The following is a 52,933-nucleotide window of genomic DNA, read 5'->3' on the forward strand; positions in this document are numbered from 1 at the left end:
GCCTTTTTGAGACAGCCTCTTCTTTTTTGCTCGTCCAATTATATTTTTTTATTTTTACTGCTCACTATTAAAAGTATATGTCACCTGAATCACAACGAAAATTTGAATTACTAAACCTTCTTGCCGAATCCTACGACGCACTATTATTTGATGTCGATGGTACCCTGGCAGATAATATGGACGCACATAAACAAGCCTATAAAGCTGCAGCCAAACAATACGGAGTCGAGTTGGATGTCAATTTGATTGATGAAACTGCCGGATGGCCCACTGTGGCTGTTGCAGAGGAAATCAGCAAACGCTATGAGGTAGATTTCGATTATCAAGAATTTTCCACACTAAAGTCTACTATTTTTCGAGACGAGTATGTTTTCAAGACTAAGCCTGTAGATTACGTTGTTGAACATCTAAAATATCAGAAAGGTAAAAAACACATCGCTGCCGTTTCAGGAGGAACCAGAACAACCTTATCCATGACATTAACCACCATTGGTGTATGGGATGATTTGGAAACACTGGTTTGTGCTGGAGATACAGCTGAGGGAAAACCTTCACCACAACCCTTTCTTTTGGCAGCTGCTCAATTGAATATTGCTCCGGAAAGATGCCTGGTCTACGAAGACGGGACCCCTGGAGTTGAAGGTGCGAAAGCCGCAGGAATGGGTTGGGTTCGCGTTGATGAAATTTAATAAACCCCAATTTGCAGACTATAAAAAAAGCCGCAGTAAACTTCAAGCTTACTGCGGCTTTTTTTATAACATTATGCTATTTAAAAACTAGTAATTATTTTCACTCCCCCGTTGCTATAGTTCAAATCGGATGATTTCAAATTTCCGATTGGAGCTTTATAATAAGGCTCTACAGAAATGGATAATTTTCCAACTTTCTGTTTCCGACCAACTGAAAAATTAATAAAGCCGTTCACACCTTTATCATCAACATTTTTGTCTTGAGATTTTTGTCTGTACTCCGTATTATTTGTTTCATAGATCGTTGCCCGTTCCTGATCCAATACACCAACATAGGATACACCGACTGAGGTATAGAAATTCTTGTTTATCGCGTATCTAACATCCAATGGGATATCAACTGTTAGGATTTTACCTGAAACCCGTTCATTACTCTTTGCATCTTTTGCATCTGCTGCCCGCATCGCAAAGGAATTATTCAAATTCGATTGAGAAATATAATTTGGCGCATCTGCATTAAGAGAATTTGATCCCATTGCAGGAGTAATGGGTGAATTACCCGAAACAGCTCCATAATGTTGAATGGAAGCTCCTGAACGAAGACTTACTTTGCTCGAAATATTATAGGCTAGCGCGACCCCACCACCGAGCGTTATGCTTTCCGATGTAGAGGCTGGGGATACAAAAGCGCCCATTTCCCATTTTTTATCTTGAGGAATGTTCGTGTGAACAACACTAGTTCTTGTTCTCCCTTGTTGCGCATCATACAATTGCGCGAGTTTTACAGCGTCACGTTGCGTTTGATTAACAGGCGGGATTAGCCCTGAATTGGTCGATGCAATAACGGTTTTATTCGTCAACGTGTTATTTGTTGACGCGCTTGCCCGTTCCGCTTCATTATCAGGTACGCCAACCTGCGCTGAAAATGAATTATTTTTCAATTGCATGGACTGCAGTCTTCCTAAATCGGCTGATACAGTCACATCCTGCCCCTGCATTAATCGCCCAGCACCTAATATCAAGTGGTGATTACCCAAACTTTCTGTCGGATGAGCCGTTGGTACAGAATAGGTATAGGGCTTTTGCAGTGCTAATACCACTGGACTTAAAGCCCTACCGCCCCTAATATCCGATAATGAACGCTGGATGGATTCTTTTAAATCTTTGTTGTCGCCTAACACATCTTCTCGTTCCGGCAGATGTGTTAACACTACTTCCGGTAAATCAGTCTCCACATTCTTCTTTAGCCCCCAATACCCCACACCAAAACACAATAACACGGCCGCAGCAGCACTCCAGTATTTCCAATTCGAAGAACGATGTGCTGAAACGCCATAACTTGAGGCAAATTTCTCCCAGGAACCTTCTTTATAAGGTAGTTCATGGTCCTTTAATTGTCCAATGATCTCTTCTATCAATTCCTTTTTCTTATTGTCTTTCATCGTAACAACACTATTTATCTTATTTCTTGAACTACGCCTGTATAATCCAAGTATAATTTTCTAAGTTTTTGTTTCGCTCGCGTCAGATAAGTCCTTGACGTACTATCTGGTATGTTAAGCATTTGGGCTATTTCATCATGCGAATAACCCTCAATTTCATAGAGATTAAAAATAGTTTTTTGAATTTCGGGGAGCTGATCGAGCAGACGCATAATCTCATTGACCTCTAGTCGACTGTCCAATTGTACTGCAGGAGTATGCATATCCCCTTCTCCCAAATCTTCAACCGAATAAAACTGCTTTTTACTTCGTAAAAAATCAATCGAAATATTGGCAGCAATTCGCCCTATCCAGGCTCTAAATGATTTTTCGAGATTTTCATCATCAATATCCCTATTAAATGATTCTAATTTCCGAAATACCCGAACAAAACTTTCATTTACAAGCTCTTCCGCGTCCACATCCTGTTTAACATAACGAATAATAATAGCCATGAGATAACCATAATACTTCTTATAAACGAAGGCCTTGCCGTCCTCACGATCGCGTAAGCAACGTTCTAAGGCATCCTGTAAAGATGATAGCTTCTTGTTATAAAAATATGACCGAATTATACCCACTTAAACCATTTAATTATTAAGTTTCAAACTTAGACAAATTGCCTTTCATATGCAATCAATAACATATGCCATGTAAACAATCTATCGAATTCTCCCTTTCAAGATGAACGTTTTTTTCGAGGAGATAACGAAATTAAAATTATAAAACTCAACATCAAATAGCCGAATGTCCCCTTGTAATAATATCACTATTTAACTATTTTTATCCATATAACGAAATGCCATTTCCTTTCGCTACAGCGTTTTCAAAAAAAATCCATAAAAAGAATTGAAAAAAATGGCTATTTTTGCGTGATTTTCACATTTTAAATATTATTCATACCGAATGAGTACTGTATTATCCGAACAGGAACAACTTAGAAGACAAGCGATGCAATCGTTGTTGGATATGGGAATTGATCCATTTCCAGCCAACGAATTTGTCGTCAATGCACATGCTGCTGATATTTTAGAAAATTACGATAGAGATAAATTGAATTATAAGAACATCACCATTGCGGGACGTATCATGAGTCGTCGTGTCATGGGTAGTGCTTCATTTTTTGAAATTCAAGACTCAACCGGACGTATTCAAGCTTATATAAAGCGTGACGATGTCTGTCCTGATGAGAATAAAGACCTTTACAATGTAGTTTTCAAAAAGCTATTGGATATTGGCGATATCGTTGGTATCAAAGGCTATGTCTTCACGACACAAACCGAGGCCATTGCAGTACACGTAGAAGAATTTACTGTTTTATCCAAATCGCTGCGCCCCCTACCTGTTGTTAAATCGGCAGAAGGTAAAACTTTTGATGCGTTTACAGATCCAGAACAACGCTATAGAATGCGTTATGTAGATTTGATCGTAAATCCAAGTAACAAAGACATATTTATCAAACGTACGAAGCTTTTCAATGCGATGCGTCAGTTCTTTAACGACGCTGGATATATGGAAGTAGAAACACCGGTCCTGCAATCCATCCCAGGCGGTGCTGCGGCACGTCCGTTCATCACGCATCATAATGCTTTAGATATTCCATTATATCTTCGTATCGCCAACGAGCTTTATCTAAAAAGACTAATCGTTGGTGGATTTGATGGTGTATACGAGTTTTCTAAAAACTTTCGTAACGAAGGAATGGACCGCACCCACAATCCGGAATTCACCGCAATGGAAATTTATGTAGCCTATAAAGACTACAACTGGATGATGAATTTTACAGAACGTTTGTTAGAACATTGTGCGTTGGCTGTAAATGGTACGACTGAAGCAACCTTCGGTGAACATAAAATTGACTTTAGAGCACCATATAAACGGATATCGATGACAGATTCCATTAAGGAATTCACTGGATTTGATATTACTGGAAAATCTGAAGAAGAAATCCGTATCGCTGCCAAAGGAATGGGCATCGATGTAAACGAAACCATGGGTAAAGGCAAACTGATTGATGAAATTTTCGGTGCAAAATGTGAAGGAAACTACATCCAGCCGACATTCATTACGGATTATCCAAAAGAAATGTCTCCTTTAACGAAGAAACACAGAGATAATCCTGATTTAACCGAGCGTTTTGAGCTGATGGTTTGTGGAAAAGAGATTGCCAATGCTTATTCAGAACTTAATGATCCAATTGATCAACGTGAACGATTTGAAGATCAATTACGTCTTTCTGAAAAAGGTGATGATGAAGCCATGTTTATAGATCAGGATTTCCTTCGTTCATTGGAATATGGAATGCCACCGACCTCTGGACTTGGAATCGGTATGGACCGTTTAATCATGTTCTTGACCGATAATGCGTCAATCCAAGAAGTTCTTTTCTTCCCACAAATGAGACCTGAAAAAGTCGTCAAAGTAGCAGAAGTAAAAGATTATGAAGAACAAGGTATTCCTGCAGCCTGGGTTCCCGCATTACAAAAAATGGGCTTTACAACCATTGAAGCTTTAAAAGAAGCCAATCCGAACAAGGTTTTTAATGACCTTGGTGGTATGCGTAAAAAACTTAAACTGGATATCAATATGCCAACGAAAGACGAAGTATTTGCTTGGTTTAATTAAATCGGTATTTATGCTAGCTAAAAAAGCTGTCTCAAATTTTATTGAGGCAGCTTTTTTTTTAGGGCAAATTTGTAAAAGTATTTACAAATAGATTCGCTATGCATTGAAGCACAGGATCGCTGACAATTGTCACCAATATATGACTCCTGCCAATTGTAGACATTTGTTATATTTACATATCGTTAACTAAATCAGTTTTTAGCTTATGAAGAATATTCTCGCGCTTGACGGCGGTGGTATCCGGGGTATCATTCCTGCAATGGTTCTTGTGGCTCTCGAAGAGAAGTTGCAAAAGCAGACGATGGATCCTAATGCACGGATTGCCTCCTACTTTGACTTTATTGCGGGTACAAGCAGCGGCGGAATTCTAACGAGCATTCTCTTGTATCCGGAAGAAGGCAATCCCACGCATCCTAAATTTTCAGCTCGAGATGCTTTAAACTTATTCGTCAACCATGGAACTGAAATTTTCACGGCCTCCAAATGGCGTCGATTTCTGAGTGGATTTGGTCTGGTCAGTGAGCTGTATTCGTCGAATCCATTATCGAATGTCCTGGATGAATATTTTCAAAATGCACAATTGAGCCATCTTATCAAACCATGTATCATCACTGCATATAACATTGAATTACGGAAAAATCATTTTTTCAGGCAGCAAAAAGCAATTACGCATGGCGAAGCACGGGATTTCTACCTCAAAGACGTCTGCAAGGCGACATCCGCTGCGCCCACATTTTTTCCTGTTGCAGAGATCTATTCCCTTTCAAAAACAAGATATCCGTTGATTGATGGCGGTGTGTATGCTCAAAACCCCTCCATATGTGGTTTACTTGAAGTTTTAAAGGCTTTTAACAGCACGCAGATAAACGACATGTTTATGGTATCCTTAGGTACTGGAATGTCAAAGACAGCTTATAACTACGAACATTTTAAGAAGAAACTTGCTATACAAATCGGCCCCGCTTTAGTTGACATTATGACAAGTGCATCTTCCGAGAGTACCGAATTTTTTATTCGGCAACTATTCCAAAATAATGGTAAGCAACAAAATTATCTGCGCATAGAGCCTTCCAACTTGTCTAGTATCAATGCGTCGCTAGATGCAGCCTCGCCCAATAATATACAGAAGTTGATTTCCCTATCCGATAAAATGATCAGTGAGCACGAGGATACATTGGATTATATCGTTGCACACCTCATTAAGGAAAAGAGTCAAAATAAGAAGAAAAATCCATGGAGCCAGTTGATGGATAAGTTCTAAAAGATTACTTTTACGCATATTTTAAATCTATATGGCATTAAACTACGTTTGGGTTGCATTTTTTTTAATCACATTTGCCGTAGCCCTTGTAAAACTAATCTTTTTCGGAGATACGGAAATCTTTCAGCAAATTGTAAATTCAATCTTTGACAGTGCAAAAACGGGGGCGGAAATCTCTTTAGGGCTGATCGGCATGATGAGTTTTGCCCTTGGAATTATGAAAATTGGCGAGAAAGGTGGTATGATCAATATTTTTGCAAAAATCGTGGGCCCTTTTTTCCATAAACTATTTCCGGAAATACCCAGAAATCACCCAGCACTTGGCTCAATTCTGATGAATTTCTCGGCTAATGCGTTGGGATTAGATAATGCGGCAACGCCATTGGGACTTAAAGCGATGAAGGAACTCCAGGAGCTCAATCCCAATAAGGAAACCGCTACCAATGCACAGATCATGTTTATTGTCCTCAATGCATCTAGCTTAACCCTATTGCCTATTTCAATTATGGCTTATCGGAAGGAAGCTGGTGCTCCAGACCCTTCAGATGTATTTCTGCCAATTTTGATCGCAACCTTCTTTTCCACATTGGTGGCTTTGATTCTCGTTTCCATCTATCAAAAAATCAATTTATTTAACCGTGTAATTCTTGGATACCTGGGTGCAATGGGATTATTTATCGGTGGACTACTTTATTACTTTTCGGGACTGCAACAAACAGAAATTGAAATATTCAGCAAAGTATTTGGTAATGTTATTTTATTCAGCTTATTTACCTCTTTCATAGGTTTGGCTCTTTTCCGTAAAGTAAATGTGTACGATTCATTTATTGAAGGTGCCAAAGAGGGCTTCGAAGTTTCTGTAAAAATAATCCCCTATCTTGTCGCCATGCTTGTTGGTATTGCGGTATTTAGAGCATCAGGAACGATGGACTATATGGTCGCTGGAATTTCCAAAGCCATCGCATTATGTGGTCTAGACACATCTTTTGTAGACGCTTTACCGGTAGCCTTTATGAAACCGCTTAGCGGCTCCGGTGCACGTGGACTTATGGTCGATTTGATGAATGCCAAAGGTCCAATGGACTTCGCTGCCAGGGTTGCTTGTGTTATACAAGGATCGACAGAAACTACTTTTTATGTCCTCGCCGTATATTTTGGTGCAGTGGGCATAAAACGTACTAGGCATGCTTTACCATGTGCATTATTAGCCGAATTAGCCGGTGTAATCGCAGCAATAATTATCTCATACATATTTTTTAAATAACATACTTATACTACAGAAAGGTCTGCTGTTATAACAATGTCAACTATTTACAAATTATTATATTGTGATGAAAAAAACAATCGCACTAATAGCCCACGACGGCAAAAAGCCTGAAATGGTCGCATTTGTCAAAGACCACCAGGAATTATTGGAGCGCGCCAATATCATTGCCACAGGTACTACAGGCTCTTATGTCAGGCAGACAGGACTGCCTGTAGAATTGAAATTAAGTGGCCCCATGGGTGGTGATGCACAGATCGCAGCTTTAGCCGCCGAAAGAAAAGTGGACGGCATTATTTTCTTTCGCGATCCACTAGGAAAACATGCCCATGAACCAGATATTCAAATGCTTATGCGTGTATGTGATCTTTACAATGTCCCTTTGGCAACAAATCCTGCAACTGGAAGCCTTATCATTGAAGGTCTATTAGAAGACGTTGAATCCTAATTTCTATCGCTTATGGACAATGAAGTAATCGTTTCAATAGGGAAAATCCCCTATACAACGACAGTACAATACGGTAAGCATCAAATAACGGTCGATGAACCTGAAGATATAGGCGGTGAAGATCAGGGCATAAACCCTACTCCATTACTGTTATCATCCTTAGGGAGTTGCAAAGCCATTACCGTCAAAATGTATGCGGACCGCAAAAATTGGCTCCTGGAAGAAGTACAGGTGCGTTTATCTTATGAGGTGCAAACAAGTGAGCAGCAGCAAACGACCTATATACAATGCTTTATCAGCTTTAAAGGAGATCTAGATGAGGTGCAAAAGCAGCGGTTGTTCAAAATTGCTGAAAAGTGCCCCGTTCATAAGATATTATCAAATCCTATTGTAATAACTTCAAATCATTTATAATGTTTCTTGGGATAACGGATAACACTAATTATATTTGTCCGCGCAAAAAAGACCTTTAATAGCTCCTAGAATCGAATAGAAAAGGTTACTTGTCCTGCAATATAGATAATTGGAATAAAAATAAAGCAACAATGCAATTGGATCCACAAATAGCAATAGACTCGCCTTTTAGATCGATCAAACGTGAAGACTGGAAAAATTTAAACGGAAAAGTATTGCACAATTTCAGTGTCGAAGATCTGGAAAATCTCCATGCACTGAATGAACCCTTGACAAATCAGGAAATAGAAGAAGTCTACTTTCCCTTGAGTCATCTACTTGAGATTCATATTGATCGTTTCCAAAGTCTTCACCAGCGTACAAACCGCTTCTTTGGCAAGGAAGTGAGCAAACTGCCTTATATCATCGGTATAGCTGGGTCGGTTGCTGTGGGAAAAAGTACGACAGCCCGTGTGCTACAACGTGTGCTTAGTTTACTCCCGTCCAAACCGAAGGTCGATTTGGTGACCACAGACGGTTTTCTTTACCCGAATCAATATCTTATCGAACGCGGTATTCTAAACCGAAAAGGCTTTCCTGAAAGCTATGATGCTAAAAGATTGATTCATTTCCTTTCAGCAGTGAAATCAGGAGCTCCAAAAATTACGGTTCCAGTATACAGCCACCTGGTCTATGACGTGTTGCCAGACGAACAGCAACAAGTGATTGAACAACCCGACATCCTTATTGTAGAAGGGATAAATGTATTACAAGTCAATTCCCAGCGACCACGAAAGGGACATAGCGTATTCGTTTCCGACTTTTTTGATTATTCAATCTATGTACATGCCAGCGAGAAAAATCTTATTGAATGGTATACCAATCGATTTGAGTCACTGCGTGCCACTGCATTTCAAAATCCGGCTTCATTTTTCCATAAATATGCAAATATGACAGCTGATGAAAGTCACACCATGGCTGTAAATATCTGGAACGAAATTAATAAGCCCAATCTAATTAAAAACATTTTGCCAACGAGATATCGCGCCGATCTTATTTTGGAAAAAGGAAGCCACCACTTTGTTAAAAATGTCAAAGTAAGAAAGATTTGACCCTACAGTCTCGTAAACTGCAGGATTTCATTTAATATGCTGCTTTGTACCTGTTGATGTACTTTATTGCTGGATGAGATTGCACTAACCTCAACTTTATATTTGATATAATCTTTAGTCATATCGGCGACCTTAATTGTAAAACCTTGGGAATGATCTAAATTTGGATTTTTTTGTAATAATGGACTTAAATACTGTTCCAATTCCGCCACTGCAAACGAGCGATCAATCGGCAATTCGAATTTTACAACAATTTTATTTGACTTTTGGGAGGTCTTATTGACCAACGTTGCAGTAAACACCAAATTATTGGGAATCATCACAGCGTCGTCATCTTCATCGCGCACAACCAGATTAGCCAACGTGATATCCACGATTTTCCCCTGATATTCGCCGATTTTTATGCGATCGCCTACAGAAAACTGATCCGAAAACATAATAATCAAACCAGATATCATATTCGTGATGTATTCTCTAAAAATCACAGCAATGGCCATTGCGACAATTGTCATGCTGGTGATAAAATCTTTTGGGTTAATCCCAACAGCTATCATTAGGCTGACAATAATGAAAAAGACATTGCCTACCGTGGCGACACGCGTAATTCCAAGCACAAAATTACCCCGTACAACCTGCTGCTCATTTCGGCTATTGTATAGTTTTACAAGGATAAAATGACCAATGGAGATCAGGACACTAGCTGTTAGAAAAGTATTTAAGCCGTATGCCATATTCCGGATGATCTCCCGCTGCTTATAAAAGGTTTCAAATTGAACAAAGGATGCCGTTAGCGCAATCAACAATATAATTCGGACGATAAAAGAAATTGAAATCGATTTTGTCATTTTTTACACAAGCTTAAGTTGTCTATCTAGTCAAATTTAATGTTCTCCCATTCACTATTCAAGATATTTCATGTAAAATGGCTTCAAACGGGCTTGCTAAACTAAACAATTTTACTTTACGTAAAAAGCATTATCAGGAAATAGCTATCTTTGGCTAAAGACATTACATGCTATTAAATGAAGGAATCGAACGTGCAAACTGAACTTAACGTAAGCGGAATGCACTGTGCAAATTGTGCTATTTCAATCCACAAATACCTAGAAAACAACGGTGCTAAGGATATCTATGTCGATTTTGCATCAGATGAAGTGAAATTTTCGGAGATACCGCTGGAACAAATACCTGTGCTGGTCAAAGGCATTGAGTCTTTGGGTTACAAAGTTATGGAGGGTAAGGATAAGAAACCTAGCTTTTGGAAATCTATCGAGCTTAAGTTCCTCTGCTGCCTCATCTTTACGATACCCTTGTGGAGTCACATGTTTACGAATTTACCTATTCTACATGATCCCTTTATCCAACTCGCGCTTTGTGCGCCAGTTTACATCATTGGTTTTTCCTATTTTGGCATCAGTGCATTTCGTTCCATCTGGAACAAAATGCCCAATATGGATGTACTCATCTTTATTGGATCTACAGCTGCTTTTGCCTATAGTCTCATTGGAACATATTATAATCTAGGACATGATTACCAGTTCTACGAAACATGTGCAACAATCATAACACTGGTATTTTTGGGAAATGTCCTCGAAAAAAGAGCCGTTACCAAAACCACATCAGCCATCAAAGAGCTGGTTAAATATCAAGATATACCCGCTATCAAAATTGAAAATGACCAAGAAGTCGAGCTATTAGCCCGAGAAATTAAATCCGGTGATATTTTAAAAGTAAATTCTGGAAATCTCATCCCCGCTGATGGCGATATTTTGGAAGGACAGGCTTGGGTGGACGAATCTATGCTAACCGGAGAAAGTCTACCTATTGAAAAACTTAAATATGATGCCGTCATCGGCGGTACCTTACTAACCGAAGGAAATATCAGAATCGTGGCGACCAAAGTTGGGTCTAAAAGTGTACTGTATCAGATTATCCAATTAATTAAAGATGCGCAGAGTAAAAAGCCACCTATTCAAAAATTTGGTGATAAAGTAGCCGCTTATTTCGTTCCAATCGTTGTGACGATATCATTTTTCACTTTTTTTGTTACTTATTTTATCGCACAATTGCCGCTGCAGCAATCCCTCATGAATGCCATAGCTACCCTTGTTGTATCCTGTCCATGCGCCATGGGGCTAGCCACACCTACTGCTGTCATGGTTGGCCTGGGAAGAGCTGCAAAAAGTGGAATACTGATCAAAGGCGGAAGCACCATCGAGGAGATGTCCGATCTCAAACAGATGGTATTTGACAAAACGGGGACCCTAACGACAGGCGATTTTAATATCAAAGCGATTCAGACCTTTGGTATCGAACAATCGCAAGTCGAATCGATCATCGCACAATTGGAGAGTTATTCGAGCCATCCGATCGCCAAGTCGATCCGAAAACAACTCCAGGAGATAAAATCTTACCGCATTATCTTCAAGGAAGTCAATGAAATAAAAGGGAAAGGAATCTTTGCGACCGACACAAATGGAAATAACTACTCCATTTGCAATGCAAAACTTGGCGAAAAAGATTACTCTAATCGTTATGACCTTACCTTAACCATCAATGGCGTTGTAATTGCAGGCATTGTCCTCGAAGATCAAATTAAGCCGTATGCAAAGGAACTCATCCAATACCTCAAAGATAAAGGCATACGGCCTATTCTTTTGAGTGGAGATCGACAAAGCAAATGTGAACGCACAGCACAGAAACTTGGTATTGCGGATGTATATTGGGATAAATCGCCAGAAGAAAAATTAGCAATCTTGTTCAAACTCAAAAAGAATGGCCCTACCGCAATGGTTGGTGACGGTATCAATGACGCTCCCGCATTAGCTGCTGCCGATGTTGGCATCTCGCTTGGCGATTCGACACATATTGCCATCCAATCGGCAAAGGTGGTTTTATTAAACAATGAGCTCAAATCTATTGAAAAGCTGCTGGAAATTGGTCACCATACCCTATTGACGATAAAGCAAAATCTCTTTTGGGCGTTCGCGTACAATATTGTGGCCATACCGCTTGCCGCGGTTGGCTTTCTCGGACCTATGCTTGCCGCCCTTAGCATGGCCTTTTCAGACTTAATTGTCATCGGCAATTCGATTCGGCTCCGCTTTAAAAAAATCAAATAAAAAGGATACCCCATAAGTACCAAGACAATCCATAAAAGATTGTCTTTTTTGTGTATATTAGGGCTTAAATCATTCGCTTTTGAGGTTAAATTTTTGTAACTTCGCATGCGTGGCAAGCCAGTTTAGAGGGCTTGCATACTAGTTTTATTGAAACCAAATTCATATGGCTGAAGAAACAGAAAACGACAACAATCTTGTTCCGGCAAACGACCGGATTATCCCAATTAACATCGAGGATCAGATGAAGTCTGCCTACATTGACTACTCCATGTCTGTCATTGTATCAAGAGCACTTCCTGATGCGCGTGATGGCATGAAGCCAGTACACAGACGTGTTCTTTATGGCATGCTGGACTTAGGGGTTACCAGTGGCAAGCCTTACAAAAAGTCTGCCCGTATCGTTGGTGACGTATTAGGTAAATATCACCCACATGGTGATTCATCCGTTTATGACACCATGGTTCGTATGGCTCAAGATTGGAGTTTACGTTATCCTTTGGTAGATGGTCAAGGTAACTACGGTTCCATCGATGGCGATCCACCTGCGGCGATGCGTTATACGGAGGCAAGATTAAAGAAAATTGCCGAGGAAATGCTATCTGATATCAACAAAGATACGGTTGATTTCCAAAATAACTTTGACGATTCCCTACAAGAACCAACAGTCCTTCCCACCCGTATTCCAAATCTCCTGGTCAACGGAGCTTCGGGGATTGCAGTGGGTATGGCTACAAATATGGCCCCACATAACCTATCCGAGGTTATCGATGGTACAATCGCTTTTATTGATAATCGTGATATCGAGGTTTCGGAATTGATGCAGCACATCAAAGGTCCAGACTTCCCTACAGGTGCATTAATCTACGGCTATGCTGGGGTTCAAGATGCTTGTAATACAGGTCGTGGCCGTATTGTTATGCGTGCAAAAGCTGAAATAGAAGCAACCAAATCGGGTAGAGAGCAGATTATCGTCACCGAAATTCCTTATCAAGTGAACAAGGCGAATATGATCGAGCGTACAGCCGAATTAGTTAACGAAAAGAAATTAGAAGGAATTTCTGCTATTCGTGATGAATCTGACCGTACCGGGATGCGTATTGTGTACGACATCAAGCGCGATGCAAATGCAAATGTTGTTTTAAACAATTTGTTTAAATACACAGCGCTACAAACTTCATTTTCAGTAAACAACATTGCTTTAGTTAAAGGAAGGCCAATGCTATTGAATCTGAAAGACATGATTCATGAGTTTGTAGAGCATAGACATGAGGTAATCGTTAGACGTACACGCTATGAGCTGGCGGAAGCTGAAAAACGTGCTCATATTCTAGAGGGGTATTTAATTGCCTTGGATCATTTGGATGAAGTCATCAAATTGATCCGTAATTCGGATACTCCGGAAGATGCACGCCTTGGATTAATGGAGAAATTTGGCCTATCCGATCTTCAGGCTCGCGCGATCCTTGATATGACCTTACGTCGTCTAACAGGACTGGAACGTGATAAGATTAAAGAGGAATATGCTGAATTGATGAAAACAATTGACTATTTAAAATCGATATTGGAAGACGAGGGACTTCGTATGAAAATTATCAAAGATGAGTTAATTGAGATCAAAGAAAAATATGGTGACGAACGTAGATCCCAGATTGTACACTCTGCTGAAGATATGCGTATGGAAGATTTTATTGATGATGAAGAAATCGTTATCACAATCTCCCACAACAGTTACGTAAAACGCACACCATTATCCGAATACAAACGTCAGGGTCGCGGTGGCCGCGGATCAATTGGCACAAATACACGCGAAGAAGATTTTACCGAACATATCATTACAGCGTCGGCACATAATTATATGCTGCTATTTACAGAGGCAGGTCGCTGTTTCTGGTTGCGTGCATTTGAGATTCCTGAAGGAAGCCGTACTTCTAGAGGTCGAGCACTTCAAAATATAATCAACGTTCCAAAAGAAGAGAAAATAAAGGCCTTCATCCTGGTGAAGAACCTGAAAGACCAAGATTATTTGGAAAACAACTTCATTATTATGTGTACCAAAAAAGGTACGATTAAGAAGACGTCTTTGGAAGCCTATTCTCGTCCAAGAGCAAATGGTATCAATGCCATCAATATCAATGAAGGCGATCAATTAATTGAGGCTTGTTTGACTACTGGAAGCAGCGAAATTGTCATGGCACTGCGTTCTGGTCGTGCAATTCGTTTCAATGAATCTACGGTTCGTCCAATGGGCAGAACGGCAACAGGTGTACGTGGTATCACCTTGGCAGCGGAAAGCGATGAGGTGATTGGCATGATTAGTGTGAATGATTCGGAAACTACCGTGTTGGTCGTTTCTGAAAAAGGATATGGAAAACGTACAGATATCGAGGATTATCGCGTAACGAATCGTGGTGGTAAAGGTGTGAAAACAATCAACGTCACCGATAAGACAGGTGAACTCGTTGCAATTAAAGGCGTTACGGACAACGAGGACTTAATGATCATCAACAAATCTGGTATTGTTATCCGCATTGCTGTAGAAGAGTTAAGAGTAATGGGACGTGCAACACAAGGTGTAAGGCTCATTAATTTGAAAGATAACGACGAGATCGCGTCTATTACGAAAGTCGATCGTGAAGAAGAATCTGAAGAAGAGTCTGAACTGACCGAAGAGTCAACGGAAAATGGTGATTCGACTTCTGAAGAAAACACGGACTCAAACGAAGAATAAATAGTCTAATGAAAAACTTACTGATATCATTGTTAATATCTGCAAGTAGTTTAACTGTTGTTGCCCAATCCAATTTAAAGGAGGGCAGCAACAGTTTTGCTTTATATACCAAAACTGGCGAATTTAAAAATCTTGAAAATGCGCGAAAGTTTGCAGACGCCGCCTTCCAATCAAAGAAAGATTCGGCTTCTGTCAATAATAACCTTTTAAGGGCATTGGTATATAGCTCCTTGGCAGTTGCAGATTCAACAAGGAAGCAGCCCTATAAAATGGATCCTATCGACGTATCCATCAAATCACTTAAGCTTCTGGATCAAAAAAAAGCACGTCGAAACTTTCCTGCGGAAATGGACTACATTCGTCAAAATCTTGCTGGAGCCATATCCTATCAGGGAGCGTTGGCTTTAAAAGATGGCAAATTTGACAAAGCTTATAAAGCTTACCTTCGAATAGATTCACTTGGTTTCAAAAATAATGATCTCAAATATAATCTGGCGGTACTCTCCGGCAAGAATAAAGATTATATGAATTCAATCAAATATTATGATGAACTCATTAAAAGTGAACATCCAAAGCCTAATTACTTTCTTGAATTAGCGCAGATTTATTCGCTCGGAGGTACTAAACAGGATGTCTTGAACGTTCTTGAAAAAGGACATGCTATATTTCCTGAAAATAAACAGATACTTTTTAGATTAATTGATGTGTATTCGGCCAATAATTCTTATGACGCTATCTTAAATGTCATTGCTGATGCTATCCGTCTAGAACCTGAAAATGTCGAACTGAACTATATTGCAGGCTATTCTTACGAAAATGCCAATGATATAAAACGGGCGAAAGAATATTATAATAATGTATTGCGATTGGATCCGAATAATTATGAATCTAATCTTGCATTAGGGTTAATCAATCTGGAGACTTTATTAAAGGAACCTTCCAATCAGGATATACAAGAGTTGACCATCGAGTATCTGTTGAAGGCAAATGAGATTAAGCCTTATGATGTCAATGCGCTTAAAGCTTTGGCTAAATATTATAAGCTTATTGATGACGCATCTCAATTAGACAGAGTGAATTTATTATTGAATCAATTAACAGTTAAATAGATATGAATTTAAAATCTCTATTATTATTAGCAGCAATAGGTACTGTATCTACCTCAGTTTCTTTTGCGCAGACGGGCAATGTTAAAAAGGCAAAATCTGCCCTAGCGAAATTCCAAGAATTGAAAGACGCTGGTACGGTTCAATTGGGTATTCCTAATTTGAAATCGGCGAAAGAAGCTATTGACGCAGCTGTTGTCAATGACAAAACAAAAGATAATGCGGAAGCGTGGACGGTATATGCATTGGTAAATGCAAACCTATCAACAATAGATAAGTCATCTGAATTAGCGAAATTGGCTGAGGACGGAATTGCGAAAGCAAAACAGCTGGATACAGACGGTGCGAATAAAGCGAATATTACTGTTGCAGAACAAATTCTGGGACAATATAATTTCAATTTGGGAGCAGAAGCATATCAAGCACAAAAATATGCTGAATCGTACAGCTCTTTTACAAAAGCGTTGACCTATCTTCCTGGAGATACATTAGTTACTTATTACAGCGGTGTTGCAGCGCTATCAAATAAGGATTATAAGAATGCTGTGGAACGTTATAAAGAACTAATTCCAAGAAAAGATTTCTCTTCGCATAAAACGATTATGGTCGATCTACCGAAATTGTACCTCTCTATGCAAGATACAACTTCAGCACTTGAATATGCAAAAAAAGCGGCTGAAGCTTATCCAGATGACAATGCGGCGATGACTCAAAACATCGAATTGAATCTGATTACAGGCCACGAAAAAGAAACAATTGATGCTATCACTGCACAATTAGCAAAAGATCCAAACAATAAAAGCTTAAATTATTACCTAGGCATAGCCCAATCTTCAGCGAAAAACGAAGACGCAGCAGTTGCAGCATACAAAAAAGCATTGGAGATTGATCCTAACTTTTTTGAGGCAAATACAAATTTAGCAATCACGTTAATGAACAAAACACGTGAAAGATTAAATGTTGTTAATAATAACAGAAAATTGACGCAAGCGCAATATGATGCAGAATTAAATAAGATTAAAGCAGAATTAAAGCCAGTGCTTCCTTACTTAGAGAAAGCAGTTTCTTTGCAACCAAAAAATGTAGATGCTTTAACGAATTTAAAGAACTACTATATTTTTATGCAAGACGAAGCTAAAACGGCCGAAATCAATGCTAAGATCAAAGAAGTAGAGTAAAAAATAAACTTCCATAAAAAAGCCCGNNCGGGCTTTTTTATGGAAGTTTTTTAGGGTTAAGCTAAAATCGCAATTAACTCAATCTGAAATATCAACGTACATTCTCCTCCTTTTCGAGGTAACAACTCTTCCTTTCCATAAGCCAGTTTTGGTGGAAGGCACACCTCCCAGATTGATCCAACCGGCATCATTGAAATCGCTTCTTGCCAACCCACGATGAGTTCATTAATATAAAACGTTTCGGGGCGCTTCCGCTTATACGAACTATCGAATACAGTTCCGTCTAGAAGCTCGCCTTTATAATGGCAGATAACTTTAGCCGACTTCTTGGGAATTTGCCCCGCCCCCTTTGTTAATACCTTATAATGCAAACCCGATGCGCATACGACTACTCCTTCTTGCTGGGCATACTTTTCCAAAAATACCTTTCCAGCTTCCAGATTCTTTTCCGCAAGCGCTGCTGAACTTAACTTATTTTTCTTTCTCTGAACCAAAACTCAATGGATTAAAATTCAATATTGCTAATTATTTATGTTAGCCTCAAAAATAACAGCTTTTTCTCCTTTTAACGAAAAAAGACCAAGTTTTTGTTCGATAGAACGCCTTTATCAAAGTAACTTTGCATCTAAGGTTTTCTCGAAACTGAATGCCTTACTCACCGGACAGTTTTCCTTCGCTTTATGCGCTATTGTTTGAAACTCAGTTTCGCTTATCGTTGGCACCTTTCCTTGCAGTTCAAGTTCAGATCGCACAATTGAACCATTCTCGAACACGATTGTCGACACGGTGATTAATTCTTCCGGGACAAAACCGGCTTCAGAAAGAAAAGCGCTCAATTGCATGGTGAAGCATCCTGCATGTGCTGCTGCCAATAATTCTTCGGGGTTTGTTCCCACACCATTTTCAAACCGTGTCGAAAATGAGTATTGCGTATGATCCAACGCTGTACTGTCTGTAGTCAGGCTACCTTTTCCTTCTTTCAGATTGCCATTCCATTGGGCTGTTGCTTTTCTTCTCATGTTTTCTATGCTAATTATTTAATTTTTCTAACGTTAATTTCTCCTGTCGCGATTCTAGCCTTTCAGGTATCTTTTATAGAACAAACAGCCGATCAAAAAGTTGTACACTATTGAATAATTGATGTCGCATTTTGAACAGCGCTTACGTTAACAATTGTATTAAAACTAAACTCATGAATAAATTATTGTACTTTTTCATCCTTGTTATCACCTCCAATTCATGTAAAACTCGTCAAGTCAAAGAACAGGCTTTGATACAGGACTGTCCTGAAGAGAAGATTGTCAATAAAATACCTGGTCCCCCAGTAAAGGGTGAATCTGAAAAAGTTTACTATATCTATCAAGGCAAAAGAATTTCACCAAAACAATTTGACCAAGAATGGCTCGAGAAAAATTGTGATATTAAAGAGACAGTTGTTTATTGATTTTATTTCTTAAAACAAGCATAAAGACGTAATTTCGCCTAAAATTTTTATAATGACAGTTTCTCTTCGGGAGGTCAATCAAAAGATTTTAGGCTACGTCTCTTTAACTTTCCTTGGTTACCTCACAATCGGCCTATCGCTTGCTACCCTCCCCATCTTTATTCATCAAACTTTAGGATTTAATACAATTATTGCGGGACTGGTTATTAGCGTTCAATATATCGCTACTTTCCTACTACGCGGTTATGCAGGAAAAATTGTGGACACCAAGGGCCCCAAGATTTCCGTTCTGCGCAGCATGTTATTTTTTGCATTATCGGGACTCCTTTTACTGCTTGTTTTTTTATTCCGGTCTCAGCCTCTGCTCAGTTTGGGTCTCCTACTTATTACCCGCTTGTTTACTGGAATTGGAGAGGGTCTAGTGGGTGCGAGCCCTATAAATTGGGCATTAATGGAGCTCGGCGACGAACATGCCGCAAAAGCGATCTCTTTCAACGGAATAGCCAGCTATGGTGCATTGGCTATTGGTGCGCCCTTGGGTGTGTTGCTGGTGGATCATATCAATTATGAAGCTTTGGCTCTATTGACCAGTGCTATTGGTCTGCTCGGCTATTTTTATTGCCGCGCAAAAACACCCTATCAAGTGGCAGGTAAAAAGGCTGAAAAAGTGAGTTTTAGACGCGTATTGCTTTTAGTAGCTCCCTTTGGAATTTGTCTTGCTTTAGGTGGTCTGGGGTTTGGCAGTATCTCCACTTTTATGACGCTTTACTATGAACATTTCAATTGGGAAAATGGGGCAGCATGCTTAACTTTATTTGGCGTATTTTTCATTTTAACACGACTAATTTTCAATAAGGTCATTGACCAATATGGTGGGCTCAAGGTTGCCTTAGTTAGTCTTTTTGTTGAAACAGTAGGCCTCACGGTTATCGCCGTGGCAATTGATCCCTTATGGCCCCTATTGGGCGCTGCGTTAACGGGTTTTGGCTTCTCACTGGTATTTCCTGCGCTTGGTGTCGAAGCCATTAAACGGGTAGACCAAAGTCAACAAGGCTCTGCTCTGGCTGCTTATGGGCTATTTATTGATATTTCACTTGGCATCACAGGTCCATTAATTGGCTTTGTGGCCAATAATAGGGGGATGACAGCGATATACCCATTTAGTACCATGATGGTCTGCATTGGTTTTGCCGTTGTTGGAAACCTACTCTATCAAAAAAAGCGGGAGCTGACACCATAGTCTCCACTAAACATCCATACATCGTATCAAAGATATACCTACAAAAAGAGCGGTGAATGTTTAAACATTCACCGCTCTTTTTGTAGGTATATTCGTTAAATTTAACCCTCAATACTAGGTACGCCAACAACTTCATTGGTATCAGCATTGTAATCGATACCCTCAAAATTGAAACCGAACAAATTGAAAAACTCGTTACGATAACCTTCAATATCTGAAATTTCCGCTAAATTTTCAGTTGTTGCTTTCTCCCACAATGCTGCAACTTCAGCCTGAACATCTTCACGCATTTCTAAGTCATCCACACGGATACGACCTTTTTCATCAAGCAATACTTTGCCGTCAGCAGTATAAAGTCGCTCGGCAAACAAACGTTGCATTTGTTCAATTGTACCCTCGTGAATTCCTTTTTCTTTCATGACTTTGTACAATAAAGAAATGTATAAAGGAACAACAGGAATAGCTGAGCTTGATTGCGTAACCAAAGCTTTATTCACCGATACATAAGATACACCATTAATATCGCTCAAAATCGCGTTTATGGCAGGCACTGTTCCTTCTAAATCATCCTTCGCACGACCAATCGTACCATTACGGTAAATTGGATAAGTAAGTTCAGGACCTATGTAAGAATAGGCAACTGTTTTCGCTCCATCAGCTAACACACCAGCAGCTTTAAGATCTTCGATCCAAAACTTCCAGTCTTCTCCACCCATAACAGCTACAGTATTCGCAATATCTTCTTCATTTTCAACAGGCTGAATGGTAATATCTGAAATTACACCCGTATGGAAATCTACCGTTTTGTTGGTAAATGGTTCTTGTATCGGTTTCAAAACAGAAGCATGTGCTACCCCCGTTTTTGGATGCGTACGGCGTGGTGATGCCAAACTGTAAACCACTAAATCAACCTGTCCCAGATCCTTTTTAATAAGTTCAATAGTTTGTTTTTTCACTTCGTCCGAAAAAGCGTCACCATTGATACTTTTGGCATATAATCCCGCCTCATGGGCTTCTTTCTCAAAAGCTGCGGAATTGTACCATCCGGCAGTCCCGGGCTTGCCTTCTGCCGCAGGTTTTTCAAAAAATACACCGATTGTAGCAGCTCCAGAACCAAATGCTGCAGAAATCCGAGATGCAACACCAAATCCAGTAGAAGCACCGATTACCAATACTTTCTTTGGACCATTCGCGATCTCACCTTTGGATTTCACGTATTCAATTTGATTTTTAATGTTTTGCGCAGCCCCTTGTGGATGCGAGGTTAAACAAATAAAACCTCTAGTTCTTGGTTGTATAATCATCTTGATTAATTTTCTTACTACTTGTTTTATTGATTAGGCAAAATAAGGAATTTTAAATGAGAAAATCGCGATAAAAATCAATTAGTTTTTGTTTCATTTTCATTTAAACGGACATTTGCTTACTTTCACAAAGTTAAGTATACATCGCATTCCACTTATTTATGCCAATCCAATTTACAATAAAAAAGAATAAAAAAAATGCACTTTTTTTAGGAACGCTAGCCGCCTTATTTTTTGCCAGTACCTTCGTTCTAAACCGCATTATGGCCGTGTCCGGTGGAAGCTGGCAATGGACAGCCTCCTTACGGTTTATTTGGATGCTCCCAGTCTTACTTATCATTGTTGCCATAAGAGGAAACCTCATCGATTTACTTAAAGAAATCAGATCCAACCTTTGGCAATGGCTTCTTTGGAGTACCATCGGATTCGGACTGTTCTATGCGGCGCTTACCTATGGCGCAAATTATGGCCCATCTTGGCTCGTAGCCAGCACTTTCGAATTCACCATTATAGCCGGCATGTTTATTGGTCCGTTGCTCGAAACGAAAGGTCAGCGAAAAAGCATATCAAAAGCTTCACTCCTCTTCTCCATTCTAATTTTTTTAGGTATTCTTTTGATGCAAATTTCAGAAGCCCAGTCAACCTTCTTAAACAGCATGTTATTGGGAACCATCCCTGTATTGATCGGTGCCATTGCCTATCCCTTAGGTAACCGTAAAATGATGAAAATATCAAATAATAGGTTAGATGCTTTTCAACGCACGCTCGGGATGACGCTCTGTAGTATGCCATTTTGGATTATCCTGAGTCTATTTGGCTATTCTGATCATGGTTTACCAACTGATAGCCAGCTCTTCCAAACCTTTTTAGTGGCCATTTGTTCGGGGGTGATTGCAACACTTTTATTTTTCTCAGCTACTGATTTCGTTTATCACGATCATAAAGCCTTAGCAGCTGTAGAGGCAACACAGGCCATGGAAGTTATTTTTACGCTGCTAGGCGAAATTCTCTTCTTGCAGGCGGCACTTCCAAATGTATATTCCTGTATGGGTATTGTATTGGTGGTCATTGGCATGATACTCCATAGTCGCACAAGTTAATAATCCCCTATCTTTTATCTGCTTGTAATGTTCTGCTTATTTTACTCAGGTTTAAGCTGTTGGCCATTGCCGAGAAAATATCATAATAGGTTCCTTTATGTGCGTAAAGATCTTCATGTTGTCCTTTCTCCACCACCATCCCCTTTTCCATGACCACAATAGCATTGGAATCGATGATCTGGGAGATACTGTGAGAAACGATAATCACTGTACGGTCTTTCTTTATGGCATCCAAACTATTTTTAATCTGTTCGGTCGCAATGGCGTCCAAATTAGCCGTAGGCTCGTCGAGAAAAATAATCGGTGGATTTTTTAAAAACAAACGAGCTATAGCGATCCGCTGCTGCTGCCCCCCTGACAGCAATTGCGCATCTGAATCGTAACCTTTGGGCAAATCCATAATCTGCTCATGGATATAGGCCTTTTTGGCCGCTTCAATGATCTCTCCCCTGGAACTTCCCATTTTACCATATTCAATATTTTCAAAGATAGTTCCTTTAAAAATATGATTCCGTTGCAATACCATACCGATATGTCGACGGAGAAACGCTGTATCGTATTTTGCCAAGTCTACCCCATCCAAAAAAATTTGCCCACTGGTGGGTTCATAAAATTTATCCAATAAGTTGATAATCGTACTTTTACCGGCTCCACTCAGCCCCACTAATGCCGTAATTTCATTTGGCTTGATCTCAAAATTTACATCCTTTAAAGCAACCGTCCCATTCGGATATTCAAAAAATACATTCCGTAATGCCAAATGTCCTTTTATCTGTGCCGGCTTATAATCTCCCTTTGATTCTATATACTCGTCAGATTCCAAAATTTCAAAGAAAGATTCCGAATAGACCAGGGCATCGTTTACCTCATCATAAATCCGGTGCAGCTGACGAATCGGCGCCGAAACGTTATTAAATAACATAATATGAAACATAATCGCACCAATGGTAATTTGGCCGGAGAGAACAAGATAGGCCGTTAAAACAATAATTATCACAACGGCAATCTGTTCTACGAAATTTTTAATGCTATCGTAAAAAAAACTTGTTTTTCGAGTTTCCATTTGATTCTCAGTCATTTCATATTGAATCTTTTCATGACGTTTCGCTTCTTCTGGCTCTCGAACGAAAGATTTAATTACCAAAATTGAATCGATCAAACTAATGATCCTATTATTTTTCGACTCCCGGTATTTGCGCATCTGCCTCCTAAAGCCCGTCAATCTGGAGGCTTGGGTCTGACTAATATAAAGATACAAGGGAATAACAGCCAATCCCACTAGACCTACGTATACATTAGCGTAGAACATACAGATTAATGCAATGATTGCATTGGCAAACAAAGGCAGAATATCAATAAAGAAATTTTGGACCAGACGTGTCAACGAACTGATCCCGGCATCTATCCGGGTAGCCAATTTTCCACTTTCATTGTCGCTTGAGGTATAGAAGGCTAACTTATAGGTTAAAATGCGGTTTACAATGGATTGAGAAAAGTCACGTGCGATATAAATGCGAAGTTTCTCCCCGTAAAATTTCTGACCAAATTGCACAAAAGCGTAGACTATTTCTTTAATTAGTAAAATAATACTAATTATACCAACAAGATACATGCCTTTCGATAAAGGCTCCTTGGCGACCATCAGCTCATTAATTTCATCTACGGTATAACGTAAAATAAAAGCGTTTATTTGCGCCGCGAAAGACCCCACTACCGTTAATAGCAACGTATAAATAATCAACTGACGATAAGGTTTGGCAAAGGGAACAATTTTCTTAAATAATTGTGGGATAGTCATTGAAATCGATTTAATACACAGGAAACAATTAATCTACGGACATTGTTTAACTGAAAGCATACAATCAATTTGATCGCAACGTCGGGCTGACCTAAATTAGGAAGATATCCAAACCGTGAGGCCAGCTTCTTTGATAATCGAATAAATTAAACGGTACTGTCAGGAATATGTCTGGCATGACACAAACAGGGCTATCCAAAATGGATAGCCCTGTTTGTGTGAAGTGATAGCCCCGCTACATTAACCAAAAATCCGATTTAACACTTTGGCAAGGCGTAAACCACCTTTGAGCATACATTGCTCCATAATATCCTTGTTTTGATAGACATAAGTGTACGATAAATTGGCGTTATTAGCTACGTCAGCATAAATCTTTTCAGCTAATTGATTTGATTCATACAACCAATTCGAGAGTTCTCCAGCCGCTAACTGCGCATTCTCTTTTTTATTGTTCACATCTAAAACAGTTGCAAACTCGGTGTAACTATACTTCTCATTATCAACCAAATCGCTATCCCATACACGATGAATATTCGATTTTTTTCCAAACCAGCTTACTTCAATCTTATTGCCTCCTTGATCCTCAGCACGGCTAACGTGCATGGGTTGATGCGCATCGCCCAAAATATGGATCAAGAAATAGAGGTTTTGCTTTTGCTGATCCATTGGAAGAGTTTTATCTGCAAACGACTTCTCAATACGTAGCGCTGTCTTATAAAGATTCTCGTCGGCTGAACTTTCCAAACCCAATTGAAAATCAGCCCAGGGTAAATTCGAGTTTAAATTGATAAAATGGGAATTTCCCAGTTTTTTAAATTCAGGATTGGGATCTGATTTAATAAAATCGCCCCAGTTGGCCCAATAAGCCAGTTTCTGTTTTCCAATAATTTTCCCTATATTTTTTTTGGCTTTTTTTGTCAAATGGCGTTCCGCAATTTCGGCCACGACACGATGTCCCGTTGTACCCCACGCAAATACCGAAGAAAGCTGAAAACACATTGCCATTGCCAGCAAACCCTTAATCATTTTTTTCATTAGATTGTTGTTTTAAATGATGACGAAGTTCTTACCTGTAAAAAACGCTGTTCTCTCCACAAACTGGAGTTGAAAAGCGGAATCAAACCTGTAATAACTCATCTTACTATACTAAATGTTAATTATTTGAAAATATCGAAGGTATACTTTGCTGAGGACCAAAACTCATCCAGCGCAATTATTCGAGGCTTAAAAAAAGAAATGAGCTCAGCCCAGTCTGTCTCTTTAAAAACGCTGTAACCTGTTAAGCTTGTGTAGATCCGACAAATCGGTTTCCCATATTCGTCCGTTCCGTCCATGTCCCAAATCCACTCCTCTTCAAGAAGATCCTGCAACAACGCTTTAAACTGAAAAAATTGTTCTGCCATCAATGCCCTCAGTCCAGCATCAGGTTGTGACCACTGTATCGCAACAGTTGCCACTTTGTTATCCGCATCCATTTTGAAGTATAAATGCTTAATGCCTGTCTTGTAGTTGATCCAATTTACCTTATCCCCATCTGCAGAAGTATGTAAAGCCATAAATTGGCCAAACTTCGTCCAGAATAACTGTTTTAATTGTTTTATCTCTTCCCTTGAATACACCGATACAAATTTTAGTCAACAAAATTAGCAAAATAGCGCGGTATGTCTAAACCTTATTGGTATCAAAATTGTTGTTTTAACAATATATATTCAAAAGATGAACATGGATAAGAAAAAATCACTGTTACTGTTAGCTGGCGTCGCACTTAGCGCTGTGGCCTATAATGCCTTTAAGCCCGTCATCTCGCGACCCGACGTCGTCGATCCTTTTGACTTGGATAAATACCTTGGAAAATGGTATGAAATAGCTAGACTCGACTTTTATTGGGAAAAAGGCTTAAGTCAAGTTTCGGCAGAATACAGCAAAAATAAAAATGGTACAATACGTGTCAATAACCAAGGGTACTCCGAAGACAAAGAACGCTGGAAACAGTCTATCGGAAAAGCTAAATTTGTCAACAGCCCCAATGAAGGTGCACTTAAAGTGTCGTTCTTTGGACCGTTTTACAGTGGCTATAATATCGTAAAAATAACGTCGGATTATAAATATGCACTTATTTTTGGAGACAACCTCGACTATATGTGGATTTTGGGCCGTGAGAGGGAAATTCCAGATAAAATAAGAAATGAATTTTTAACCTATGCCCTCCAATGTGGATATAAAACAGGCGATCTGGTGTGGACCAAGCACTAATCCTGTATAATAGATCAAACCTTAGTTAAAGATAGGGGCCAATAGCTGATAGTTTAACGTCTTGTCCTGCGAGAGCACATCGGCTATTTCTTCAATGTCCTCAGGAGTAATTGCATTTCTGATACCTGCATTGTAAAGGTTCGTAAGGAAAAATGCAGCTTCACGTTTTTCGTTAAGCGGCAAAATTGAATTCCCGACATAGAAATTTAATACAGATACAGCATATTCGCCAAACAGGTTAAAACCGAAATCACCATTTTTCTGGAGGCAATAACGCATCATTTTTTCAAAATCAGAACGCAAAGTATCTTTAATCTCAGTAGTCATTGAACATCTTTTTAGAGGCATAGTTGCCGAAAATAGTGTATAACAACATACACTCTTCTCCTGGCAGGACAAAAATGCAAAAAATATCCCAAACAATGTACCGCGAAGCAGTAGATTGTTTGGGATAAATGGAGCGTTATGCCACGAATGGTTTACAATGCTTCTGCATGTTGAGAAACATCCAAGCCAAGCTCTTCATCTGTTTCTTCGACGCGCAATGGAGCGATAAGATCGGTGATCTTCAATAGTACCAATGAACCCACGAAGGCAAAAAATGACACCGCAAATAACGCGACCATATGGACAAAAAACAATTTCGTCTCGCCAAAAAATAGGCCATTGTCCACAACAAGTGGATTAACATTATGGTGAGCAAACACACCGGTAAGTACCATACCAACCATACCGCCTACCCCGTGACAAGGGAACACATCCAACGTATCGTCTATACTTGTTTTGCTTCTCAAATATACAACCAGATTACTAACCAAAGCACCAACCAAACCAATGATCATCGCATGTGGAATACTGACAAAACCAGCTGCTGGAGTAATTGCAACCAAACCAACAACAGCACCGATACATGCCCCCATTGCTGAAGGTTTTTTTCCACGTATGATATCAACAAATATCCATGCCATCGCGGCCATAGCCGATGCTGTAGTTGTGGTCGCAAAAGCATATGCTGCCAACGAATTTGCTCCACCGGCAGAACCGGCATTAAATCCAAACCAGCCAAACCATAAAAGTGCTGTACCCAAGATCACGTAGCTTATACGTGCTGGATTATGACTTTGTGTCTTACGTCCTTTTAAATAAATAGCAGCTGCCAACGCCGCCCAACCAGCCGACATGTGTACAACTGTACCACCGGCAAAATCAAGAACACCAAATTTTGCCAATATACCTTCTGGGTGCCACGTAGCATGTGCCAATGGCATATAAATAAAAATACTGAACAGGATTATGAATAACATAAATGAATTAAAACGGATACGTTCTGCAAAAGCCCCAGTAATTAATGCCGGTGTAATAATCGCAAACTTCAATTGAAACATGGCAAACAAAACCAAAGGTATAGTGGGAAGCGCTCCCCAAGCAACATTCCCTAATGTACCTTTCATCATAAAAAATGTACGCGGATCACCCACAATACCACCGATATCATCGCCGAAAGCTAAACTAAAGCCAACAGTGACCCAAAGGATTGTCATTAAACACATACATATAAAGCTTTGCATCATCGTTGAAATTACATTCTTCTTGCTAACCATACCGCCGTAAAAAAAGGCAAGTCCAGGTGTCATAATCAACACCAATGCAGAAGAAGTCAACAACCAGGCCGTATCTCCCGTATCAAATTCTGTCTTGTTTAAGTCAGACAAGTCAATCGAGGGAAATACAAGTCCTAATACTCCCAAAAGAACTAGAACAATGAGTGGAATAATTTTTTTCATTTGTTTAAACTGATTAGTGTTTTCAATACATTAATAAAATTGTTAAAAAAATACAAGAACAAAACAAAAACCTACTTTCGCTTATAATTTTTTCAAATATAAAGTCTTTTTATTAAAAAAATACCATGTTATTTTATTTTTTATGATTTTTTTTACATAATTTCACAAAAACAAATACAAAAACCACAATAATCACTTTATTTTTAAACCAAAAACCAAACAAAACAAGCAAAACAAAGATAATTTCACCTAAAAACATCAAACAAACCAAACTTAAACCCCAAAAAAAACATGAAAAGACTTCTAACAACCATTATTTTATCGACATTTCTAATAAAAACAGCCACGTGCCAAGAAGAAACAAAAGAAAAAGGAATAGAAATATCCGGATCAGTAGACACCTATTGGAAATATGATTTTCAAAACAAACCCAACATCAACACCTATTTTACGGAAGACAACAATTCTGTGTCTATTGGCATGGTGGATTTGGCTGTAAAAAAGAAGTTTAAAAAAGCATCATTTGTCGGAGAATTATCTTTTGGGCCCAGAGGACAGTATCGATCCATTATGAACGGTGATGGCCAGGCCGGCGATGACAAAAACAGTTTCCACATCCAAAATTTATATGTAGGCTATGATCTAACCGAGAAGCTCAATCTTACTGCAGGATTCATGGGAACATTTGTGGGTTTTGAAGTAATATCGCCCACATACAACTTTCATTATTCAACTTCCTATTTATTTGGCGCCGGCCCATTTCAAGACGCAGGTTTAAAAGCTACCTATAGTTTCTCAGACAAAGTAGCCTTAATGGTCGGACTGTTTAACGACTGGAACGTCTATCAAGATATGAACGGAGTTTCCCATGTCGGATCACAACTGGCCTATACCCCCAATGACAAAAGCAGCTTCTATCTCAATTTTCTGACAGGATCGTCCGCTGGCGGTAAAAACAATTACAGTTCCGGGACCTTGGTCGATCTCGTTGCTAATTATGACTTCACCTCAAAATTTTTCCTTGGATTAAATGCTACAAATTATAAAAAGAGAGATGGTGGCGGTTACTCTGGAATAGCACTTTATCCAAGAATTCATTTTTCAGAAAATTTTGGCCTAGGATTACGCGAAGAGTTTTTCCAAACGCATAAAGAGGAAGAAAATGGAATCCCTAGTTCCAATATCCTCGCAACCACCTTAACAGCAGAATACAATTACCATGGATTCAAATTTATTCCCGAAATCAGAATTGACAAAGGAAATACCGAACGATTCATCAAGAACGACTTAAGCCCAACTAAATCTGCTGGACAATTTCTATTGGCCTGTGTATACAGTTTCTAAAGAGCATTCCATTACACCAAAGAAAAGGGCAGGTTACACTGCAATGCCCCCAAAAGCGAGACACTTTCTGGGGGCATTTTTATGAGAAAAAACATAGTTTGGAATTCAAACTTAGTCTTGTCGATCGGATCGTTCAAGGCTATTGTTCAGCAAAAAACACTTACCGTACACTTATCGAAACATGCCGATCCATAATACGATCGGATTCGGGCGCATCTGCCTTATACTTGGCAAACTGTGAACCGTACCCCTCTGCACCGATTACCTGTTTGGAAAGCTGCTCTTTACCCAGGTAATCCTTTACAGCTGTTGCGCGCTCAAGCGATAACTTTTTATTAAAATCCTCATTACCTGTTTTGTCGGTATAACCACCGATCTTAATATTGGCTGCAGGAAAAGCCTTTAATATCGCCGCAAGATTACGCAGTTGCACCTGGCTTTCAGGCAACACCTCGGCTGTACCTGTTTTGGAATTCAGGTTATCGAAATCAAACCAGGTATTTTTCAGGGAATCCTCACCGATCGACTTATAATCGGATTTTAGAAATTGGACCAACTGATCTTCTATCCCGCCTTTAAATGCAGCAAGTTTGACACCATCTGGCAAGATGACCTCCGTCTGCTCGCGCTCCACTAAACTGGAACCTGTTTTCATGGTACTTGAATCCACCATTGCACTGTTCACACTGGTGTCGGTAGCACCGTCTTGCTTACTGCCGCTGCAGCCTTTTCCAAATAAAAACCAGAGTAGAGCCAATATAACCAAAGCGATTAAAATCTTCCACCAACCGCCACCGGACCCGCTTCTGGAACTGTTTTCAGCTATCGCTGCCCGCGACTCTCCTGTTCTCGGCAATGACAAAGGCTCTTTATGTGCTTCCAACTCATTTGCCGGATTAATGGAGCTTGACTTATGACTATCGACCTCCTTGACAACATCAACAGGAACTGCAGGTTCAGTCACCGACTCCACAGGTGGAGAAAAATGCGCCCCATCGAAAAGCTTTCCAAAGGCACCTAAACCTAAACCCGCTGGCACAGCAGCAGCAAAAGCTGTTTTATTTTCCTGCAAAACATGACCGATACGTTCAAAATCCCAATTTTGTCCCTTATTTGTTAAACTGGAGAATATCGCTGACAGAGAAAAATTCATTAATTTCCCAATGGAACTACCATCATAGCCCAAATAACCGGCAACAGTACTCAAAACGGTATCCAGGCCACCACCAAATATTGATCCCAGTAGCCCAGCCGAATTCTCACCTTCCACCGCACGATCCCCTGCAGACTCATCCGCGTTTGTCACACCGCCGAGAAGTCCTTTGAGATCAAAATCCGCGAAATGCTGCTTGGCCTTTTCAAGTATTGCCGAAATTCCACCGGAATCGGAATGTTGGCTTAAACCTAAAAACAAGGCGGGAATTGTTGCATTCAACCCCTGCTTCACCCCCTCTTTATCCTGGTTTAAAACTTGCCCTATCTGAGCGACCGCTTCTTCGTCAAAAAAGTCCTTCGCCCCTTTTAAAAGCTGATTTTCCATAATCTTCGTTTATTTTTAGTTTTTATAAAACTCTAACAAACAAAGGTTTAATTTGTTTACTCAATACGATTTACTGATCAAAATCACCCGAAAGCCATTTCGGAAGAACAAACTCGGATGCCAAATGAGCCCATCGGTAGTTCTGCCAATTAGCTTTACTGATCCACAGCACTTCGTCCAGCTCTTCGTAAGCCTCAAATGCATGACGCTCTGCCAGTTTAATTAAATAGATATAGCCCACGACAACCGTATTAAGCTCATTTACGGCTTGCGTACTGTGGCTTCCGATAAACCGTATTTCCATCCCGCCCACGTCATACTGAAGCTCCTCCTTGAGTTCGCGAATTAAGGTCTCCTCACGGCTTTCTTCCGGAGCTACCTTCCCGCCGGGCAGCTGAAAATAGCTAGAACCTTTTTTACGAACCATCAGCAAATCTCCTTCCGGGGCAAGCATCACCCCCGAGCAAATAACAATTTTGTCCATATCACTTATTTCACACTGATTATTTCAGACCACAAAACTAACTTTTTATCCATCATCAAAGAAATATATCCCCCGCATTCAAGACAGCTCTTTACAACCAAATTTCACACCAAGTGAACGTCCTAACCTCGAAAATCTGTTAGGGTTCACAAAACGAATATTAAAGGTTTAACGGTAATTCTTTTTCTTTCAACTGCAATAAAATTGCAAATAATAAACTAATTATCTAAGTTTAAGGAATAAAACGACAATCTATACATCCATATATGAATCGAAGATTAACCTGTTTCATACTAAGCATGTTGTTTCTATTGCCGGGATGCCGGCAAGATAAGAAAAACACAACAAAGACCAATCAGCAAACTGAACAGCGAAAACCTACACCTCCTAAAGAGCAGGTTGAGAAGAAAAAAGTATTTACGGCTGATGATATTATTCTTAAAAAAGAGCTGCTTTACAACAAATACACCCTGGAGGACAGTTATCCCTACAAAGATACCACGCGAGGTTTTCAATGGGATAAAATCAAGGAACGCCTGGCCTTTATCGAAAATTTTCAACAGTCTCCATCGCTGTACGGCGTTCTACAAAATTATCAAAATGAAAAGGGCGAAGCGCCAACAATCCAGAATTATAAGCGGGACTCTTATAAACGCGTGTCCGACAGTTTCAATGTCGAACGCTATCAAGCGGCACCCCTCTACGATCTTAACAGCGCGAAGGCCGTTCGTTACGGTCGCGACGGCTGGCTCGTTCGCGTACAAGGCCCCGACAGCATCGCACGGATTCCGATTGAGGGTATTTCATTCGAAGGGAAATATACCGTACCCAAAAGATATCTTCGCATCATTAGCGATACCGTACAGTTCAACATTATCAATGTTGTCGATGTGAAGAACCAAAATATCTGCACCTTGGAGAAGGTCGGTAGCGAATGGCTTGTCCGAAGCATGAACCCCGTGACGAGTGGCCGGCACAAACCTCCCCATGCCCAGGAAACACCGACAGGCCTCTTTGTGGTCCAGGAACACAAATCCAAGATGTTTTACTATGAAGACGGTACCAAAACTTATGCCGGATTCGCCCCCTATGCTACCCGATTTACCGCCGGGGCCTATATACATGGGGTTCCAGTTAACAATCCCAACGGCAGCATCATTGAATATAGTGAGAATCTGGGCACAATACCCAAGTCCCATATGTGCGTCAGAAATGCGTCATCTCACGCCCAATTTGTCTATAAACGGTCAAAAGACCTCGCTTCGCTGGTTATTGTTATTGATTAACAATATTTAACATTCTGTAAATCAAACATGTATTATCTTTAATCATTAATTTTGTAAACATCTACACAGAAAAGGGAGAAGAATGGGAAATACGTTTATGTTTCTTTTGATGGCACTTAATACAGCACTGTCCTCACAAGAAGAATTAAAAACAACAGATCAACAAACCACCAGCACTCATCGTATCAATGTCGAACGTCAACATACCGAAGTTGACTCATTGTATGATGAAATGAATCTAGGCAAAGTATTAAAATACGAAGCGTTTCGTCAAGCAATGGAAGGCAGAAAAGAACTTCCGATCCACAACAAGGACATCATGACCGTCATCGATTTTTCATTGGCATCAACGGAAAAGAGGCTTGTGGTACTCGATCTTGCGCACAAAAAAGTACTATTCAACACGCTGGTCGCACATGGAAAAAATAGCGGTGAAAACTATGCCGTCAATTTTTCAAATCAACAGGAATCACTTAAAAGTTCTTTAGGATTCTTTACAACAGAAAACACCTACAATGGCGAGAACGGCTACTCTTTGGTTTTAAATGGTCTTGAAGAGGGGATAAATGACAATGCAAAAGCACGATATGTTGTGATGCATGGCGCCGACTACTGTAGCACAGGAACAATAGCAAGTTTAGGCAGACTTGGCAAAAGCTACGGCTGCCCCGCGGTTCCAAGAGAGTTTGCAGGTCCAATCATTAACACAATCAAAGATGGAACGTTGTTGTTTATTTACGCTGACAACTCCGAATACCTCGCAAAAACACGTTTGATCCATCAACCTAATATATTAATGGCTCAATTTCAAAAAAGACAGTCCGCCTTTGATCACGAAGGATAACAACAAAAAAGCCTGATAGAAATATTTCATCAGGCTTTTTTATGTTGTAAATCACTGTCCGACAGAGCACCTTCGCATTCACGTTAAGCTAAGATTTATGCTTTTTCTTAAATTTCAACATCCAATTGTAAATTGCATCGTCATGAAACAGTCGTTCCACGCTTCCGTGTGTGCCCCCTTTTATTACATTTAAGCTCACATTTGCTTCCGGATCCTCTCTTTTTATCGCATTCATAATTTTTCGGGATTCCGAAATTGGCACAGCACGATCAGCAGTACCATGATGAAGCCATATCGGCACCTGCGTCAGGTTAGATGCATACTGACTCGATCCACCACCACATATTGCAACGGCAGCAGCCACCCTTTCAGGATATTTGCCAGCCACATCCATTGTGCCATAGCCTCCCATACTCATGCCGCAAACGTAAATACGATCGGGGTCGGCATTGTAATGTTCAATAACATAGTCAACAATTTCGATCACTTTGTCTGGATCCCATCCTCCCCGGGACTGTGGTGCAACAATTATCCCAGGTACATCCTGCCCTTTATTGATGGCATACAATACACCGTAACGCTTTACACGGTCTAAATTTGTCCCGGACAAACTTCTTCCGTGCAAAAACACAAACACAGGCTGCTTTTCAGATTCCAATGAATCCGGTGCAGCATCTTTCAATAGAAAGGGATAAGCAGTCTCCCCTTTTATAGCGTGTATCTCCTGCGCATTTACGCGCATCAACAGCATAAAGAAAAAACAGATATACAGGTAAATTTTTCGCATACTTCTTGTCTATGACTATCTAGCTTAATTTTGGAGCACTAAAAATACAATTAAATGACTTTTATGGTATGCATTTAACATGTTTTAACACTTCGATTTCGGGAACATAGCCATTCAAAGAAAAGAAAGGCCTCATTCCTTATTAGCACAAATTGATCATTTGAAAGATTCCATCCAATTATAATTGCATTTCATGCCAAAATTATCTTAGTTTGTAACATTGTCGCAAAATATCCAAGCTCTCACATGAAAATATTGCATACCGCCGATTGGCATTTAGGAAAAAGATTGGACAGTTTTTCCCGGATAGATGAACAAGTACTGGTCATGGACGAAATCGTTCATATCGCAGATCGGGAAAACGTGGATCTGGTGATCATCGCAGGAGATCTGTTCGATGCCTTCAATCCAGGTGTGGAAGCCATTGAGTTATTTTACCGAACCATCAAGCGTCTTACAAAGAATGGCATGCGCCCTGTAATAGCAATCGCAGGCAATCACGATTCACCTCATTTGATTGATGCACCCGATCCTTTGGCAAGAGCGTCGGGGATCATCTTAATCGGGCATCCTCATGCTGTGGTCACTCCTTTCGCAACAGAGGGTTTCACCGTGTTACAGTCAGATACAGGCTTCATCGAATTAAGCTTGCCGCAATTTGACGACCCGATTCGTATTCTTCACACAGCCTATGCCAATGAAATACGCTTAAAACAGTATCTAGGCGAAGAGAAAGAAAGTAAATTGAATGAAGTGTTAGCGGCAAATTGGCAAAAAATAGCCAATACCTATTGCGATGATAAAGGCGTCAATATATTGACGGCACATCTTTACATGAATAAATTGGGCAGTCCACTTTTAGAGGAGCCAGATGGCGAAAAACCGGTCAAAATTGGTAATGCAGACTTAATCTATTCAGAGGCCATCCCGACGCAGGTCCAATACACGGCATTAGGGCATATCCATGGTTATAAAAATATCGGTTCGGCTGAGAAACCGGTAATTTATGCATCTTCGCCCCTATGTTATAGCTTTTCGGAGGCTGGGCAAACTAAATACGTTGCGCTGGTGAATGTATCGGCCGGCGAACAAGCAATTGTCGAGCGCATTCCATTGACTCAGGGCAAACCGCTGGTCCGAAAATCATTCGACGATATTGAGCAGTGTATATCTTGGTTGTCTGAAAACCCCAATGCATTGGTGGAGCTCACGCTGAAATCGGAGACCTTCTTAAAAGCCGAGGACCGCAAGCGAATCTATCAGAGCCATTCGGGAATAATCTACCTCATTCCGCTCGTTAAGCAGGATGAGCAAGAGCTGCTTGAAGCCAAAGAAATTAATCTTACACAAGACATGTCGACTTTATTCAACGATTATTTTAAATCCAAGAACGGCAACCAGGCACCCAATGATGACATCCTCGATCTTTTTCGCGAAATCCTAAACTCATAATCCATGATTCCATTAAAGTTAACTCTAGAAGGGATATACTCATATCAAGAACGTCAGACGATCGATTTCACTGCGCTTTCTCAAGCAGGTCTTTTTGGTATCTTCGGTGCTGTGGGTTCCGGCAAATCATCGATATTGGAAGCAATTACCTACGCCTTATTTGGGGAAACAGAACGCCTGAATGCACGGGATAAGCGCGCTTATAACATGATGAATCTAAAGTCTAACCGATCTTATATTGAGCTTGATTTCGTCAACTTTGAAGACCGTACATTTAGAATTACCCGCGAATTTAAACGCAATTCCAAAAATTTCGATGATGTGAAATCGCCCACGGTTGTACTCTACGAAAAAATCAATGAAGCATGGGTTCCACTAGAAAGCAGCAATACGCAGCATATCATCGGATTAAGCTATGAGAACTTCAAGCGGACAATCATCATTCCTCAAGGACAGTTTAAAGAGTTTATAGAACTCGGAGCCAAGGAACGCACGGATATGATGAAAGAAATTTTTCAGCTGCATCGATTCGACTTGCAGGATAAAGTTTCCAACCTCTATAAAAAAAATCAGTCCGAACTGGATCACCTCAACGGTCAATTAATCGGATTTGATGAGGTCACAACCGAACTGATAGAAACGACCGAAACAAATCTCCAACTGGCAGTCGAGTCCTTTGTCGTCCTTGAGTCGTCGTACAAGGCGCATCATGAAAGGTTCTTAAGCCTCAAAAAACTCAAAGAGGATTTCTTAGAACTCCGAACAGTGAAAGCACTCTTTCAGCAATTGCTAGAACAAAAAGATGAAAAAGAAACTTTACGGTTAAAGTTAAATCGCTTTGAGGAAGCGCAAACCAACTTTCTACATATTCTTAAAACCAAGGAAAAATTAGCGGCGGAAGGCCTAATTACACAGAAAAGAGTAGAAACCGAAAAGCAGAGACAGGCCGAAATTCAACAGCTGATCCAGGAGCATTCCTCAAGTCTAAATCTGTTGAAATCACAATATGAGCTGCTACCACAGCGTCGTATTCAGGAATTGGACCTGGAATTGATAAGCCAATTGATTACGTTTTCAAATGAAATCAAGAGTTTACAGGATCGGGCGCAGAAGGGACACAATTTTGTGCAGGAAACGAAAGATCAACAACGACATTGTAAAGCCAGAATTCAGGAGACAGAAATTCAAATCGTCAGCCTAAAGCGAGCAAAACCCTCATCTCAAGAACTCATGGAGCTGGGTCAGTGGTATACCAAGCAGCAGAGCATCCAGCAGCAGGAAGACGACCTGAACAAACAGGCCATTGATTTAGAAAAAAGCATAGCCATACTGAAGAATGAACTCCATGCCTTCCATCCTGATCTCGAAGAATTCCGATCCAATCATCCTCTTGTCGTCAATGCCCTCGAGCAAAAACTTCAAGCACTCCAAGATGAAAAATCTCATCTTCTCCTGCAGCAAAGGCTGACCCAATATGCAGAAAACCTTAAAGCAGGCTCCCCGTGCCCACTATGTGGAGCTTTGGAACATCCCGCCATCAATCAAGGACAGGATATTTCTCACCAGGTTGCCGCTAATGAGAAATTGATTACTGAGATAAATGAGAACCTTAAGCACCAACAGGATCAGCAATTTCAGGTCGAGAAACTTCAGCTACGTTTGCAGTCACTAAATGATCAGCAACAAGATCTACATACGAAAATACAGCTGAATGCCCGTAACAAAATTGCGCATGCCCAACAATTTACATGGGCCGGTTATAGTCCTACGGATGAATCCAGCTACACATCAAATAAGCAGGAGCTTGCCCGGATCGAAACGCAACTAGCAAAAGTGGAGCAACAACTTGGCGAACATCAAGCTACACTCGCCTCCGTTGAGGAAAAGCTGGAGAAATACAATAAAGCACTGCATCAATTTGAACGTGATGAAGCAAGCAAACAGGCCCAGATTAATCAAAATATGGGGAATCTAAAAACGCTGCGCTGGTCCGACTATAAAATGCGGGAGTCCAAAGCAGTCGAACAGGAATATACTGCACTGAAAAGATCGAATCTTGAGATTGAGCGCGACTACATTGCTTTAAACGAACGATTAAATGAGTTAAACAGTCAATTTGCAGCCCAAAACAGCTTGGTACAGACCATTGTTGAACAGCTCGGACATATCGAACGTGAAAGTCAAGAGGCCGATGTCACGCTCCAACAGCTACTTGAGGCGTCACCCTTTGAAACGTTGGAAGAGATTCGGCAAATACTCGCGGAGAATTTGTCTGTCATACAGATCCGACAAGAGCTGGAGCAATTTCAGATTCAATTTGAAACGGTGAAGGCACAGATCAGTCAGTTGGAAAAGAAACTCGTCGACCAGGTATATGACGAAAACCAATTTCTCGCGCAGGAAAAAATCCTGGATGAGAGCGCCCAAGAATTGAAAGCAAGCACAGAAAATGTTGCCCGACTTCAACAAGAGCGCGATCAGCTAAGAATCGCCTATGCTAAAAAGGAAAATCTCCAGCAACAACAGATCAAACTAAGTTTACGCCACGATAATTTGAAACAACTTTTTAATCTATTTAAAGGTGCGGGCTTTGTGCAATATGTTTCTTCGATTTATTTACGGCAGCTGTGTGATCATGCGAACATTCGTTTCCATCGCATGACCCGCAATCAACTTAGCCTGCAGCTGAATGACAACAATGAATTTGAAATTATCGATTATTTGAATGAGGGAAAAAGTCGCAGTGTAAAAACACTATCCGGTGGACAGGCATTTCAGGTATCCCTAAGTCTGGCTTTGGCCTTAGCAGAAAGTGTACAGTCTAATTCGCGTGCGGCCAGAAACTTCTTTTTTATCGATGAAGGCTTTGGAACACAAGATATCACTTCTGTTAATATTGTTTTCGAAACCCTATTAGATTTACACAAGGAAAACCGCATCGTCGGTATTATTTCACATGTTGAAGAGCTCAAAGAACGTATTCCAGTATCCCTTTCAATAGAAAAGGATGAAGAGCGTGGCAGTCAAATTTTTATCAATTAATTCCGTTTTATTTTGTATATTAGTTATAGCGGTTCCGCTGAACGAGCCTGATCGCTATAACCAACAAAAACAAAAGATTATGGGCTTATTTTCAAACAATAAAAAAGGAAAAGGGTCTCATCCTTTTTTTCATAAGGCGACCAAAACAGTAAGCAGCACGGCCTTTTCAGCTAAAGAAACCAGTCAAACAAGGACGGTACAATCCATGCTTTTTGTCAAACAATACGATATACTAACGATCTTAAGGGAGGTTTTAATGCCGCAGAATCAAAACTAAAATTAAGCAGATTTCCATCTTCCATACTAACGTGAATGATGTTGGCCCTCCATGTAAACGTAAACAGACTATGTTTACTACGCACGATTAGTGCCTAGGTTAAGGAAAGTCTAGGTACAGCATAGCGTATAAAGCTATCAAAATTTAGCAAAACAACATGATTGCTAATCACTGGGAACCAGAACTTCACAATTGGCTTTAGGGCAGAAAAAAGAAATACAATAAAACATTGAAATTATAAAAAAGAAAGTTTATTTTAACCAGACAAAACTTTTTCCAAAAAAATATTGTCATACGATAAATAACAATCGATAGACAGTATATTTGTCAGCTATATGAAGTACAAACAAATCAACAATAATTCCATCAATCAAATCATGCTAATCGTCATCATATTGGCGATATGTATATTGATCTTTACAAGCTTATTCTACTACCTCCCCGGTTTTCTGGGAGCAGTTACCTTATATATTCTTTTTAGAAAAATCAATTTTAAGTTGACTGAAGAAAAAAAATGGAATAAATCTTTCGCCAGTATTTTATTGATATTATTGACTATCATATTCTTGGTAGGGCCACTCTATCTGTTAATCAACTACATGGTACCTCAGGTAACAGAAGTCATTAGCAACAAAGACGATCTGATGCACAAGTTTGACTCGATCAAAACGTACTTTAAAGATAGCCCCTATTTAAGCAATATCGATCTTTCTGATACCGCCTTAATGGGAACGCTTCAAAAAGCAGCTAAATTTATACCCAATATTCTGAATTCCGTTGCGGAAGTTGGTGTCAATATACTGGTAGCGCTATTTGTGTTGTATTTTATGTTGGTTAGCAGCAAAAAACTAGAACAAACCATTTATCAAGCGATCCCTTTCACCCAAACCAGTAAAGCCGAGTTGTGGAAAGAGTTTGATATGATGGTAAAATCCAATGCAATCGGCATCCCGATTTTGGCTATATGCCAAGGTATTGTAGCGGGGCTTGGTTATTGGTTCTTTGGCTTAGAGAGCCCGATCTTTCTGGGAATTCTTACCGCAGTTTCCACTATAATCCCAATTTTGGGAACCATGGTGGTGTATCTACCGGCAGCGCTTTTTCTACTGGCGAATGGACAGTCCGGAAATGCAATAGGTCTTGCCTTATATGGTATCATTATTATTGGTAGTATTGATAATGTACTTCGATTTACCATATTGAAAAAGTTGGGTGACGTTCATCCCTTAATAACGGTATTCGGTGTTTTGCTGGGATTAAACCTATTTGGTATGCTGGGATTGATCTTCGGTCCACTAATCCTATCTTGTGTGGGTGTATTATTGAAAGTGTATAGCATTGAATTTGGAAGAAGTACGCCAGAAATTATTCAATCTACCTCATTGACAGACTCAAAGTCTACGCATGACGGTCCTGACATCATAGAATAAAGGAACTGCAACAGGTTAAATTGTTTTGATCACAACATGCATTAATATCCAGTATACTGTCATAAATGAATTTCTACGATTAAGAATCCCTTTTTTTTCATAGTTTTGATCATTAGTATAATACATTCTTCAATACTTTCTACGTAAAAATTGACGATGTATTAAGCATAAACATTAAAACGATAAAATCACGAAAACTGATTTAAAAGCAAACGTATTCTATGAATAAAAAGATAATCTTAGGAGTGACAGCGTTATTGGCCGCCGGCATTCTTTCCTCATGCAACAACAACAAACCGAAAACAGATCAAACTGCAAATACTACGCAGGAAGCCAGTGCTGACAGCCATGATCATGCAGGTCATGATCATGCAGACCACGATCCTAGTCAAGCTGCGCCAAAGCAATCTTCCGACCCTGCAGCCATTCTTCCTAATTTCACATTTTATCAGCTTCGTTCGGGCATCCGTGTTACGCAGGAAAACGTTGCTAAAGACAAGAATACCGTTTTTATTCTATTTGATCCCGGGTGTAGTCATTGCCAACATGAAGCTACGGAGCTTGAAAAGAATATTGATCGTATAAAAGACGTCAATATTTATTATATTTCCATGAATGATCCGGCCTTAGTACTAGGTTTTTTTGACACCTTTGCACCTAAACTATCCAAAGCATCCAACGTAGAGGTATTGATTGATAAAGACCAAACGTTTATACAGACCATCCACGTACCTTCACAATTTCCCGCAAATTACGTCTATGGTGCGGACGGAAAACTAAAAGCACATTGGGAAGGTGAAAAAAATATTAACGAAGCAATAAGCCAATTTCATAAATAATCTGAAATGCTAAACATAGCAATCAATGGATTCGGACGCATCGGTCGGAATACACTACGTAATATCTTTTTACGGGAGGCTTTCGATGAACTGCAGGTCATTGCCATCAATGACCTGACAGATACGAAGACCTTAGCCCACCTATTTAAATACGATTCTGTACATGGTCCTTTTCCTGGCACCGTGACACACGATGAAAAACATATTATTGTCAATGGTCTTTCCATCTTGGTTACCAATGAAAAAGATCCTGCAGCACTGTCTTGGCAGGAGCTTCAAATTGATATTGTCATCGAATCTACAGGGTATTTCACCAGTCGTGACAAAGCGGCTCTCCACCTGGAAGCTGGTGCAAAAAAAGTGATTATCTCCGCCCCGGCACAAGATAAAGACATTTCAACAGTGGTATTGGGCATTAATGACAGTGTCATTGATCTATCTGCTTCGATTTTATCCAATGCCTCCTGTACAACAAACAATGTTGCTCCCCTCGTTAAAATATTGGATGAAAATTGGGGCATCAGAGATGGCTATATTACCACGGTTCATTCCATGACGGGAGACCAGAATCTTCACGACGCACCACATAAAGATTTAAGGAGAGCGCGGGCAGCATCGTCGGCGATCATTCCAACAACTACTGGTGCCGCTAAAGCGATTACCAATGTTTTTCCGCATCTGCGGAATAAGCTTGGCGGAGCCGGGATACGTGTCCCCGTACTCAACGGTTCATTGACGGACTTTACCTGTACGCTCGAGAAAGAAACCACTGTAGAGGAAATCAATAAAGCATTCAAAGCTGCTGCAGAAGACGAATTAAAAAACGTATTATTTTATACAGAAGACCCTATCGTTTCGGTAGATATCATCAATAACCCCTATTCATGTGTATTTGATGCGCAGTTAACCTCGGTGGTGGGCGGTCTGGTCAAAGTTGTGGGCTGGTATGACAATGAATTTGGTTATTCCAATCGTTTGGTTGACCTTCTGATCAAGATCGATAGGCTCGCATAAGTTTGCTACCTCATCATCATCTTAGGATAGGTGGCGGCATAAAAAAAGCGTCCTTGCCAATTATAATTGGCAAGGACGCTTTTTTTTCTTCATGCATTAATTTTACATTTCCCCTTCAACGCCTAATCCAAATAACGCAAAATCATATTTGACCGGATCCAGCGGATCCAGTAAACGCAGATTGGCTGTTAATTCCTGGGCTGTTTTCCAATTCACTTTATCCAGCGTAATTAGACCAAATTTGCGGGCAACACGCTCGACATGGACATCACAGGGACAGATGAGATCTTTTGGGGACAGGCGGTGCCAAATACCAAAATCTACACCTTTTGTATCTTTTCTGACCATCCAGCGTAAAAACATATTGATCCGCTTGACGGTTGACTTCTGTGCTGGACTACTAATGTGCTTCCGCGTGCGAACAGGATAATCAGGTAAGGAAAAGAAATAGGTTTTAAAGGCATTCAATGCCATTTCTAGGTCGACCTCTTCCCTGTTCTCCTGTCCTACGAGAAAAGCATCCTCCAAAGATTCGAAATGCGCATAGTGATGCTTAAAAAAAGAAACAAAATAAAGAATGTCGGTATCATTGAAGGTACGGTGCTTAAATCCCAGCAAGGTCTTTAAATCCTGTTCTTGGTGATTTACAATATAATCGTATGGCGAACCATCCATACGAGCCACCAGTTCATTACATTTATTGATAATCGTCTTTCTTTGTCCCCAAGCCATGATGGAAGCCAAAAATCCCATGATCTCAATATCCTGCTTCCGGGAAAATTGATGGGGAATCGATATGGGATCATTTGGAATAAAACCAGGTTGATTATATTCATCAACTTTCTTATCCAAGAAATCTTTCAGATCAAAATCAACGGCCATACTAATCCTTATCTTCCAGTTTGAAGAATACCTTTACAAATCTTTGCGATCAAGCCTGGGCCTTCGTAGATAAAACCGGTATAAACTTGAATGAGACTGGCTCCAGCATCTAACTTCTCAATGGCATCTTTCGCCGAATGAATCCCCCCTACACCGATGATCGGAAATGCCTTGTTGGATTTTTCACTTAAGTAGCGAATCACTTCCGTTGAACGTTTGGTCAAAGGACGTCCACTTACACCACCCGCTTCATTGATCAGCTCCTGTTGGCTCTGTAAGCCTTCTCTTGAAATCGTCGTATTCGTTGCGATAACACCTGCAATTTGAGTTTCCAAAACGATCTCGACAATATCATCCAATTGACTATCCGTCAAATCGGGCGCTATTTTAAGCAAGATGGGCTTCGGAGCCGATTTTGCGATATTGAGGCTTTGTAAAGTATTCAATATATGTTTTAAAGGCTCCTTTTCCTGTAAATCCCGTAAGCCCGGTGTATTCGGAGAACTCACATTAACAACAAAATAATCCACGTAGTCAAACAATGCATTGAAGCAATAAATATAATCATTGACAGCTTCTTCATTGGGTGTCACCTTATTCTTACCAATATTTCCCCCTATTAACAATCCTTTTCGATCCTTTAGATTTTTCAATCTTGTAGCGGCAACATCTGCCCCCTGATTATTAAATCCCATTCTATTGATCAACGCTTCATCGGGAACAAGGCGGAACATCCTGGGTTTATCGTTGCCCGGTTGCGGCTTAGGAGTTACCGTTCCAATTTCGATAAAACCAAATCCCAAATTAGTCATATCCGCAATATATTCCGCATTTTTATCAAAGCCAGCAGCAAGGCCCACCGGATTTTTAAACTTCAATCCAAAGACTTCGCGTTCCAAACGTGGATCTTCCACGGTAAAAAAAGCATTCAATAATTGTTTGGCGCCCCAAATTTTTGAGAAAACATTCAATCCACCGGTCACTTTATGGTGAGCCGTCTCCGGATTCATTGTAAAGAATATAGGTTTGACTAATTTATACATAATCGCAAAGTTACTCAAAGAGGAAGAAATATTCATTACTTTTGTACTTTTGCAGTTGAAATGATATCAATAAATAATTTAACATTTGAAATAGGATCTCGCGCTTTATATGACGAAGCAAACTGGCATATCAAACCAGGAGATAAAGTTGGCTTGATCGGTGCCAATGGTACAGGTAAATCGACTTTACTTCGCCTTATTGTCGGTCAATATACGCCCACATCAGGAACGATTTCCATGGCGAAGGACCTTAAGATTGGTTATTTAAACCAGGACTTATTGTCGTACCATTCTGACAAAAGCATTTTGCATGTTGCCATGGAAGCTTTTGAGCGCCAAAATCAATTACATGCTGAAATCGAGGACTTACTCCACAAACTAGAAACAGATTATTCAGATGAAATCCTGAATAAACTAAGTGATAAACAAGTAGAATTTGAGGCTTTAGATGGTTATAACATCGAATTTAAGGCCCATGAAATCCTTGCCGGTTTAGGTTTTTCCGAAGAAGAACAGAAAAGACCATTGGCCACTTTCTCCGGAGGATGGCGTATGCGGGTTATGCTTGCCCGTATCTTATTGCAAACTCCAGATATTCTGTTATTGGATGAACCGACCAACCACATGGACTTACCTTCCATCAAATGGCTGGAGAACTATCTGCAAGCATTTGATGGCGCCATTGTGATTGTTTCCCACGATCGATATTTTCTTGACCGCATCATCAAGAAAACCGTAGAATCACGTAAAGGAAAATTAACACTTTATGCAGGTAACTACAGTTTTTATCTTGAAGAGAAGGAACTACGGAATGAATTGCAGGCCAATCAATTCAAAAACCAGCAAGCCAAGATAAAACAGGAAGAACGCCTTATCGAGCGTTTCCGCGCCAAGGCTTCTAAAGCCAAAATGGCGCAGTCGCGCATCAAAGCATTAGATCGCTTGGAGAGAATTGACGATGTAGACGATGACAATCCTACGGTAAACTTCAGCTTTAAATTTTCAAAACCTTCGGGGCGCCACGTCGTGACATTGGAAAATATTTCCAAGTCATACCCTAACCTGGAGATCCTAAAAAATACTTCAGCCATTATAGAAAAGGGTGATAAAATAGCCCTAATTGGTGCCAATGGTAAAGGTAAATCTACTCTCTTACGTATCGTGGCCAATGCGGATCACCAGTTTGAAGGAAAAGCAGAACAGGGACACAATGTTTCGCAGACATTTTTTGCGCAACACCAGCTGGAAGCGCTGCACCTGGAAAATTCCATCCTTGCCGAGTTACAAACTTTTGCACCGAAGCATACAGAGACTGAATTGCGCTCGATCCTTGGATGTTTTCTATTCACTGGTGATGATGCATTCAAAAAGATCAAAGTACTCTCCGGAGGTGAGAAATCGCGTGTGGCCCTTGCAAAAGCATTAACCGCGGACGCGAACTTCTTAGCGCTCGATGAGCCTACCAACCACTTGGATATGCAGTCTGTCAACATTCTGATCCAGGCCTTGCAGCAATACGAAGGTACATTTATCGTTGTCTCCCACGATCGTTATTTCTTAGACAATGTAGCAAACAAAATCTGGTACATTGAAGACAAACAGATCAAGGAATACCCAGGTACCTATCAGGAGTATGAAGAATGGGCTGCAAAACGCGTCGTAAAGGCGGACGTAAAAACGGAGAAAAAAATCAAGGAAGAACCCAAAGTAAAGAAAGAAAAGCAACCACTTACGGAAGATAAAACACGTTTGTTGAGTAAAAAAAATAAGGAGCTAACGTCTTTTGAACAAAAAATTGAAGAGCAAGAAATTTTAGTTAAAAATTTAGAATCAAAACTTGCCGACGAAGCAGTGTATTCGGATGCGACTAAGTTACAGGAAACTACACGCTCTTACAACTCAGCGAAGGCATTATTGACGCAATTTCAGGAGAGTTGGGAACAGCTGGCGGAAGAAATCATGGAATTGGAAAATGGTTAATTTTTTTGGCTTAAAATCAGCTTATTAAACCTCAAAGCATGATTTTAAGCCAAAATTATTTGCAGGAACAGGATTAAAGCCCTACTTTTGCATCACTTCAAACAAGGAACGACAGTTCAAAATAAAGAAGTAAGATTCCGTAGCTCAGCTGGTAGAGCAATACACTTTTAATGTATGGGTCCTGGGTTCGAATCCCAGCGGGATCACTGAGAAGAGCTAATCGCAAGATTGGCTTTTTTTTGTGTTAATAACAAAAATCAATCAGATCATTCTGCATTAAACGGATCAAGTAGACTTCTTGGGGGAATATCAAAAATTTCCTAGTTTAGCATTTTTAATACAGATATCCCTTGCAAGACGCCGAACGTAAATTACTATCGCTATTGATGCCCGAAGGGCTTTTAGAATACTTTCAGATTTTAGAAGTCGATCAGGTTGACAATCAACTCCACATTTATTTAGATGAGCTTAATATTTCTCCAACAGGCTATGAGAACAGCAAGCTGGAGTCAAAGGGCTTTATGCCTTCTACAGAGATTTCCGACTTTCCCATTAGAGGTCAGAAAGTCACATTACATATCCGCCGCCGTCGCTGGACAGTCTTAGATACGGGACAGATTATCACAAGAGATTGGAACCTGGTCCGTGAAGGTACCCGAATGACAACTGAATTCGGGCTTTTTTTAAAGAAGATATTTGGATAACTATCCTGTAAGTGCCCAATTGGTAGGATTATTCTTCCAGATGGACGGCAAGCAACTTCAGGATCAATACAAGAACCATCTCAGTGACTTCCATGATTGGGGCCAAAAGCCACATGCAGAGCGATGGACTCTTTTCCCCGGGAATATCTCCGAACGCTTGAGCATCGATGAGACCAGTTTTAGCAACGGTGAATTATATACCATTGTTAGCAGTAAATCGGCAAAAGGGCGTAAAGGGACGATTCTGGCAACTATCAGGGGCACAAAGGCTGAGGATATCATGACTGTTCTTGAGCGAATACCTTTACGTTCAAGGAATAAGGTAAAGGAGGTGACCATGGATATGGCACCGAACATGGCTAAGGCAATCCGTAGATGTTTCAGGAATGCCAGGCGTGTGGTCGATCGGTTCCATGTCCAAAAGTTAGCTTACGATGCAGTGCAGGAACTCCGTATCAGGTATCGTTGGGAAGTATTGGATGCAGAAAGCAAGAAGATGGCCTATTCTAGAAAGCAGGGAACCCCATATGAACCCGAGTTGTTGCCTAATGGAGACACGCTCAAACAGTTACTGGCTAGATCCAGACACCTCTTGTTCAAGCATCCAGGCCGATGGTCCGAAAACCAGAAATAACGAGCTGAACAGTTGTTCATACGGTTTCCCAAACTAAAGCTCGCTTATGACCTTGGAATTGCCCTGGGTGACATATTCAATAAATGCAGGGACAAAAAGATAGCATTTACCAAGCTGGGACTGTGGCATAATCAGGTTGAGAATGCGGGCATCGCCTCTTTTGAGAGCGTAGCAAGATCCATTGCGGCACATCATCAATATATCCTACATTACTTCGACAACAGAAGCACCAATGCTTCAGCAGAATCTTTCAATGCAAAGCTCAAAGCTTTCAGGAGTGTCTTTCGGGGCGTAAGAGACACCACATTCTTCTTATATAGAGTAATGAAACTGTATGCTTAAAAACTTTACCCCCCAAACTTTCGGTATGATCCACATAATTATCAATGTGGAATTTGTTTATCAGGTTATCCTACTTCGATTTAATGATGTCATTTATTTTCACGCAATGACTTTAATTCTTTAATTCCGTTCAAAATACTTCCTATAATGATATTTCCATATCCAACAGCCGATAATTCTAAATGTATATGGATTAGTTTTAAAAATGTAAGTAGTCAACGTTAAAACATTCCAGTTTTAGATGCTTTGAAAGATGTCAAAAGATCATTTCGCTTTATCTCTATACCTAAATAAACTATTACCGCGAAACAGTTTTTTTTGTCACAGAAGCGTAGTTCCTTTTCCTTTTTTTTGTTTGATCTTTAATTGCAGTAAATGAGGATCAAAGAGTGATCAGATTCTAATTTAGTACAGTGCTTGTTCAGTGATTGTTCAGTGCTCGTTCAGTGCTTACTCAGTGGGAACTGAACAAATACTGACTAATCACTGTCTAAAAAATGATTGAAAACTGTTATTACCTCCCAATTGGTATTAGAATGTATCAGTTTTAATGCCTCCTTAGCTATTTATTGTCAGCCAAGTGTGGCAGCCATCAAAAAGGGATCGAGCTAACCATATTAATAACGCTGCTGTCTACCCGGGCGTTTAGCAATTTAGCCCCATATTTACATAAACGAGCAGAATAAGTGCTGGACCTTGATCGATGACATCCTTGACATTGCATGTAGTAATAAACAACGTGGTTTAATTGCGTATAGCGATTAAAGAAAACCTCTGTGAATCGGACAGCAAGATATAAAAATTTGGAGTATTGAATACCGCGATACTTCATCGACAAGAAAATAAGCTGGCTAGCGGTATAGACCAGTAACAAGAATAGTGAATCCGTATAAACGAATCTGCGTCACAGCAAAATGAGACTAACCATCGGGATTTTGATACAATATTATCAAAATCAAATGTGTTATTTCACTATTTTCACCCATTCATTCGATAACATGTATAAACAATTAGCAAGTCCATCGACATCTTCGAAATACAATCAGAAGCCATGAATAATAAAAACCTTTCTACAAAACCACACTATCCCATTTTAGACGGACTACGAGGATTGGCGGCGATTATCGTTGTCACCTTTCATCTCACCGAGCCATTGGCAACAGGTCACCTCGATATCTTGGTAAACCATGGCTATTTGGCAGTTGACTTTTTCTTTCTTTTATCTGGCTTTGTAATCGGTTATGCTTATGATGATCGCTGGCGTACAATGTCGATTGGCACTTTCTTTAAACGCCGTATTGAACGCCTTCAGCCCATGGTTATACTGGGTATGACTCTTGGCGCGATAGGCTTCTACTTTACCGATTCCACCATCTGGCCACTTATTCATACCGTCCCGATTTGGAAAATGCTTCTCGTAATGCTCATCGGTTATACGATTCTCCCCGTCCCCCTCTCTTTGGATATTCGTGGTTGGCAGGAAATGCACCCGCTCAATAGTGTTGGCTGGTCATTGTTTTTTGAATATATTGCCAATATTCTCTATGCTATCGGTATTCGTAAATTATCCAAAACAGCTTTAAGCATTTTGGTCATTATCGCAGCTGTGGCGCTCGCGCATTTGGCGATTACAAGTCCCAATGGTGATGTTAGTGGTGGCTGGACGTTAAATGTTGAGCAAGTGCGGATAGGAATCACCCGCGCCATGTATCCCTTTTTTGCGGGCCTTTTGCTATCCAGAATAACCAATCCCAGCCGTATCCGACATGCATTTTTATACTGCAGTATTTTAATCGCCATTGTGTTGTATATGCCTCGTATAGGCGGAGCAGATCAGCTTTGGTTGAACGGGATATATGAGTCTGTATGCATTATCATTGTATTTCCCTTGATTGTTTACTTGGGAACAAGTAACATATCAAGTAGCAGAATAGAAAATAAGCTCTGCAAGTTTTTGGGTGACATCTCCTACCCGCTATACCTCGTACACTATCCTTTGGTCTATTTTTATGTTGCCTGGATCAGCAATAACAAGGATGTGACGCTAGTGACAGCCTTGCCTTATGCCCTATTGATTTTGCTGACGAGTATTGCACTGGCCTATGTCAGCTTGAAATGGTATGACGAACCTGTCCGTACATGGCTCAGAAAGAAATTGGACTAATCATTGTTTCTATAGCTCTGCTTTGAGCTTTTGCAAGAGATGGGGTAACTTTTTGTGCAACTGCTTTTTCCAGCCCATTTCCATAATAAAACTGATCAAAACCAGCTTAATGCCTTTATAACCGGACTGTTTCACTTTCAAAAAAAGAGTCCCACTACAGGTTGGTTCTAATGAAAAGCTCAACACTGTATCCAATTTTGTGAAGATTCCTTTCGTTAGTTTATCTGCCTTATCCGAATGAATTCCGGCACAGGCCAATGCTTTCTCACCAGTAGCTTCACCCCGGTAGCTATACGCAAGATATTGCTTGGGTATTGCCGAAATAATTTCGCAATTCGTAATACCATCCCAGCCCTTCTGGGCTTTCATCCTAAACGTAAAATAATGTCCTGTCTCGGTTTCGATGTCGTTTGGCATAAACCAAGCCCCAAGCAGGTCTGCTTCCGTCAATGCACGCCACACCAGATCTTGGTCATAGGGCAAAAATACTGTCAATTTAATTGTTCTCTCCATTTTTTGCATAGCTAAAACTGCTGGCCCAACAGTAATATCAGTTTTTTGATTTTTTCCATACGATTTAATTATTCATGCAATCAAATGTAATAAGACCACGATGAAAGCCAAGTACACCATCGGTTAAAGATCGTCCATTTCCTATTAATTCTTAATGATTTCCTACCCAAACGAATTAAAATGTTACAAAACAATTTCCAAAGCTGATTAATCAATCGATTGACTAAACTAATTATGATAAAAGTTTATTTTTTTTACACACCATAAAAGAACCTTATTTATATTTATTGATACACAATATAAACCATTATAAGAAAACTTTTAAATTTAATGCTTGCAACCCTCGCACTAGGGGTTGCATCCTGCAACAAGACCTTGGTTAACACCGAAGAAAGTGTAGGAAATCTAAAGGCAAACGCAGCAACAACTTCGGTAACCAATGAATGGAGCAGTAATCCCTATAAGCTGAATGTCATCTATTTTGTTCCAAATGATGTTGACTCCATTCCCAATTTCAGAAAGCGTCTTAGCAAGATCCTCTTAGATGCTCAAAATATGTTTGCAAATAATATGGATCGCGAAGGCTTCGGAAGAAAATCTTTCGGATTGGATCTACTCAATGACAGTTTGATTAATATCCATTACATCGCCGGAAAATACGGCAAAGCTACTTATCCATATTCAGGGGGTAGCGGAGCAGTGAAGGCAGAAGTGGACAGCTATTTTAACCAAAATCCGTCAGGAAAAAAAAGCGAGCACAATCTAATTATTATTCCAACGTATAATACAGATCCAGCTAATCCTGGAGGCCCGCCGTTCTATGGTACAGGCACCAGCTGCTACGCCTTAGATTATGTAAATCTGGACGCTAAAAACTTAGGAATAGGCGGCGATATTGGATGGAAAGCAACTGTGTGGATCGGTGGAATGATCCACGAACTGGGCCACGGATTAAATGCCAGTCACAATAGGATGAACAAAACATTAGCACCAACTTTAGGTACGGCTTTAATGGGTTCAGGCAATTCAACCTATGGAATCTCCACAACCTCATTGACCAGTACCACAGCAGCAACATTTAACAATAGCCAAGTATTTAGCACTGTGGTAAGAAGTGACTGGTATGCATCCGCTTCTGCAGAAATTACATCCTTGTCATCAAGCTTTGTGAACAACAAGATTATCATTTCCGGGAAATTTACGACAACAAAACCGGTCAATGACATTGTTGTCTGGCATGATAGAGAGCCTTTTGGCGTAAACAACGATTATGATGCCGTACAATGGGCCACAAAAATAATTGGCCAGGATAGCTTTCGATTCGAGTGTCCATTAGCTGATTTTTATGATCTGACAGGGAATTACGAAATGAGAATAGGGTTTCTCCATGCCAATGGAAGCCGTACAACCTTAGGGTACGCTTATAACTTCGTTAACAATGTACCCGATTTATCCAAGGTTGTTACCTATAAACTTTTACCGACAACAGGTTGGTCAATTGTCGCTAGCGATAGTAACGAGCCTGGATCACCGGCGAGCAATGTATTGGATATGAATAGAAGTACAGTGTGGCATACGCCCTGGTCGTCCACTCAAACTCCGCAGCCTCACTTCTTCTCCATCAATATGGGGGCATTACGCACCGTGAAAGGAGTTGCTTTCCGTAACCGCGACAATTTAAATGGAGCGATGAAAGATGTCAATATTTACTCAAGTACAAATAGTGTAAGCTGGACATTAATCAAAACGACGCAGCTGAGCAAAGTTGCTGGTTCCTGGATCAATGTCGATCTGAATGCCTCCGTTAACACCCAATACCTTAAAATAGAATCGACAAGTTCCTGGGGTGATTTCTTCTATTCTCATCTTGCAGATTTTGGTGCATATTAGTTTTTAAACCAATAGAATAGGCGGCCGGTATAACAAAAAATACCGGCCTTCTTAAATTTGGTCATCATCGAATTAATGAGATTCATCAATGCGGTTAGCGAATAATTTCTTA

At 40.2% G+C, this 52,933-nt stretch carries 45 protein-coding genes, 1 tRNA gene and 1 pseudogene; 30 read left to right on the forward strand and 17 right to left on the reverse strand.

What is annotated here, in order from left to right; translation table 11 throughout:
- Positions 1-77: 77 nt before the first annotated feature.
- Positions 78-689 (forward strand): HAD family hydrolase, encoded by a 612-nt coding sequence (locus tag B3H30_RS12360; RefSeq protein ID WP_070568850.1) that lies wholly within the window; start codon positions 78-80, stop codon positions 687-689.
- An 80-nt stretch (positions 690-769) separates the two neighbouring features.
- On the opposite strand, the gene B3H30_RS12365 is transcribed toward B3H30_RS12360, so the two are convergent.
- Both B3H30_RS12365 and B3H30_RS12370 read right to left on the reverse strand, forming a co-directional pair.
- Complete coding sequence (locus tag B3H30_RS12365; RefSeq protein WP_286834181.1) at positions 770-2,131, reverse strand: hypothetical protein; 1,362 nt, start codon at positions 2,129-2,131, stop codon at positions 770-772.
- Positions 2,132-2,145: 14 nt separating this feature from the next.
- Positions 2,146-2,751 (reverse strand): RNA polymerase sigma factor, encoded by a 606-nt coding sequence (locus B3H30_RS12370; protein ID WP_046673558.1) that lies wholly within the window; start codon positions 2,749-2,751, stop codon positions 2,146-2,148.
- Between the two features lie 325 nt (positions 2,752-3,076).
- On the opposite strand from B3H30_RS12370, the gene lysS reads away from it, so the two are divergent.
- From lysS to coaA, 6 genes are all read left to right on the forward strand, one after another.
- Positions 3,077-4,795: a lysine--tRNA ligase gene (lysS, locus tag B3H30_RS12375; protein WP_070568858.1), complete on the forward strand. Its 1,719-nt coding sequence runs from the start codon at positions 3,077-3,079 to the stop codon at positions 4,793-4,795.
- Positions 4,796-5,000: 205 nt separating this feature from the next.
- Positions 5,001-6,056 (forward strand): patatin-like phospholipase family protein, encoded by a 1,056-nt coding sequence (locus tag B3H30_RS12380; protein WP_286834182.1) that lies wholly within the window; start codon positions 5,001-5,003, stop codon positions 6,054-6,056.
- A gap of 31 nt (positions 6,057-6,087) precedes the next feature.
- Positions 6,088-7,320: a nucleoside recognition domain-containing protein gene (locus B3H30_RS12385; protein WP_046673561.1), complete on the forward strand. Its 1,233-nt coding sequence runs from the start codon at positions 6,088-6,090 to the stop codon at positions 7,318-7,320.
- Positions 7,321-7,387: 67 nt separating this feature from the next.
- On the forward strand, positions 7,388-7,768 hold the full coding sequence (locus tag B3H30_RS12390; RefSeq protein ID WP_046673562.1) for a methylglyoxal synthase: 381 nt from the start codon (positions 7,388-7,390) through the stop codon (positions 7,766-7,768).
- A 12-nt stretch (positions 7,769-7,780) separates the two neighbouring features.
- Positions 7,781-8,182: an OsmC family protein gene (locus tag B3H30_RS12395; protein ID WP_070568864.1), complete on the forward strand. Its 402-nt coding sequence runs from the start codon at positions 7,781-7,783 to the stop codon at positions 8,180-8,182.
- A 131-nt stretch (positions 8,183-8,313) separates the two neighbouring features.
- Positions 8,314-9,273: a type I pantothenate kinase gene (coaA, locus tag B3H30_RS12400; RefSeq protein WP_046673564.1), complete on the forward strand. Its 960-nt coding sequence runs from the start codon at positions 8,314-8,316 to the stop codon at positions 9,271-9,273.
- A gap of 2 nt (positions 9,274-9,275) precedes the next feature.
- Here coaA and B3H30_RS12405 read toward each other — a convergent pair whose 3' ends face one another.
- Complete coding sequence (locus B3H30_RS12405; protein ID WP_070568869.1) at positions 9,276-10,118, reverse strand: mechanosensitive ion channel family protein; 843 nt, start codon at positions 10,116-10,118, stop codon at positions 9,276-9,278.
- Positions 10,119-10,295: 177 nt separating this feature from the next.
- Here B3H30_RS12405 and B3H30_RS12410 point away from each other — a divergent pair, with 177 nt between their 5' ends.
- The 4 genes from B3H30_RS12410 to B3H30_RS12425 all read left to right on the forward strand — a co-directional run bounded on the left by B3H30_RS12410 (position 10,296) and on the right by B3H30_RS12425 (position 17,407).
- Positions 10,296-12,395 (forward strand): heavy metal translocating P-type ATPase, encoded by a 2,100-nt coding sequence (locus B3H30_RS12410; protein WP_070568872.1) that lies wholly within the window; start codon positions 10,296-10,298, stop codon positions 12,393-12,395.
- Positions 12,396-12,558: 163 nt separating this feature from the next.
- On the forward strand, positions 12,559-15,123 hold the full coding sequence (gene gyrA, locus B3H30_RS12415) for a DNA gyrase subunit A (RefSeq protein ID WP_070568875.1): 2,565 nt from the start codon (positions 12,559-12,561) through the stop codon (positions 15,121-15,123).
- Between the two features lie 8 nt (positions 15,124-15,131).
- Positions 15,132-16,232 carry a tetratricopeptide repeat protein gene (locus B3H30_RS12420; protein WP_070568880.1) on the forward strand — a complete coding sequence of 367 codons (1,101 nt, stop codon included), beginning with the start codon at positions 15,132-15,134 and terminating at the stop codon, positions 16,230-16,232.
- A gap of 2 nt (positions 16,233-16,234) precedes the next feature.
- The gene (locus B3H30_RS12425) at positions 16,235-17,407 is read left to right on the forward strand and encodes a tetratricopeptide repeat protein (protein WP_070568882.1); all 1,173 of its coding nucleotides are present in this window, start codon (positions 16,235-16,237) and stop codon (positions 17,405-17,407) included.
- Between the two features lie 56 nt (positions 17,408-17,463).
- On the opposite strand, the gene B3H30_RS12430 is transcribed toward B3H30_RS12425, so the two are convergent.
- Both B3H30_RS12430 and B3H30_RS12435 read right to left on the reverse strand, forming a co-directional pair.
- A complete protein-coding gene (locus B3H30_RS12430) occupies positions 17,464-17,901 on the reverse strand; it encodes an FKBP-type peptidyl-prolyl cis-trans isomerase (protein WP_070568885.1) in 438 nt (145 codons plus the stop codon).
- Between the two features lie 114 nt (positions 17,902-18,015).
- Complete coding sequence (locus B3H30_RS12435) at positions 18,016-18,426, reverse strand: OsmC family protein (RefSeq protein ID WP_070568887.1); 411 nt, start codon at positions 18,424-18,426, stop codon at positions 18,016-18,018.
- Between the two features lie 173 nt (positions 18,427-18,599).
- Here B3H30_RS12435 and B3H30_RS12440 point away from each other — a divergent pair, with 173 nt between their 5' ends.
- Together B3H30_RS12440 and B3H30_RS12445 are read left to right on the forward strand one after the other, a co-directional pair.
- Positions 18,600-18,851, forward strand: coding sequence for a hypothetical protein (locus B3H30_RS12440; RefSeq protein ID WP_070568890.1), 252 nt, complete (start codon positions 18,600-18,602; stop codon positions 18,849-18,851).
- 52 nt (positions 18,852-18,903) lie between these two features.
- Positions 18,904-20,091 carry an MFS transporter gene (locus B3H30_RS12445; protein ID WP_070568893.1) on the forward strand — a complete coding sequence of 396 codons (1,188 nt, stop codon included), beginning with the start codon at positions 18,904-18,906 and terminating at the stop codon, positions 20,089-20,091.
- A 101-nt stretch (positions 20,092-20,192) separates the two neighbouring features.
- On the opposite strand, the gene fabV is transcribed toward B3H30_RS12445, so the two are convergent.
- Complete coding sequence (fabV, locus tag B3H30_RS12450; RefSeq protein WP_070568896.1) at positions 20,193-21,395, reverse strand: enoyl-ACP reductase FabV; 1,203 nt, start codon at positions 21,393-21,395, stop codon at positions 20,193-20,195.
- A gap of 161 nt (positions 21,396-21,556) precedes the next feature.
- Between fabV and B3H30_RS12455 the strand changes: the two genes are divergently transcribed.
- On the forward strand, positions 21,557-22,495 hold the full coding sequence (locus B3H30_RS12455; RefSeq protein WP_070568899.1) for a multidrug resistance efflux transporter family protein: 939 nt from the start codon (positions 21,557-21,559) through the stop codon (positions 22,493-22,495).
- 7 nt (positions 22,496-22,502) lie between these two features.
- Here B3H30_RS12455 and B3H30_RS12460 read toward each other — a convergent pair whose 3' ends face one another.
- The 3 genes from B3H30_RS12460 to B3H30_RS12470 all read right to left on the reverse strand — a co-directional run bounded on the left by B3H30_RS12460 (position 22,503) and on the right by B3H30_RS12470 (position 25,912).
- Positions 22,503-24,293, reverse strand: a complete 1,791-nt coding sequence (locus tag B3H30_RS12460) for an ABC transporter ATP-binding protein (RefSeq protein ID WP_070568903.1) — start codon at positions 24,291-24,293, stop codon at positions 22,503-22,505.
- 240 nt (positions 24,294-24,533) lie between these two features.
- Positions 24,534-25,328 carry a S1/P1 nuclease gene (locus B3H30_RS12465; protein WP_070568908.1) on the reverse strand — a complete coding sequence of 265 codons (795 nt, stop codon included), beginning with the start codon at positions 25,326-25,328 and terminating at the stop codon, positions 24,534-24,536.
- 122 nt (positions 25,329-25,450) lie between these two features.
- Positions 25,451-25,912: a DUF4268 domain-containing protein gene (locus tag B3H30_RS12470; RefSeq protein ID WP_070568910.1), complete on the reverse strand. Its 462-nt coding sequence runs from the start codon at positions 25,910-25,912 to the stop codon at positions 25,451-25,453.
- A gap of 103 nt (positions 25,913-26,015) precedes the next feature.
- Here B3H30_RS12470 and B3H30_RS12475 point away from each other — a divergent pair, with 103 nt between their 5' ends.
- Entirely contained in the window at positions 26,016-26,546 is a 531-nt protein-coding gene (locus tag B3H30_RS12475; protein ID WP_070569098.1) for a lipocalin family protein, read from the forward strand.
- A gap of 21 nt (positions 26,547-26,567) precedes the next feature.
- Here the strand turns inward: B3H30_RS12475 and B3H30_RS12480 are convergent, their stop codons facing one another.
- Complete coding sequence (locus B3H30_RS12480; protein WP_286834187.1) at positions 26,568-26,873, reverse strand: hypothetical protein; 306 nt, start codon at positions 26,871-26,873, stop codon at positions 26,568-26,570.
- A 152-nt stretch (positions 26,874-27,025) separates the two neighbouring features.
- Entirely contained in the window at positions 27,026-28,330 is a 1,305-nt protein-coding gene (locus B3H30_RS12485; RefSeq protein WP_070568913.1) for an ammonium transporter, read from the reverse strand.
- A 291-nt stretch (positions 28,331-28,621) separates the two neighbouring features.
- Between B3H30_RS12485 and B3H30_RS12490 the strand changes: the two genes are divergently transcribed.
- Positions 28,622-29,674 (forward strand): outer membrane beta-barrel protein, encoded by a 1,053-nt coding sequence (locus tag B3H30_RS12490; RefSeq protein WP_070568916.1) that lies wholly within the window; start codon positions 28,622-28,624, stop codon positions 29,672-29,674.
- A 160-nt stretch (positions 29,675-29,834) separates the two neighbouring features.
- On the opposite strand, the gene B3H30_RS12495 is transcribed toward B3H30_RS12490, so the two are convergent.
- Both B3H30_RS12495 and B3H30_RS12500 read right to left on the reverse strand, forming a co-directional pair.
- The gene (locus tag B3H30_RS12495; protein ID WP_070568918.1) at positions 29,835-31,214 is read right to left on the reverse strand and encodes an OmpA family protein; all 1,380 of its coding nucleotides are present in this window, start codon (positions 31,212-31,214) and stop codon (positions 29,835-29,837) included.
- 70 nt (positions 31,215-31,284) lie between these two features.
- Positions 31,285-31,698: an NUDIX hydrolase gene (locus B3H30_RS12500; RefSeq protein ID WP_053003618.1), complete on the reverse strand. Its 414-nt coding sequence runs from the start codon at positions 31,696-31,698 to the stop codon at positions 31,285-31,287.
- A gap of 266 nt (positions 31,699-31,964) precedes the next feature.
- On the opposite strand from B3H30_RS12500, the gene B3H30_RS12505 reads away from it, so the two are divergent.
- Together B3H30_RS12505 and B3H30_RS12510 are read left to right on the forward strand one after the other, a co-directional pair.
- Positions 31,965-32,984 carry a L,D-transpeptidase gene (locus B3H30_RS12505; protein WP_070568921.1) on the forward strand — a complete coding sequence of 340 codons (1,020 nt, stop codon included), beginning with the start codon at positions 31,965-31,967 and terminating at the stop codon, positions 32,982-32,984.
- Between the two features lie 82 nt (positions 32,985-33,066).
- On the forward strand, positions 33,067-33,828 hold the full coding sequence (locus B3H30_RS12510; RefSeq protein WP_236586050.1) for a murein L,D-transpeptidase catalytic domain family protein: 762 nt from the start codon (positions 33,067-33,069) through the stop codon (positions 33,826-33,828).
- An 88-nt stretch (positions 33,829-33,916) separates the two neighbouring features.
- On the opposite strand, the gene B3H30_RS12515 is transcribed toward B3H30_RS12510, so the two are convergent.
- Positions 33,917-34,615: a prolyl oligopeptidase family serine peptidase gene (locus tag B3H30_RS12515; protein ID WP_053003619.1), complete on the reverse strand. Its 699-nt coding sequence runs from the start codon at positions 34,613-34,615 to the stop codon at positions 33,917-33,919.
- Between the two features lie 246 nt (positions 34,616-34,861).
- On the opposite strand from B3H30_RS12515, the gene B3H30_RS12520 reads away from it, so the two are divergent.
- The 6 genes from B3H30_RS12520 (at position 34,862) to gap (ending at position 42,669) form a co-directional block, all read left to right on the forward strand.
- Positions 34,862-36,067 (forward strand): metallophosphoesterase family protein, encoded by a 1,206-nt coding sequence (locus B3H30_RS12520; RefSeq protein ID WP_070568924.1) that lies wholly within the window; start codon positions 34,862-34,864, stop codon positions 36,065-36,067.
- A 3-nt stretch (positions 36,068-36,070) separates the two neighbouring features.
- Complete coding sequence (locus B3H30_RS12525; RefSeq protein WP_070568927.1) at positions 36,071-39,109, forward strand: AAA family ATPase; 3,039 nt, start codon at positions 36,071-36,073, stop codon at positions 39,107-39,109.
- 79 nt (positions 39,110-39,188) lie between these two features.
- The gene (locus B3H30_RS12530; RefSeq protein WP_139145072.1) at positions 39,189-39,386 is read left to right on the forward strand and encodes a hypothetical protein; all 198 of its coding nucleotides are present in this window, start codon (positions 39,189-39,191) and stop codon (positions 39,384-39,386) included.
- Positions 39,387-39,721: 335 nt separating this feature from the next.
- Positions 39,722-40,816: an AI-2E family transporter gene (locus tag B3H30_RS12535; protein ID WP_070568932.1), complete on the forward strand. Its 1,095-nt coding sequence runs from the start codon at positions 39,722-39,724 to the stop codon at positions 40,814-40,816.
- A gap of 221 nt (positions 40,817-41,037) precedes the next feature.
- On the forward strand, positions 41,038-41,655 hold the full coding sequence (locus B3H30_RS12540; RefSeq protein ID WP_070568934.1) for a TlpA family protein disulfide reductase: 618 nt from the start codon (positions 41,038-41,040) through the stop codon (positions 41,653-41,655).
- Between the two features lie 6 nt (positions 41,656-41,661).
- Positions 41,662-42,669 carry a type I glyceraldehyde-3-phosphate dehydrogenase gene (gap, locus tag B3H30_RS12545; RefSeq protein ID WP_070568938.1) on the forward strand — a complete coding sequence of 336 codons (1,008 nt, stop codon included), beginning with the start codon at positions 41,662-41,664 and terminating at the stop codon, positions 42,667-42,669.
- A gap of 102 nt (positions 42,670-42,771) precedes the next feature.
- Here the strand turns inward: gap and B3H30_RS12550 are convergent, their stop codons facing one another.
- On the reverse strand, positions 42,772-43,551 hold the full coding sequence (locus B3H30_RS12550) for a TIGR02757 family protein (protein ID WP_172462523.1): 780 nt from the start codon (positions 43,549-43,551) through the stop codon (positions 42,772-42,774).
- An 8-nt stretch (positions 43,552-43,559) separates the two neighbouring features.
- Positions 43,560-44,594 carry a quinone-dependent dihydroorotate dehydrogenase gene (locus B3H30_RS12555; RefSeq protein ID WP_070569103.1) on the reverse strand — a complete coding sequence of 345 codons (1,035 nt, stop codon included), beginning with the start codon at positions 44,592-44,594 and terminating at the stop codon, positions 43,560-43,562.
- 60 nt (positions 44,595-44,654) lie between these two features.
- On the opposite strand from B3H30_RS12555, the gene B3H30_RS12560 reads away from it, so the two are divergent.
- The 5 genes and pseudogenes from B3H30_RS12560 to B3H30_RS12580 all read left to right on the forward strand — a co-directional run bounded on the left by B3H30_RS12560 (position 44,655) and on the right by B3H30_RS12580 (position 50,418).
- Entirely contained in the window at positions 44,655-46,574 is a 1,920-nt protein-coding gene (locus tag B3H30_RS12560; protein WP_070568943.1) for an ABC-F family ATP-binding cassette domain-containing protein, read from the forward strand.
- A 133-nt stretch (positions 46,575-46,707) separates the two neighbouring features.
- A tRNA-Lys gene (locus B3H30_RS12565) sits at positions 46,708-46,780 on the forward strand.
- A 144-nt stretch (positions 46,781-46,924) separates the two neighbouring features.
- Positions 46,925-47,278 (forward strand): ISAon1 family transposase N-terminal region protein, encoded by a 354-nt coding sequence (locus B3H30_RS12570; RefSeq protein ID WP_070569066.1) that lies wholly within the window; start codon positions 46,925-46,927, stop codon positions 47,276-47,278.
- 40 nt (positions 47,279-47,318) lie between these two features.
- Positions 47,319-48,254: pseudogene (locus B3H30_RS12575) on the forward strand (ISAon1 family transposase).
- Positions 48,255-49,305: 1,051 nt separating this feature from the next.
- Entirely contained in the window at positions 49,306-50,418 is a 1,113-nt protein-coding gene (locus B3H30_RS12580) for an acyltransferase family protein (protein ID WP_070569071.1), read from the forward strand.
- A gap of 9 nt (positions 50,419-50,427) precedes the next feature.
- On the opposite strand, the gene B3H30_RS12585 is transcribed toward B3H30_RS12580, so the two are convergent.
- Entirely contained in the window at positions 50,428-50,931 is a 504-nt protein-coding gene (locus B3H30_RS12585) for an SRPBCC family protein (RefSeq protein ID WP_070569111.1), read from the reverse strand.
- 330 nt (positions 50,932-51,261) lie between these two features.
- Between B3H30_RS12585 and B3H30_RS12590 the strand changes: the two genes are divergently transcribed.
- Complete coding sequence (locus tag B3H30_RS12590) at positions 51,262-52,821, forward strand: discoidin domain-containing protein (RefSeq protein WP_201639173.1); 1,560 nt, start codon at positions 51,262-51,264, stop codon at positions 52,819-52,821.
- Positions 52,822-52,933: the final 112 nt, after the last annotated feature.

The organism is Sphingobacterium sp. UBA7038 (assembly GCF_002494055.1).
Taxonomy (GTDB): Bacteria; Bacteroidota; Bacteroidia; order Sphingobacteriales; family Sphingobacteriaceae; genus Sphingobacterium; species Sphingobacterium multivorum.

Excerpts from the sequence above, each read along its gene's own strand:
- B3H30_RS12360 (WP_070568850.1), top strand. The coding sequence starts at position 78 with ATGTCACCTGAATCACAACGAAAATTTGAATTACTAAACCTTCTTGCC.
- B3H30_RS12365 (WP_286834181.1), bottom strand. The coding sequence starts at position 2,131 with ATGAAAGACAATAAGAAAAAGGAATTGATAGAAGAGATCATTGGACAA.
- lysS (WP_070568858.1), top strand. The coding sequence starts at position 3,077 with ATGAGTACTGTATTATCCGAACAGGAACAACTTAGAAGACAAGCGATG.
- B3H30_RS12380 (WP_286834182.1), top strand. The coding sequence starts at position 5,001 with ATGAAGAATATTCTCGCGCTTGACGGCGGTGGTATCCGGGGTATCATT.
- B3H30_RS12385 (WP_046673561.1), top strand. The coding sequence starts at position 6,088 with ATGGCATTAAACTACGTTTGGGTTGCATTTTTTTTAATCACATTTGCC.
- B3H30_RS12390 (WP_046673562.1), top strand. The coding sequence starts at position 7,388 with ATGAAAAAAACAATCGCACTAATAGCCCACGACGGCAAAAAGCCTGAA.
- B3H30_RS12395 (WP_070568864.1), top strand. The coding sequence starts at position 7,781 with ATGGACAATGAAGTAATCGTTTCAATAGGGAAAATCCCCTATACAACG.
- coaA (WP_046673564.1), top strand. The coding sequence starts at position 8,314 with ATGCAATTGGATCCACAAATAGCAATAGACTCGCCTTTTAGATCGATC.
- B3H30_RS12405 (WP_070568869.1), bottom strand. The coding sequence starts at position 10,118 with ATGACAAAATCGATTTCAATTTCTTTTATCGTCCGAATTATATTGTTG.
- B3H30_RS12410 (WP_070568872.1), top strand. The coding sequence starts at position 10,296 with ATGAAGGAATCGAACGTGCAAACTGAACTTAACGTAAGCGGAATGCAC.
- gyrA (WP_070568875.1), top strand. The coding sequence starts at position 12,559 with ATGGCTGAAGAAACAGAAAACGACAACAATCTTGTTCCGGCAAACGAC.
- B3H30_RS12420 (WP_070568880.1), top strand. The coding sequence starts at position 15,132 with ATGAAAAACTTACTGATATCATTGTTAATATCTGCAAGTAGTTTAACT.
- B3H30_RS12425 (WP_070568882.1), top strand. The coding sequence starts at position 16,235 with ATGAATTTAAAATCTCTATTATTATTAGCAGCAATAGGTACTGTATCT.
- B3H30_RS12435 (WP_070568887.1), bottom strand. The coding sequence starts at position 18,426 with ATGAGAAGAAAAGCAACAGCCCAATGGAATGGCAATCTGAAAGAAGGA.
- B3H30_RS12440 (WP_070568890.1), top strand. The coding sequence starts at position 18,600 with ATGAATAAATTATTGTACTTTTTCATCCTTGTTATCACCTCCAATTCA.
- B3H30_RS12445 (WP_070568893.1), top strand. The coding sequence starts at position 18,904 with ATGACAGTTTCTCTTCGGGAGGTCAATCAAAAGATTTTAGGCTACGTC.
- fabV (WP_070568896.1), bottom strand. The coding sequence starts at position 21,395 with ATGATTATACAACCAAGAACTAGAGGTTTTATTTGTTTAACCTCGCAT.
- B3H30_RS12455 (WP_070568899.1), top strand. The coding sequence starts at position 21,557 with ATGCCAATCCAATTTACAATAAAAAAGAATAAAAAAAATGCACTTTTT.
- B3H30_RS12460 (WP_070568903.1), bottom strand. The coding sequence starts at position 24,293 with ATGACTATCCCACAATTATTTAAGAAAATTGTTCCCTTTGCCAAACCT.
- B3H30_RS12465 (WP_070568908.1), bottom strand. The coding sequence starts at position 25,328 with ATGAAAAAAATGATTAAGGGTTTGCTGGCAATGGCAATGTGTTTTCAG.
- B3H30_RS12475 (WP_070569098.1), top strand. The coding sequence starts at position 26,016 with ATGGATAAGAAAAAATCACTGTTACTGTTAGCTGGCGTCGCACTTAGC.
- B3H30_RS12480 (WP_286834187.1), bottom strand. The coding sequence starts at position 26,873 with ATGACTACTGAGATTAAAGATACTTTGCGTTCTGATTTTGAAAAAATG.
- B3H30_RS12485 (WP_070568913.1), bottom strand. The coding sequence starts at position 28,330 with ATGAAAAAAATTATTCCACTCATTGTTCTAGTTCTTTTGGGAGTATTA.
- B3H30_RS12490 (WP_070568916.1), top strand. The coding sequence starts at position 28,622 with ATGAAAAGACTTCTAACAACCATTATTTTATCGACATTTCTAATAAAA.
- B3H30_RS12495 (WP_070568918.1), bottom strand. The coding sequence starts at position 31,214 with ATGGAAAATCAGCTTTTAAAAGGGGCGAAGGACTTTTTTGACGAAGAA.
- B3H30_RS12500 (WP_053003618.1), bottom strand. The coding sequence starts at position 31,698 with ATGGACAAAATTGTTATTTGCTCGGGGGTGATGCTTGCCCCGGAAGGA.
- B3H30_RS12505 (WP_070568921.1), top strand. The coding sequence starts at position 31,965 with ATGAATCGAAGATTAACCTGTTTCATACTAAGCATGTTGTTTCTATTG.
- B3H30_RS12510 (WP_236586050.1), top strand. The coding sequence starts at position 33,067 with ATGGGAAATACGTTTATGTTTCTTTTGATGGCACTTAATACAGCACTG.
- B3H30_RS12515 (WP_053003619.1), bottom strand. The coding sequence starts at position 34,615 with ATGCGAAAAATTTACCTGTATATCTGTTTTTTCTTTATGCTGTTGATG.
- B3H30_RS12520 (WP_070568924.1), top strand. The coding sequence starts at position 34,862 with ATGAAAATATTGCATACCGCCGATTGGCATTTAGGAAAAAGATTGGAC.
- B3H30_RS12525 (WP_070568927.1), top strand. The coding sequence starts at position 36,071 with ATGATTCCATTAAAGTTAACTCTAGAAGGGATATACTCATATCAAGAA.
- B3H30_RS12530 (WP_139145072.1), top strand. The coding sequence starts at position 39,189 with ATGGGCTTATTTTCAAACAATAAAAAAGGAAAAGGGTCTCATCCTTTT.
- B3H30_RS12535 (WP_070568932.1), top strand. The coding sequence starts at position 39,722 with ATGAAGTACAAACAAATCAACAATAATTCCATCAATCAAATCATGCTA.
- B3H30_RS12540 (WP_070568934.1), top strand. The coding sequence starts at position 41,038 with ATGAATAAAAAGATAATCTTAGGAGTGACAGCGTTATTGGCCGCCGGC.
- gap (WP_070568938.1), top strand. The coding sequence starts at position 41,662 with ATGCTAAACATAGCAATCAATGGATTCGGACGCATCGGTCGGAATACA.
- B3H30_RS12550 (WP_172462523.1), bottom strand. The coding sequence starts at position 43,551 with ATGGCCGTTGATTTTGATCTGAAAGATTTCTTGGATAAGAAAGTTGAT.
- B3H30_RS12555 (WP_070569103.1), bottom strand. The coding sequence starts at position 44,594 with ATGTATAAATTAGTCAAACCTATATTCTTTACAATGAATCCGGAGACG.
- B3H30_RS12560 (WP_070568943.1), top strand. The coding sequence starts at position 44,655 with ATGATATCAATAAATAATTTAACATTTGAAATAGGATCTCGCGCTTTA.
- B3H30_RS12580 (WP_070569071.1), top strand. The coding sequence starts at position 49,306 with ATGAATAATAAAAACCTTTCTACAAAACCACACTATCCCATTTTAGAC.
- B3H30_RS12585 (WP_070569111.1), bottom strand. The coding sequence starts at position 50,931 with ATGGAGAGAACAATTAAATTGACAGTATTTTTGCCCTATGACCAAGAT.
- B3H30_RS12590 (WP_201639173.1), top strand. The coding sequence starts at position 51,262 with ATGCTTGCAACCCTCGCACTAGGGGTTGCATCCTGCAACAAGACCTTG.